This window comes from Pseudomonas sp. BTN1 (assembly GCF_001907715.1).
GTDB lineage: Bacteria > Pseudomonadota > Gammaproteobacteria > Pseudomonadales > Pseudomonadaceae > Aquipseudomonas > Aquipseudomonas paracarnis.
On record NZ_MPBM01000052.1, the window covers coordinates 1 to 56,665 of the forward strand.

Annotated in this window: 48 protein-coding genes, 8 tRNA genes and 1 pseudogene (1 of these 57 cut by a window edge); 23 read left to right on the forward strand and 34 right to left on the reverse strand. The window is 60.0% G+C overall.

Annotated features, from left to right (window positions below; translation table 11 throughout):
• Positions 1-357 precede the first annotated feature (357 nt).
• The gene (locus tag BMH52_RS24065) at positions 358-1,098 is read right to left on the reverse strand and encodes an FKBP-type peptidyl-prolyl cis-trans isomerase (protein WP_003190133.1); all 741 of its coding nucleotides are present in this window, start codon (positions 1,096-1,098) and stop codon (positions 358-360) included.
• A gap of 247 nt (positions 1,099-1,345) precedes the next feature.
• On the opposite strand from BMH52_RS24065, the gene BMH52_RS24070 reads away from it, so the two are divergent.
• The gene (locus BMH52_RS24070) at positions 1,346-3,154 is read left to right on the forward strand and encodes a di-heme-cytochrome C peroxidase (RefSeq protein WP_073845285.1); all 1,809 of its coding nucleotides are present in this window, start codon (positions 1,346-1,348) and stop codon (positions 3,152-3,154) included.
• 29 nt (positions 3,155-3,183) lie between these two features.
• Positions 3,184-4,317: a catalase family protein gene (locus BMH52_RS24075; RefSeq protein WP_032901960.1), complete on the forward strand. Its 1,134-nt coding sequence runs from the start codon at positions 3,184-3,186 to the stop codon at positions 4,315-4,317.
• Positions 4,318-4,406: 89 nt separating this feature from the next.
• Here BMH52_RS24075 and BMH52_RS24080 read toward each other — a convergent pair.
• From BMH52_RS24080 to BMH52_RS24095, 4 genes are all read right to left on the reverse strand, one after another.
• Positions 4,407-4,483: transfer RNA gene (locus BMH52_RS24080), tRNA-Asp, on the reverse strand.
• A gap of 19 nt (positions 4,484-4,502) precedes the next feature.
• A tRNA-Val gene (locus BMH52_RS24085) sits at positions 4,503-4,578 on the reverse strand.
• Between the two features lie 177 nt (positions 4,579-4,755).
• Positions 4,756-4,832 (reverse strand) — tRNA-Asp (locus tag BMH52_RS24090).
• Between the two features lie 18 nt (positions 4,833-4,850).
• Positions 4,851-4,926: transfer RNA gene (locus BMH52_RS24095), tRNA-Val, on the reverse strand.
• Positions 4,927-5,085: 159 nt separating this feature from the next.
• Here BMH52_RS24095 and rdgC point away from each other — a divergent pair.
• Positions 5,086-6,006 carry a recombination-associated protein RdgC gene (gene rdgC, locus BMH52_RS24100; protein WP_073845287.1) on the forward strand — a complete coding sequence of 307 codons (921 nt, stop codon included), beginning with the start codon at positions 5,086-5,088 and terminating at the stop codon, positions 6,004-6,006.
• Between the two features lie 166 nt (positions 6,007-6,172).
• Positions 6,173-7,129, forward strand: coding sequence for a bile acid:sodium symporter family protein (locus tag BMH52_RS24105; RefSeq protein WP_020301079.1), 957 nt, complete (start codon positions 6,173-6,175; stop codon positions 7,127-7,129).
• Positions 7,130-7,270: 141 nt separating this feature from the next.
• On the opposite strand, the gene BMH52_RS24110 is transcribed toward BMH52_RS24105, so the two are convergent.
• Positions 7,271-8,998 carry a M91 family zinc metallopeptidase gene (locus tag BMH52_RS24110; RefSeq protein WP_073845289.1) on the reverse strand — a complete coding sequence of 576 codons (1,728 nt, stop codon included), beginning with the start codon at positions 8,996-8,998 and terminating at the stop codon, positions 7,271-7,273.
• 335 nt (positions 8,999-9,333) lie between these two features.
• On the opposite strand from BMH52_RS24110, the gene sugE reads away from it, so the two are divergent.
• Entirely contained in the window at positions 9,334-9,648 is a 315-nt protein-coding gene (sugE, locus tag BMH52_RS24115) for a quaternary ammonium compound efflux SMR transporter SugE (RefSeq protein ID WP_003190128.1), read from the forward strand.
• A gap of 40 nt (positions 9,649-9,688) precedes the next feature.
• On the opposite strand, the gene BMH52_RS24120 is transcribed toward sugE, so the two are convergent.
• Positions 9,689-11,188 (reverse strand): M91 family zinc metallopeptidase, encoded by a 1,500-nt coding sequence (locus BMH52_RS24120; protein ID WP_020301081.1) that lies wholly within the window; start codon positions 11,186-11,188, stop codon positions 9,689-9,691.
• Between the two features lie 39 nt (positions 11,189-11,227).
• On the opposite strand from BMH52_RS24120, the gene BMH52_RS29225 reads away from it, so the two are divergent.
• Positions 11,228-11,674 carry a hypothetical protein gene (locus BMH52_RS29225; protein ID WP_158068763.1) on the forward strand — a complete coding sequence of 149 codons (447 nt, stop codon included), beginning with the start codon at positions 11,228-11,230 and terminating at the stop codon, positions 11,672-11,674.
• Between the two features lie 204 nt (positions 11,675-11,878).
• Here the strand turns inward: BMH52_RS29225 and BMH52_RS24125 are convergent, their stop codons facing one another.
• From BMH52_RS24125 to BMH52_RS24135, 3 genes are all read right to left on the reverse strand, one after another.
• Positions 11,879-13,753, reverse strand: a complete 1,875-nt coding sequence (locus BMH52_RS24125; protein WP_073845292.1) for an MFS transporter — start codon at positions 13,751-13,753, stop codon at positions 11,879-11,881.
• A gap of 59 nt (positions 13,754-13,812) precedes the next feature.
• On the reverse strand, positions 13,813-14,961 hold the full coding sequence (locus BMH52_RS24130) for a TDT family transporter (protein ID WP_073845294.1): 1,149 nt from the start codon (positions 14,959-14,961) through the stop codon (positions 13,813-13,815).
• 111 nt (positions 14,962-15,072) lie between these two features.
• Entirely contained in the window at positions 15,073-16,260 is a 1,188-nt protein-coding gene (locus tag BMH52_RS24135) for an MFS transporter (RefSeq protein ID WP_073845297.1), read from the reverse strand.
• Between the two features lie 91 nt (positions 16,261-16,351).
• Between BMH52_RS24135 and BMH52_RS24140 the strand changes: the two genes are divergently transcribed.
• Entirely contained in the window at positions 16,352-16,891 is a 540-nt protein-coding gene (locus BMH52_RS24140) for a TetR/AcrR family transcriptional regulator (protein WP_072435554.1), read from the forward strand.
• A 131-nt stretch (positions 16,892-17,022) separates the two neighbouring features.
• Here BMH52_RS24140 and BMH52_RS24145 read toward each other — a convergent pair whose 3' ends face one another.
• From BMH52_RS24145 to BMH52_RS24160, 4 genes are all read right to left on the reverse strand, one after another.
• Complete coding sequence (locus BMH52_RS24145) at positions 17,023-17,802, reverse strand: ABC transporter permease (RefSeq protein ID WP_003190115.1); 780 nt, start codon at positions 17,800-17,802, stop codon at positions 17,023-17,025.
• Positions 17,799-18,731 carry an ABC transporter ATP-binding protein gene (locus BMH52_RS24150; protein WP_014717781.1) on the reverse strand — a complete coding sequence of 311 codons (933 nt, stop codon included), beginning with the start codon at positions 18,729-18,731 and terminating at the stop codon, positions 17,799-17,801. Before BMH52_RS24150 ends, BMH52_RS24145 begins: the two co-directional genes overlap by 4 nt.
• 135 nt (positions 18,732-18,866) lie before the next feature.
• Positions 18,867-19,484: a glutathione S-transferase family protein gene (locus tag BMH52_RS24155; RefSeq protein ID WP_003190113.1), complete on the reverse strand. Its 618-nt coding sequence runs from the start codon at positions 19,482-19,484 to the stop codon at positions 18,867-18,869.
• A gap of 56 nt (positions 19,485-19,540) precedes the next feature.
• The gene (locus BMH52_RS24160) at positions 19,541-20,200 is read right to left on the reverse strand and encodes a transglutaminase family protein (protein ID WP_019817270.1); all 660 of its coding nucleotides are present in this window, start codon (positions 20,198-20,200) and stop codon (positions 19,541-19,543) included.
• A 190-nt stretch (positions 20,201-20,390) separates the two neighbouring features.
• Between BMH52_RS24160 and BMH52_RS24165 the strand changes: the two genes are divergently transcribed.
• Together BMH52_RS24165 and BMH52_RS24170 are read left to right on the forward strand one after the other, a co-directional pair.
• On the forward strand, positions 20,391-22,838 hold the full coding sequence (locus BMH52_RS24165) for an acyl-CoA dehydrogenase (RefSeq protein ID WP_073845299.1): 2,448 nt from the start codon (positions 20,391-20,393) through the stop codon (positions 22,836-22,838).
• Positions 22,839-22,913: 75 nt separating this feature from the next.
• Positions 22,914-23,321, forward strand: a complete 408-nt coding sequence (locus BMH52_RS24170; RefSeq protein ID WP_003190109.1) for a PA2817 family protein — start codon at positions 22,914-22,916, stop codon at positions 23,319-23,321.
• 139 nt (positions 23,322-23,460) lie between these two features.
• On the opposite strand, the gene BMH52_RS24175 is transcribed toward BMH52_RS24170, so the two are convergent.
• Positions 23,461-24,393 carry a LysR family transcriptional regulator gene (locus BMH52_RS24175; protein WP_014717778.1) on the reverse strand — a complete coding sequence of 311 codons (933 nt, stop codon included), beginning with the start codon at positions 24,391-24,393 and terminating at the stop codon, positions 23,461-23,463.
• 89 nt (positions 24,394-24,482) lie between these two features.
• Between BMH52_RS24175 and BMH52_RS24180 the strand changes: the two genes are divergently transcribed.
• Positions 24,483-25,127 carry a hypothetical protein gene (locus tag BMH52_RS24180; RefSeq protein ID WP_019817272.1) on the forward strand — a complete coding sequence of 215 codons (645 nt, stop codon included), beginning with the start codon at positions 24,483-24,485 and terminating at the stop codon, positions 25,125-25,127.
• Between the two features lie 134 nt (positions 25,128-25,261).
• On the opposite strand, the gene BMH52_RS24185 is transcribed toward BMH52_RS24180, so the two are convergent.
• Together BMH52_RS24185 and BMH52_RS24190 are read right to left on the reverse strand one after the other, a co-directional pair.
• Positions 25,262-26,836: an alkaline phosphatase gene (locus tag BMH52_RS24185; protein WP_073845301.1), complete on the reverse strand. Its 1,575-nt coding sequence runs from the start codon at positions 26,834-26,836 to the stop codon at positions 25,262-25,264.
• The gene (locus BMH52_RS24190; RefSeq protein ID WP_073845303.1) at positions 26,833-27,387 is read right to left on the reverse strand and encodes a GNAT family N-acetyltransferase; all 555 of its coding nucleotides are present in this window, start codon (positions 27,385-27,387) and stop codon (positions 26,833-26,835) included. The genes BMH52_RS24185 and BMH52_RS24190 overlap by 4 nt, the downstream gene beginning before the upstream one ends.
• Before the next feature lie 190 nt (positions 27,388-27,577).
• Here BMH52_RS24190 and BMH52_RS24195 point away from each other — a divergent pair, with 190 nt between their 5' ends.
• The 6 genes from BMH52_RS24195 to BMH52_RS24220 all read left to right on the forward strand — a co-directional run bounded on the left by BMH52_RS24195 (position 27,578) and on the right by BMH52_RS24220 (position 34,808).
• The gene (locus BMH52_RS24195; RefSeq protein WP_014717774.1) at positions 27,578-27,985 is read left to right on the forward strand and encodes a biopolymer transporter ExbD; all 408 of its coding nucleotides are present in this window, start codon (positions 27,578-27,580) and stop codon (positions 27,983-27,985) included.
• 2 nt (positions 27,986-27,987) lie between these two features.
• On the forward strand, positions 27,988-28,716 hold the full coding sequence (locus BMH52_RS24200) for an energy transducer TonB (protein WP_073845305.1): 729 nt from the start codon (positions 27,988-27,990) through the stop codon (positions 28,714-28,716).
• Between the two features lie 24 nt (positions 28,717-28,740).
• Positions 28,741-31,026, forward strand: a complete 2,286-nt coding sequence (locus BMH52_RS24205; protein ID WP_073845307.1) for a TonB-dependent receptor — start codon at positions 28,741-28,743, stop codon at positions 31,024-31,026.
• A gap of 25 nt (positions 31,027-31,051) precedes the next feature.
• The gene (locus BMH52_RS24210; protein ID WP_003190096.1) at positions 31,052-31,699 is read left to right on the forward strand and encodes a MotA/TolQ/ExbB proton channel family protein; all 648 of its coding nucleotides are present in this window, start codon (positions 31,052-31,054) and stop codon (positions 31,697-31,699) included.
• A gap of 56 nt (positions 31,700-31,755) precedes the next feature.
• The gene (locus BMH52_RS24215) at positions 31,756-32,973 is read left to right on the forward strand and encodes a phospholipase D-like domain-containing protein (RefSeq protein ID WP_014717770.1); all 1,218 of its coding nucleotides are present in this window, start codon (positions 31,756-31,758) and stop codon (positions 32,971-32,973) included.
• Positions 32,974-33,068: 95 nt separating this feature from the next.
• The gene (locus tag BMH52_RS24220) at positions 33,069-34,808 is read left to right on the forward strand and encodes a dipeptidase (RefSeq protein ID WP_073845309.1); all 1,740 of its coding nucleotides are present in this window, start codon (positions 33,069-33,071) and stop codon (positions 34,806-34,808) included.
• A gap of 171 nt (positions 34,809-34,979) precedes the next feature.
• Here BMH52_RS24220 and BMH52_RS24225 read toward each other — a convergent pair whose 3' ends face one another.
• Positions 34,980-36,641, reverse strand: a complete 1,662-nt coding sequence (locus BMH52_RS24225; RefSeq protein WP_073845311.1) for a M24 family metallopeptidase — start codon at positions 36,639-36,641, stop codon at positions 34,980-34,982.
• Between the two features lie 77 nt (positions 36,642-36,718).
• Here BMH52_RS24225 and BMH52_RS24230 point away from each other — a divergent pair, with 77 nt between their 5' ends.
• Complete coding sequence (locus tag BMH52_RS24230) at positions 36,719-38,209, forward strand: PLP-dependent aminotransferase family protein (RefSeq protein ID WP_073845313.1); 1,491 nt, start codon at positions 36,719-36,721, stop codon at positions 38,207-38,209.
• 5 nt (positions 38,210-38,214) lie between these two features.
• Here BMH52_RS24230 and gltS read toward each other — a convergent pair whose 3' ends face one another.
• The 3 genes from gltS to BMH52_RS24245 all read right to left on the reverse strand — a co-directional run bounded on the left by gltS (position 38,215) and on the right by BMH52_RS24245 (position 41,010).
• Positions 38,215-39,426, reverse strand: a complete 1,212-nt coding sequence (gene gltS, locus BMH52_RS24235) for a sodium/glutamate symporter (RefSeq protein WP_014717766.1) — start codon at positions 39,424-39,426, stop codon at positions 38,215-38,217.
• 164 nt (positions 39,427-39,590) lie between these two features.
• Complete coding sequence (locus BMH52_RS24240; protein ID WP_073845315.1) at positions 39,591-39,878, reverse strand: hypothetical protein; 288 nt, start codon at positions 39,876-39,878, stop codon at positions 39,591-39,593.
• A gap of 28 nt (positions 39,879-39,906) precedes the next feature.
• On the reverse strand, positions 39,907-41,010 hold the full coding sequence (locus tag BMH52_RS24245; protein WP_014717764.1) for a polyamine ABC transporter substrate-binding protein: 1,104 nt from the start codon (positions 41,008-41,010) through the stop codon (positions 39,907-39,909).
• Between the two features lie 137 nt (positions 41,011-41,147).
• Here BMH52_RS24245 and BMH52_RS24250 point away from each other — a divergent pair, with 137 nt between their 5' ends.
• Positions 41,148-41,939: a LuxR C-terminal-related transcriptional regulator gene (locus BMH52_RS24250; protein WP_014717763.1), complete on the forward strand. Its 792-nt coding sequence runs from the start codon at positions 41,148-41,150 to the stop codon at positions 41,937-41,939.
• A 79-nt stretch (positions 41,940-42,018) separates the two neighbouring features.
• On the opposite strand, the gene BMH52_RS24255 is transcribed toward BMH52_RS24250, so the two are convergent.
• The 4 genes from BMH52_RS24255 to BMH52_RS24270 form a co-directional block, all read right to left on the reverse strand.
• A tRNA-Gly gene (locus BMH52_RS24255) sits at positions 42,019-42,094 on the reverse strand.
• Positions 42,095-42,097: 3 nt separating this feature from the next.
• Positions 42,098-42,173: transfer RNA gene (locus tag BMH52_RS24260), tRNA-Glu, on the reverse strand.
• Between the two features lie 105 nt (positions 42,174-42,278).
• Positions 42,279-42,354 (reverse strand) — tRNA-Gly (locus BMH52_RS24265).
• A gap of 3 nt (positions 42,355-42,357) precedes the next feature.
• Positions 42,358-42,433, reverse strand: a tRNA-Glu gene (locus tag BMH52_RS24270).
• Between the two features lie 359 nt (positions 42,434-42,792).
• Between BMH52_RS24270 and BMH52_RS24275 the strand changes: the two genes are divergently transcribed.
• Positions 42,793-43,563, forward strand: a complete 771-nt coding sequence (locus BMH52_RS24275; protein ID WP_032872063.1) for a hypothetical protein — start codon at positions 42,793-42,795, stop codon at positions 43,561-43,563.
• 288 nt (positions 43,564-43,851) lie between these two features.
• The gene (locus BMH52_RS24280) at positions 43,852-44,664 is read left to right on the forward strand and encodes an alpha/beta fold hydrolase (RefSeq protein ID WP_072435565.1); all 813 of its coding nucleotides are present in this window, start codon (positions 43,852-43,854) and stop codon (positions 44,662-44,664) included.
• A 36-nt stretch (positions 44,665-44,700) separates the two neighbouring features.
• On the opposite strand, the gene BMH52_RS30045 is transcribed toward BMH52_RS24280, so the two are convergent.
• The 4 genes and pseudogenes from BMH52_RS30045 to BMH52_RS24295 form a co-directional block, all read right to left on the reverse strand.
• Positions 44,701-45,582, reverse strand: a complete 882-nt coding sequence (locus tag BMH52_RS30045; protein ID WP_370721009.1) for a methyl-accepting chemotaxis protein — start codon at positions 45,580-45,582, stop codon at positions 44,701-44,703.
• Positions 45,559-46,701: pseudogene (locus BMH52_RS30050) on the reverse strand (HAMP domain-containing protein); the annotation flags it as partial. The pseudogene BMH52_RS30050 and the gene BMH52_RS30045, both read right to left, overlap by 24 nt.
• An 80-nt stretch (positions 46,702-46,781) precedes the next feature.
• Complete coding sequence (locus BMH52_RS24290; RefSeq protein ID WP_073845317.1) at positions 46,782-48,194, reverse strand: PLP-dependent aminotransferase family protein; 1,413 nt, start codon at positions 48,192-48,194, stop codon at positions 46,782-46,784.
• A gap of 200 nt (positions 48,195-48,394) precedes the next feature.
• Complete coding sequence (locus BMH52_RS24295; protein ID WP_014717758.1) at positions 48,395-49,156, reverse strand: SDR family oxidoreductase; 762 nt, start codon at positions 49,154-49,156, stop codon at positions 48,395-48,397.
• Positions 49,157-49,384: 228 nt separating this feature from the next.
• Here BMH52_RS24295 and BMH52_RS24300 point away from each other — a divergent pair, with 228 nt between their 5' ends.
• Entirely contained in the window at positions 49,385-50,392 is a 1,008-nt protein-coding gene (locus tag BMH52_RS24300) for an NADP-dependent oxidoreductase (RefSeq protein WP_014717757.1), read from the forward strand.
• 123 nt (positions 50,393-50,515) lie between these two features.
• Here the strand turns inward: BMH52_RS24300 and pyrF are convergent, their stop codons facing one another.
• The gene (pyrF, locus tag BMH52_RS24305; protein ID WP_003190068.1) at positions 50,516-51,214 is read right to left on the reverse strand and encodes an orotidine-5'-phosphate decarboxylase; all 699 of its coding nucleotides are present in this window, start codon (positions 51,212-51,214) and stop codon (positions 50,516-50,518) included.
• Between the two features lie 259 nt (positions 51,215-51,473).
• On the opposite strand from pyrF, the gene BMH52_RS24310 reads away from it, so the two are divergent.
• Together BMH52_RS24310 and BMH52_RS24315 are read left to right on the forward strand one after the other, a co-directional pair.
• The gene (locus BMH52_RS24310) at positions 51,474-52,238 is read left to right on the forward strand and encodes a response regulator (protein WP_014717756.1); all 765 of its coding nucleotides are present in this window, start codon (positions 51,474-51,476) and stop codon (positions 52,236-52,238) included.
• Complete coding sequence (locus tag BMH52_RS24315) at positions 52,238-53,269, forward strand: HAMP domain-containing sensor histidine kinase (RefSeq protein WP_014717755.1); 1,032 nt, start codon at positions 52,238-52,240, stop codon at positions 53,267-53,269. The genes BMH52_RS24310 and BMH52_RS24315 overlap by 1 nt, the downstream gene beginning before the upstream one ends.
• 156 nt (positions 53,270-53,425) lie before the next feature.
• Here the strand turns inward: BMH52_RS24315 and BMH52_RS24320 are convergent, their stop codons facing one another.
• The 4 genes from BMH52_RS24320 to BMH52_RS24335 form a co-directional block, all read right to left on the reverse strand.
• Positions 53,426-54,490 carry an AI-2E family transporter gene (locus BMH52_RS24320; RefSeq protein WP_073845319.1) on the reverse strand — a complete coding sequence of 355 codons (1,065 nt, stop codon included), beginning with the start codon at positions 54,488-54,490 and terminating at the stop codon, positions 53,426-53,428.
• Between the two features lie 73 nt (positions 54,491-54,563).
• Positions 54,564-55,382, reverse strand: a complete 819-nt coding sequence (locus BMH52_RS24325) for a DUF4892 domain-containing protein (protein ID WP_014717754.1) — start codon at positions 55,380-55,382, stop codon at positions 54,564-54,566.
• 102 nt (positions 55,383-55,484) lie between these two features.
• Positions 55,485-56,339 (reverse strand): alpha/beta hydrolase, encoded by an 855-nt coding sequence (locus BMH52_RS24330; protein WP_032902996.1) that lies wholly within the window; start codon positions 56,337-56,339, stop codon positions 55,485-55,487.
• Positions 56,336-56,665, reverse strand: the 3' end of a protein-coding gene (locus BMH52_RS24335; RefSeq protein ID WP_014717752.1) for an alpha/beta fold hydrolase. It continues 474 nt past the right edge of the window; the window shows 330 of its 804 coding nt (coding positions 475-804); its start codon lies beyond the right edge, outside the window — the gene reads right to left on this strand; it ends in the stop codon at positions 56,336-56,338. The genes BMH52_RS24330 and BMH52_RS24335 overlap by 4 nt, the downstream gene beginning before the upstream one ends.

Consider the following 56,665-nt stretch of genomic DNA (forward strand, 5'->3'; position numbering starts at 1 on the left):
GTTTTGCTTACTTTGCCGCTCTTGCAAAGTGAGCCGCCGTCAGGGCGGAACCCTATGTGGCCGTTACCGCAGCAATGGATATGTACACAATCCAACTGTGTTGACTGCCAGGCCGCCTTCGCGAGCAAGCCCGCTCCCACAGGTTGATCGTGGTGTGTCAGTTAGTAGGTGTAGGCTGGCAGGCCGTCATCGCAGGCAAGCCAGCTCCCACATTTGGAGTGCTGAGCGTCTGGCGGTCATCACAGCGATGCGGCAACCCGACAAGCCAGCGCCCACAGAAGATTTTTGCATCCTTTGATACAGACCCGAAAACAACAACGCCCCGTCGAGACGGGGCGTTGTGTGTTCAGGCGCCGATTACTTCTTGGCGGCTGGTGCAGCAGGTGCGTCAGCCGCTTCTGCCTTGGCTGGATCCTTGATGGCCAGCAGTTCCAGGTCGAATACCAGCACCGAGTTGGCCGGGATCGCCGGGCTCGGGCTCTGGGCGCCGTAGGCCAGGTCGGACGGGATGTACAGCTCGACCTTCTCGCCAACGTGCATCAGTTGCAGGCCTTCGACCCAACCCGGGATCACGCCGCTGACCGGCAGGTCGATCGGGCTACCGCGATCTACGGAGCTGTCAAAGGTAGTGCCGTTGGTGAGCTTGCCGGTGTAGTGAACAGTCACCACGTCGGTCGGCTTAGGCTGGGCGCCGTCGGCCTTCTTCACGATCTTGTACTGCAGGCCGGAAGCGGTGGTGACGACACCGTCTTTCTTGGCGTTGTCTTCGAGGAATTTCTTGCCAGCGGCTGCCGACTCTTCGCTCATTTTGGTCATGCGCTCTTCAGCACGCTTTTGCAGTGCGGCAAACGCTTCAACCAGCTCATCGTCCTTGAGCTTCTGCTCTTTCTTGCCGACGGCATCTTCGATGCCCTGGGCAACAGCTTTGGAGTCCAGGTCGTCCATGCCTTCTTGGGCAAGGCTCTTGCCCATGTTCAGGCCGATGCCGTAGGAAGCTTTCTGCGCCGGGGTTTTCAGCTCTACGCTGGTCTGCGAATCACAACCCGCAAGTACCAGGCTAACCAGGGCCACCGCCGCCGCCAACCGATGCTGTTTCATGCTATTTCCTTGTTCATGCGCCATAAGGGCATTCGAATAAAGTCGCGAGCTTATCAGGCGGCCACGACCAATGGCTACCGGCATGTGAGCAGGAAACTTCTGATAAGTTCACGTGTTTAAAAGCATTTCCATCTATCATGGGGCCCCGCGACGGATCGCGGGACCGCCTGATAGCGGGCCAATTGCTACTTGCCGCACCTGTGGCGCAGTGGCATAACAACGCGACAATTCGACAAGGATAGTTATCTTGCGCATTTTTTCCCGTGTTTTACTCCTGATACTGATCGCACTGGGCCTGATTCTGGCCGTGGTGCTCTACTACACCCTCAACCCCAAGCTGCCGGACTACGTGCCAGTAAAGCAGGTGCACTACCAGGAGCAATGGAGTGCCGACGACCGCCAGACCTACTACTTCACGCCCCAGGGCACCCAAGTAAAAGGCCTGCACTACGACTGGTTCACCGCCCTGGAACTGCCGTTTTCCGAGCAACGCTTTGCCGCGCCGGAGTACCTGGCGCGCTTTGGCTTCCTGGTCGACCCCAAGCAGACGCCCACCGCGCAAAACCCTGGCAACCTGCCAGTAGGGTTCGCCCGGCACCAGAACGCCGACAGCAGGGCTCAGTACCTGGATATCACCTGTGCGGCCTGCCACACCGGCGAATTGCACTACAAGGGCCAGGCCCTGCGCATCGACGGTGGCTCGGCGCAACACGTACTGCCCTCCAGCGTTCCCACGTTGCGCGGTGGCAGTTTCGGCCAGGCCCTGGTCGCCAGCCTGGCCGCTACCTATTACAACCCATGGAAGTTTGAGCGTTTTGCTCACAAGGTGCTGGGGGATCAGTACGATGCCCGGCGCGATCAACTGCGCAAGGACTTCAAGCAATCGCTGAACCAGTTCCTCAAAGTCGCCTGGAATGACACCCACCGTGGCCTTTACCCCACCGAAGAAGGTCCGGGCCGTACTGACGCCTTTGGACGCATCGCCAACGCCAGTTTTGGCGACGCCATTTCTCCCGACAATTATCGCGTCGCCAATGCGCCGGTTGACTACCCGCAGCTGTGGGATATCTGGACCTTCGACTGGGTGCAGTGGAATGGCTCGGCACAGCAGCCCATGGCGCGCAACATCGGCGAAGCCCTTGGCGTAGGCGCGACTCTGGCGTTCTTCGACGCAGCCGGGCAACCGCTCAAGGGCGATGCCCGCTACCCGTCCAGCGTACGGGTGCGCGACCTGCACCTGATCGAAGAAACCCTGCAACGGCTCAAGCCGCCGACCTGGCCGCAAGACTTGTTCGGTGCCATCGACAAACCCCTCGCCGCCCAGGGCCGCGCACTCTTTGCCGAGAACTGCGCCGGCTGCCATCTGCCCACCGTTACCGAAGAAAACGGCCGACCGGTGCAGCAGTTGAAAATGCTGCCGGTGGACTACATCGGCACCGACCCCGGCACAGCCAACAACATTGCCGACCAACGCTATGACCTCAGCGCGCTGCAATGGGACCCGGCCGAACTGGCCCGGCTCAATGTCGAACTGCACCCCACCCCCACCGCGCCGCTGGACCTGAAAAAAATGTCGGTGGCCCAAGGCCTGGCCTATGTCACCGCCTTCGTCGAAGAGCATGCCTACCGTGCGGCGGGCGTGACCCCGGCCGAGCGCCCGGGCCTGGACGGGTTCGGCCTGCCCATCGGCGTACGCGAGTTGCGTGCCTACAAGGCGCGGCCACTGGCAGGCGTATGGGCCACCCCACCGTTCCTGCACAACGGTTCGGTGCCGACGATCTACCAACTGCTCTCGCCCCAGGACGAACGCAGCACCACTTTCTATAAAGGCACCTTCAACTACGACCCGCGTCACCTGGGGTTTGAGACCACCGCCTTCAAGAACGCCTTCCTGTTCGATACCAGAGTCACCGGCAACCACAACAGCGGCCACGAATTCCGTGCCGGCGAACGTGGCAGTGGCGTTATCGGCCGTGGCCTGCTGCCGCAGGAACGCTGGGCGCTGCTCGAATACCTCAAAGTGCTGGGCGGCCCGCTGGAGCAACAACTGCCATGATTATCCGATCGCAAAACAAGGACCGCTCCATGCTTGCTCGTCTCTGGCTGCGCCTTGGCGCCTTTGTGGGCAAAACCCTGCTGTGGCTGCTGGGCCTGGGCCTGCTGGGCTGGGTGTTGGCCACGGCCTGGTTCGCCTGGCAGCACAGGGGCCCGGTGTCGGTGAAGGAACAGATCCCGCCGGGTGAGGCGGCGATGACCCAAGGCATCATCCAGACCGCCGTGCGCATCGTTGACCAGCATCGCGAAGGCACTCGCTACCTGCGCGATGCCCATGCCAAGGCCCATGGGTGCGTGAAAGCCGAGGTCAGCGTTCTGGCGGATCTCGACCCGGCCTTGCGCCAGGGTGTGTTCGCCGAGCCGGGCAAGACCTGGCAGGCGACGATGCGCCTGTCCAACGGCAACGCCTACCCGCAATTCGATAGCATCCGCGATGCCCGCGGCATGGCGATCAAGCTGTTGGATGTGCCGGGCAAGCAACTGATGGCCGACCAGCAAGCGCGCACCGAGCAGGATTTCGTGATGTTCAGCCATCCGAACTTCTTTGTCAGCGATGTCGCGGAATACGCGCAGAACATCGGTGCGCAAGCGGATGGCAAGAAGGTCCTGGCGTTCTTTCCCAAGCTCGATCCGCGCAGCTGGCAAGTGCGTCACTTGTTTATCGCCCTGGCAACCCTGGCGCCCGCCCCGGCCAGCCCGACGCAGACGACTTACTTTTCAGTGTCGCCTTATAAGTTTGGCGCGGCCAACGCCAAGTTTCGCGTGGCGCCCGACCCGCAAAGCTGCCCGGATTATGTGTTGCCCAAACAGAACCAGGACCTGCCCAACTTCCTGCGCAGCGCGCTCAACCAGCAACTGTCCACCGACCGCGTAGACGCGTGTTTTGTGCTGCAGATCCAGCGGCAAAACCCGCAGGCCTTCATGCCCATCGAAGACACCAGCATCGAGTGGAAGGAAAGCGACGCGCCGTATGAAACGGTGGCCAAGGTCAGGATTCCCGCCCAGGACTTCGACACGCCGGCGCAGAACCTGGCGTGCGATAACCAGTCGTTCAACCCCTGGTTCGGTTTGGAAGCGCACCGCCCCATCGGCGGGATCAACCGACTACGCAAAGCGGTGTACGAAGCCGTCAGCGATTACCGCCACAGCCGCAACGCGCCGTAAGGTGCGTTAAATCGCAGGCGAAAAAAAACCCGCTCAATGAGCGGGTTTCTTATGGCTACCTGGCGTTCAGCGTTCCAGGTGACCGAATATGGCGCAGCGGACGGGACTCGAACCCGCGACCCCCGGCGTGACAGGCCGGTATTCTAACCGACTGAACTACCGCTGCGCGTAACACTTGAAGCGAATGGTGGGTGATGACGGGATCGAACCGCCGACCCTCTGCTTGTAAGGCAGATGCTCTCCCAGCTGAGCTAATCACCCTTCGTTTCGGTGTGGGCGCATCATACACCAAAAAATCGTAATGTCTTGATTTAAATGCAATTTATTTAAAAAAAGTTTAGCGCACGATTTTTTGCCATATTTCGGACAGAAAAAAGCCCGCTCGATGAGCGGGCTTTCTTTGGCTACCTGGCGTTCAGCGTTCCAGGTGACCGAATATGGCGCAGCGGACGGGACTCGAACCCGCGACCCCCGGCGTGACAGGCCGGTATTCTAACCGACTGAACTACCGCTGCGCGTAACACTGAAGCGAATGGTGGGTGATGACGGGATCGAACCGCCGACCCTCTGCTTGTAAGGCAGATGCTCTCCCAGCTGAGCTAATCACCCTTCGTTTCGGTGTGGCGCGCATTCTACGGAGCGACCCTAAGTCTGGCAAGCACTTTCTTAAATCTTTTTTTTCAGCCCTTCCAATGGCTTAGGCAGGGTTGGCCTGCGGCGTGATCAAGAGAATAATGCCCCCCTTTGTATAGAGGAGAGACTCACCCCATGTGGTTCAAGAACCTGCTTATCTATCGCCTGACCCAAGATCTGCCTATTGATGCCGAGGCGTTGGAAGCGGCCATGGCCACCAAGCTGGCGCGCCCTTGTGCAAGCCAGGAGTTGACCACTTACGGTTTCGTCGCACCTTTCGGTAAAGGTGAAGATGCTCCCCTGGTTCACGTCAGTGGAGATTTCCTGCTGATCGCCGCCCGCAAGGAAGAACGCATCCTGCCGGGCAGCGTGGTGCGTGATGCACTTAAAGAGAAAGTCGAAGAGATCGAAGCCGAGCAGATGCGCAAGGTCTACAAGAAGGAGCGCGACCAGATCAAGGATGAAATCATCCAGGCCTTCCTGCCGCGTGCCTTTATTCGTCGCTCGTCGACCTTTGCTGCGATCGCGCCGAAACAGGGCCTGATCCTTGTCAATTCGGCCAGCCCAAAGCGCGCCGAAGACCTGCTGTCGACCTTGCGCGAGGTGATCGGCACCCTGCCCGTCCGTCCGCTGACGGTGAAGACTGCACCAACTGCCATCATGACCGACTGGGTCACCACCCAGAAACCGGCCGATGACTTCTTCGTCCTCGACGAATGCGAACTGCGCGACACCCACGAAGACGGCGGCATCGTGCGCTGCAAGCGCCAAGACCTGACCAGTGAAGAGATCCAACTGCACCTGACCACCGGCAAGGTCGTGACCCAACTGTCCCTGGCGTGGCAGGACAAGTTGTCTTTCATGCTCGACGACAAGATGACCGTCAAGCGTCTGAAGTTCGAAGACCTGCTGCAAGACCAGGCGGAACAGGACGGCGGCGATGAAGCCCTGGGCCAACTGGATGCCAGCTTTACCTTGATGATGCTGACTTTCGGCGATTTCCTGCCAGCGTTGGTTGAGGCACTGGGCGGCGAAGAGACACCACAGGGCATCTAAGCAACACCGATCCAATGTGGGCACGGTCAGTGTGGGAGCTGGCTTGCCTGCGATAGCAGAGTGTCAGCCAGAGTAGTGCCGACTCATACACCGCTATCGCAGGCAAGCCAGCTCCCACATTTGATTGCATCGACAACTCAGAAATCGAATAAAAAAGGACATCCCCATGCGCGCACTCGCCGCCTTGAGCCGCTTCGTCGGCAACACCTTTGCCTACTGGGTGTTGATCTTTGCCGTTGTCGCCTTTCTCCAACCCAGCTGGTTCATCGGCCTGAAAAGCGCCATCGTCCCACTGCTGGGCCTGGTGATGTTCGGCATGGGGTTGACCTTGAAACTGGAAGACTTCGCCGAAGTCGCTCGCCACCCCTGGCGCGTGGCGTTGGGCGTGGTCGCGCATTTCGTGATCATGCCGGGCGTGGCATGGTTGCTGTGCCAGGCGTTCCATTTGCCGGCGGAAATTGCCGTTGGCGTGATCCTGGTCGGCTGTTGCCCAAGTGGCACGTCGTCCAACGTGATGACCTGGCTGGCCCGGGGTGACCTGGCGTTATCGGTGGCGATTGCCGCGGTCACCACCCTCCTCGCTCCGCTGCTCACACCGGCATTGATCTGGCTGCTGGCCTCGGCCTGGCTACCGGTGTCGTTCATGGAGCTGTTCTGGTCGATCCTGCAAGTGGTGCTGCTACCCATCGTACTGGGCGTGGTCGCGCAGCGCTTGCTCGGTGATCGGGTAAGGCATGCGGTGGACGTGCTGCCACTGGTGTCGGTGGTCAGCATTGTGATCATCGTCGCGGCCGTGGTTGCCGCAAGCCAAGGCAAGATTGCCGAGTCGGGCCTGCTGATCATGGCCGTGGTGATGCTGCATAACAGCTTCGGTTACCTGCTGGGCTACTTCACCGGGCGCCTGTTCAAGTTGCCCTTGGCGCAACGCAAGTCGTTGGCGCTGGAAGTCGGTATGCAGAACTCCGGGCTGGGTGCCGCGCTGGCCAGTGCACACTTTTCGCCGCTGGCGGCAGTACCCAGCGCGTTGTTCAGCGTCTGGCACAATATTTCCGGTGCATTGCTTTCTACCTACTTCCGTCGCATGAGCGAGAAGGAAGACCGCCGCGCATCAGACGCCGCGTAATTTCAGCTCTCCAGAGAACTTCGCGGGGATGACCTCGCGACGCACCAAGCGATTGCCCTACCTATAACGAACGTGGCGCAAGCAAGTGCAGGGCCTTGCTTGCACCTATGCTTCAACACCGCTGAGCGATGTATTAATGCCTTAGTCGAAGTATCTTTGACGTAGAGGCAAATTCAACTCCGCCAGCAGAGCGTTTTCGTTATACGGCCACGGGTTGTAGGTGGAGGCCGAAAAGTTACGACCGAGGAACTGAAAAGGCTGATGACTGGTAGGAAGTCCAACGGCCTGGCGTTCCAGGTTTCTCTCCCAGGCAAAATTCGGATCAGGATGGCCTACAAACGTATAGCCCGGTAGAAAGGTACCCTGACCGCCGTTGACCGCATGACTAAGCTCATGGTAGAGAATCACGGCAGGGGGGCGCCCGTGTCCGGGAGTGATGAAACTTCGCTCATGAATCAGCACGGGATTAGTCGCAGGCGCCCCTCGGACACCATTTGATATAAAGCCGTACGCGGGGTCATTTTCGAGACGATTGGCGTCTTGAGGCGAGGGAGGGCTATCTGGATCGCGGTGATGGTATGAGCTTCCATCCAATCCCTCTCGAAGGGTTATCGGCGCGGCAAGGGAATCGATTTCTGCCAGCATCCCCTGCCCTGTGGGTGAGCTGCGCAGAAACTCCAGGTTGTCTTCCATGTTTTGGATGAAGTCTTCGCTCCCCTTGATCTTGATGCTGCTACCGTTACTCGAAGCGCCTAAATGACGAACGCTTGCAGGTGAACGCACACCATTAAAATTATCCACCCCGCGTTGCCCATATACGATATCGGATGGGTTATAAGTCGTGACGGTGTCCTGCCCTCGTCCCGTGTATATAACATTGCGGTCACCACCATAAATGATGTCGTCACCGCCCCCGCCATGCAATATATTGCGCCCTCTGCCGCCATAAATTAAATCGTTACCCTGTCCTCCGTCCAAGTAGCTGATTTTTGCATCCGGACCACCGCCCGCACGCAGCTCATCACTCCCCTTGCCACCATATATCACCGTATTGCCAGTACCGCCGGTGATGAAGTCATTGCCATCATTTCCCTCTGCATAGCTATCACCGCTGCCCAGGTTGATAATGTCAGAACCGTCTCCACCAAATACATTCGTCCGGCCTGCCCCGCCATAAAAGATATCGTTACCCGCGCCGAGATTGACAAAGGTTTGCTCACGCCCTCCATAGTCGAGACTGACGCCATCGCGCCCACCCCCGGTATCAATGTAAAGACGCTGTTGATCAGCAGAGTTATTTTGGAAAGGCAGGTGGTACGACTGTCCATTAACGTGTGCAACAAGCCCTCCATCTCTGCCTCTTTCAACATGGACTCTGTCGTCGCCATCACCGGTAGATAACAGAACATGCTCACTTTGCTTTGAAGGGTCATCAGCGTCATTGGCGGAGCCGCGCTCAATGGTGACATTGTCATCTTTATAACGGTTAGTACTGATGCGAACAGGCTCTTGCCCGGCAAAATTTATTTGTCCTTGCTGACCACGGGCAGCAGCCTTGACTTCCTCTCGACTAGGACCAGACCGGTAGTACGGTTCGCCCTGCGGCGCAGCAGCTTGCCTCGCCTGCCGCTGAGACTCATTATCGCCGCTGGTGTTTTCACCATAGGTAATCGGTCCCGCCTGGGAAGAATTGAACTCTACCGGGGGAGCATCATTTGTGTTGTTAAACATCAGCTGCACATTCGCCGTGTTTGGAGCAGCGCGTGCTTCCTGCCTGGCAGGATCAGCCGCCTGGCGATGACTTTCGTTGTTATTTTCATTTTCGTAAGATCGTGAACCGGGTGATGCTGCAACAGAAGAAGTTTCCATTGTGTACCTCCAATTAACACTCGGGCTTACGAACCTTATGTGGTGTTACGGGTGGAGGCCGTTCCTTGCCATTGGGCGAAAACTTCCTGACTCCTGCGCTAAAACATAGAACTCAACCTGCACACCGACGATTTCTCCCAAACCCCTCGATTAAAAAATGGGCAGCCATTGACGTCGCATGAGCGAGCACAAAACAGCCGTGCGCTGGAAGCCGCGCCGTAAACTTGATCACCTGATTTAATTTCGGCACTCTAGCGAGCTACGCGAGGACGACCTCGCGACGCTATCAAGCGCTTACCCGGGGACGACCCCACTTTGATAGAAGCGAGGTCATCATGTCCTGGATCATTCTGTTTTTTGCCGGGTTGTTTGAAGTGGGCTGGGCCGTTGGCCTGAAGTACACCGACGGTTTCAGCAAGCCACTGCCCACCGCCCTGACGATTGCCGCCATGGCTGTCAGCCTGGGGTTGCTGGGGCTGGCCATGAAGGAGTTGCCGCTGGGCACCGCCTATGCCATCTGGACCGGCGTGGGCGCCGTGGGCACCGTAATCGCCGGGATTATCCTGTTTGGGGAGTCCATGGCGTTGTTTCGGTTGGCAAGTGTGGCGTTGATTATTTGTGGGTTGATAGGCCTCAAGATCAGCGCCTGAGTCATTGGTCGCTCCCGGCATTGGGAGCGACTTCCTTTAATCAGCGAGCAAAGTACCGCTCACGCAACGAAGTTCCCAGCTCGTCAGCAAGGCCATTCTCAGTGGCCCATGCCGGGTTTGTATTCGTAGGTGGCGTTGAAGGATCGTTGTCGAAGTCGAAAGGTGGCGCATTAGTCGGCTGGCCTACTGCCTGCCGCTCCCTGTTTGACTCAAATTGCGGCCGGTCAGGATCAGCTTGATCAGCCCCTACAAAAGTTTCACCAGCCAATGCGGTGCCATTGACACCGTTATAGGCATGCCCCATCTCGTGAAACAGCGGAATAATGGGCGGCCGCTTATGCTCTTCCACCACAAATGAAGGGTCGAATAGAATCGTTGCGTCATCTGCCGGAGCGCCCGGGATACCGTCATTGATATAACCATGAGCCCAATCATTCGGTGGTTCTTGACGAGGGTCACCCGCGTCGACCCCTTTACGCCCATAGTTATAAAAAGCGCCCTCCCCTTCGGGCTGTTGCACAACCTTGATTCGCTCAGGCGTTTTATCCAATGCACCCAACATTTTCTGTCCCGTTGGAGAACTTTGCAAAAATTCAAGGTCGTCGTTAAAACGCTGCTTGAATTCCTCAGTCCCCTCGACATTAAAGGCCTTACTCCCGACTTCTGTTGGAGACACTATCTTCAACTGCGAACCGAACGTTCGCTTGATACCGTCGCCGTCTTTCGCATAGATAGAATCGACATCCGATACTGAGTTGATCGTGTCAAGCCCTCTACCGCTGTAAAAGATGTTACGCCCCTTCCCACCAATGAGAACATCATCATCCCTGCCACCGTGCATGACGTTATGTCCGGAGCCGCCCTCTAATAGATCATTTCCGCGCCCCCCATCCATGTAACTGCCGCCGCTCCCGCCACGTAGTTTGTCGTTGCCGTTACCCCCATACATGACGCTGTAACCTAGGCCTGCAGTAATGGAGTCATCACCGTCATCACCTTCGGCATAAGCAACCCCTGCGCCCAGCGTCAGCGTATCGTTACCTGCGCCGCCATATACATTGGTCCTGCCCCCGCCGGCTTTGAATCTGTCATTACCATCGCCCAGCTTGACGCTCACCGGCAGCTCAAGATCATCGGCAACAGACACGTCATCGTCTCCGCCATTGGTGTGGATTTCAATCTTTTGACGACTTCTTTCATCCTGATAAAGTGGAATCTCATAGGACTTACCGTTAATGTCAGCAATCAGCCCTCCATCGTTAGATTTTTTTATATGGACTTTATCGGCTGCATTTCCCGTCGTGATGACCAAATTCTCTTCTTTTGGTGGCCCGAAAAATCCTTTGCCACCTCTAACATTCAGCTCTATCTGTATTCCATCCTCACTGAAAGGCATATTTGGAATGATCTTCACGGGTGCCGACGTCACGCCAGATTTACTTTGAGATTTATCAATACCCGTCAAATAATTTAGCTGGCCCGTAACGGTCCCTTGGGCTGGAGAGTGGTGAAGAGACGGAGAACCAACAGGCATATTCATAGAAAGTCATCCTTAGCATTAATTAGCTGCGATGACTATGTGGCGGGCCTGACGAAACCGTTCCGTCAGCTGAATGACTTTTTACCCTATGCAGTAAGTTTCGAGAATTTTCCGACAGCAACACTCACATTTCTCAGGGCCTTACTTGAAGCATTACAACAGGCCCTGAGCTTGCAGATCATGCGCAATGGTACTGATGACTATTCGAAATACCTAGGCCGTATCGGCAAACCGAATTCCGCCAGCAGCGCATTTTCATTCCTGCGACGCATCGGATTGCCTTGGCTGCCTCTGAAGCTCGTTATCGCCACCATAGCTCACCGGCCCCACCCGGGCAGAGCTGGTCTCTACCCGGGAAGCATCATGCTCATTGCTGTACATAAAGGGCACACTGGCCGTGTTCGGAGCAGCCTGAGCACCCTGCGCTGCAGGGTCAGCCGCCTGTCGATAGCCGGCGTCGTTTTTTTCATCCTCGCTGGAGCGTGAAGCAGTCGATGGTGCAACAGGCGACGTTTCCATCACTAACCTCCGAACATGCATTTGGGATTACGACGGTTAGGTGGTGCTACGGACCGAAAACGTTCCTGAAACCGAGTGGAAACTTACCGACGCCTGTGCAGAAGATACTCATCAAGCACCAGACCAGCGCACAATCCGGATCGTTGATGAGCCTCCATTACCGACGAAAAACTACCTTAAACTTCCGCGTAATTTTCCAACCAATGCGTGCAAAGCATTCGGTGTCACCGTCTCACTTTCCACCGGCTCACCCGCCACCAACACCACCCGCGACCAGATCCGATGGAAAAAGCCCTTGTTCGGATCGCGGCTGAAGAAACTCCCCCACAACCCCTGCAACGCCATGGGGATCACCGGCACCGGCGTCTCCTCCAGGATGCGTGTCACCCCGCCACGAAACTCATTCATCTCGCCATCGGCTGTCAGCTTGCCTTCCGGGAAGATGCACACCAACTCGCCATCCTTGAGGTACTGGGCAATGCGCGCGAACGCCTGTTCGTAGATCTGAATGTCTTCATGGCGCCCCGCAATCGGAATCGCACCAGCGGTGCGGAAGATAAAATTGAGCACCGGCAAGCGGTAGATCTTGTAGTACATGACAAAGCGAATCGGCCGACGTACTGCACCGCCAATCAACAGCGCATCGACAAACGACACATGGTTACACACCAGCAACGCCGCGCCTTCATCCGGGATGGCTTGCAGGTTGCGATGCTCCACGCGGTACATGGAATGGCTGAGCAGCCAGATCATGAAGCGCATGGTGAACTCGGGGACGATTTTGAAGATGTAAGTGTTAACCGCGATGTTGAGCAGCGACACCACCAGGAACAACTCGGGGATCGACATCTTGGCCACGCTCAACAGCAGGATGGACACGATGGCCGAGACCACCATGAACAGTGCATTGAGAATGTTGTTGGCCGCGATCACCCGAGCCCGTTCGTTCTCGGCGGTACGCGACTGGATCAGCGCATACAGCGGCACGATGTAAAAGCCGCCGAACACACCCAGGCCGAGGATATCGAACAGCACCCACCAGGCTTGGCCGTAGCTGAGCACCGCGAGCCAATCGTTGGCTTGCACGTTCTGCGGGAAGCCGCCGGAGTGCCACCACAGCAGCAGGCCGAACACGGTCAGGCCAAACGAACCAAACGGCACCAGGCCGATTTCCACCTTACGCCCGGAGAGTTTTTCGCACAGCATCGAGCCCAGGGCGATGCCCACCGAGAACACCGTGAGGATCAAGGTCACCACGGTTTCGTCGCCGTACAGCCATTCCTTGGCATAGGCCGGGATTTGCGTGAGGTAGATCGCGCCGACAAACCAGAACCATGAGTTGCCGACAATCGAGCGCGACACCGCCGGCGTCTGCCCCAGGCCCATGCGCAACGTCGCCCACGACTGAGTGAAGATATTCCAGTCCAGGCGCAGCTGCGGTGTCGACGCCGCTGCGCGCGGGATGCTGCGGCTGGCCAGGTAGCCCAGCACCGCCACGGCCACAATCGCCACCGCCACCACCGGCGCGTAATGGGTGGAAGACATCATGATCCCGGCACCGATGGTGCCCGCCAAAATTGCCAGGAACGTGCCCATCTCCACCAGGCCGTTGCCGCCCACCAACTCATCGTCGTGCAAGGCCTGGGGCATGAGCGAGTACTTCACCGGGCCGAACAGCGCCGAGTGAGTGCCCATGGCAAACAGCGCCAGCAGCATCAGTTCAAGATGATTGGTCAGAAAACCCGTCGCGCCCACCGCCATGATCACGATCTCGCCGATCTTGATCGCGCGGATCAACGCGTCCTTGTTGAATTTCTCGCCAAACTGCCCGGCCAACGCCGAGAACAGGAAGAACGGCAGGATAAACAACAAAGCACACAGGTTGACCCAGATGGAGCGGTCACCCTCGATGGTGAGCTTGTAAAGGATGGCCAGGATCAGCGACTGCTTGAAGATGTTGTCGTTGAACGCGCCCAGCAACTGGGTAATGAAAAACGGCAAGAAGCGCCGCGTGCGCAGCAAGGTAAATTGGGAAGGATGGCTCATCGTCGTCCGTGTTCCTGCGTGGCCTTTATTTATCAGGCCACGACTTTACCTAATCCTGCTTACTTATTCGCTAGCCCGGCAATACAAGGCGAAACAAAAAGCTCGCCTTTATAAGCGCCCTGCACGGTGCGCTTGGCCACGATCAGCCACATCAGCGCCAGCGCAACCACCAGCACACTGCCAAACACGCTGAAAAACGCCAGCTGTAACAGGCTCGCCAATTTAAGCGTGGCCAAGGCGTAAACCCCCAATGGGAAGGTAAAACCCCACCAGCCCAGGTTGAACGGGATACCGGCGCGCAGGTAACGCAGGGTGATCAACACCGCAATCAACATCCACCACAAACCGAAGCCCCACAGGGTAATGCCCGCAATCAGGCCCAGGCCGTGGGCCATTTCACCGACACTGGCCAGGCCATTGGCGGCGAAGATCCCAGGGGCATCCGTACCGAGCAGCAACATGCCCAAGGCACCGGTACCGATCGGGCCCAGGGCCAACCAGCTCGACGCTGCCATATTGGCGTGAGGCAACTTATGCAAGGCCATGCGCAGCATCAGGATGGTCAGAATGCTGAACGCTACCGGCAGGGAAAACGCCCACAGCACGTAGCTGGTCACCAACATCACCAGTTGCGAATGGGCATCGGCCAAGTGCGGCGCGAGCAAGCCACCGCTGGCCGCTGCCACTTCGGCCGCCACCACGGGCAACAGCCAGACGGCGGTCATCTGGTCGATGCTGTGCTCCTGGCGGGTGAACATCATGAACGGGATCAGCACGCCGCAGGCCAGGGACATGGCCACGTCCAGCCACCACAAGGCTTCGGCCAACGGGATCACATCACCGCCCCAGCGCGGCAGGCCGAACAGCAGCAAGCCGTTGAGAATAGTCGCCAGCCCCATGGGGATGGTGCCGAAAAACATCGAGACCGTTGAGTGCCCGAAGATGCGCCGCGCCTCGTGGAAAAACATCACCCAGCGGGCGGCATACAGCACGCTGAACAGCACAAACAGGCCAATGGTGAACAGCCACAGGCCCTCGGCGACGGCATGCAGGCCTGGCAGGCTGACTGGCAACTGGGCCAAGGCCAGCGCCAGCACACCGGTGCCCATGGTCGCGGCGAACCAGTTCGGGGTGAACTGGCGAATCACTTCCCGGGGACGGGTCAGGTGACTGAAGGGTTTGTAGCGGTGAGTAGTCGAGCAGGTCATGGGTTAATCCTCTTCCTCATTTGAGGTTGGAGCCATGATAGAACCTGATCGAATATCTATATAACGGGTAATATCTCTAACTGTTATCTATTTTACCTATATTAATCGTAATCATGCGCTCGCCCTTGCCTGCGCCGTGTCCCGCCACAACAACCCAACAAGCGCGCCGAGAGACAGCAAGATAAGCACCGCACCGTAGCCGTCCGTGGTCGCGATCAGGCCAAAGACGCGGCTCAGGTTACCCGCCAACAGCGCCGGCACGCAGAACGCCAGGTAGCTCAATACATAGAACGCCGACATCAGGCCCGCCCGCTCATGGGGCAACGCCAGGCCCACGATACTGCGCACACTGCCCATGAAACCGCCGCCGAAGCCCAGGCCTGCGATCACACTGGCGACAAAGAACAGCCACAGGCTGGCGGTGTTTACGGCAACCAGCAGCAACCCCACGCCCACGGCCAGCAGTGCAGCCGACAAGCGCATCACCCTGTCAGCCGCGTGATTGCGCAGGCTGTAGATCATCACCGCGCCGCTCAAGGTCACCACCGCCACCAGCCCGCCGCCGATCAAGTGCGAGGTCGACCCGGTGGCGACGCGCACCAACGACGGCGCCAACGAGGAAAAGAACCCACCCAGCGCCCACACGGCCACATTCAATGGCATCGCCAGCCACAAGGCGCGGCGCGCCTGCGGCGGCACATGCAGGGTTGGCGCCAGGGACTGCAAGGCGCCGGGTATACGACTGACCGTTTCAGGCAGGCGCCATACATAGAGAGCCTGCAACACCATCAAGCCCAGCAGGGTGTAATAGATCAATTGGGTTGGCCATGGCGCGTACTCCACCAGTAACCCGCTGCCCAGGCCACCACTGGCCATGCCGAGCATCGGTGCAAGGCTGTTGAGCATCGGGCCGCGGACGCGGTCGGTATCGAGCAGCGTCGCACTCAATACCGCTGTGGCAGTGCCAGTCGCGAAGCCCTGTAACGCGCGGGCGGCCAGCAGGCAGGCGGTGCTGTCAGCGTGGATAAACAGCAGCATCGCCACACTATTGAGCAGCAGCGCGGCGAAGATCACCGGCTTGCGTCCCAGGTAATCCGAGAGCGACCCCACCGTCAGCAGGGCCGCCAGCAGGCTCACGGCATAGACACCAAAGATGGCCGTGAGCATGGCCGCCGAAAAATGCAGGTGGTCTTGGTACACCTGGTACAAGGGCGTCGGCGCGCTGGAGGCGGCGAGAAAGGTCAGCACCATGATCACTAGAAACGCCAGGCTGGACCGCTGAGAGATGACACTGGACATGGGCACGCTCCGCTAAAGCTAATATTTTGCTTTTGTGCAGTGTGCTATTCGCTGGCGCTTAAAGCAAATTCTTTGTGTTAAGGTCTTGCCCATGGCGATCAAAGAAGGCCTCCGCCCGGGGGGCCGCAGTGCCCGGGTACAAGAATCCGTCCACAGAGCGGTGCGCGAATTGCTGGAAGCCCATGAGCGTTCCAGTGTCACCGTGCCGATGATTGCGGCATGTGCAGGCGTCACGCCGTCGACCATTTACCGGCGCTGGGGCGATCTGTCAGTACTGCTCGCCGACGTCGCCCTGGCCCGAATGCGCCCCGATACCGAACCGGCCAACACCGGCAGCCTGCGTGGCGACCTGCAAGCCTGGGCCGAGCAATACCTGGATGAGATGAGTTCGGACGTAGGCCGCAACATGATGCGCGACGTGCAAAGCAGCCCGACGCCAGGGTATTGCGTGAGCATCCTGAGTGGGCAGTTGCAGGTGATTGTTGACCGCTACCCGCAGGAACAGCCACCGAGCGTTGACCATCTGATCAACCTGCTCGCCGCACCTACGGTGTTTCGTATTCTGTTTTCGGCAGAGCCTTTGGCGGTAGAAGAACTGCATGCCCTGATCGAGCTGGCACTGAAGGCTTAAAGCCCTGCACAGAGCAAATGTGGGAGCGGGCTTGCTCGCGAAGGCGTCGTGTCAGTCAATGCATCAGCAACTGATCTACCGCATTCGCGAGCAAGCCCGCTCCCACATTTTTTACCGCGTGCCGTCAGCGGCTAGGTACGCATCCCACGTCCGCTCACCAGCAACCGCGCGCAGCCGATATACAAGACGATGGTGGCAACGATCATAAAGGTGATCGCCACACTGATCTTGATATCCGACACGCCCAGAATGCCGTAGCGGAAGGCGTTGACCATGTGCAGCACCGGGTTGGCCAGGGATACCGTCTGCCAGAACGGCGGCAGCAAGGTGATGGAGTAAAACACCCCGCCCAGGTAGGTCAGCGGCGTCAGCACGAAGGTCGGGATAATGGAAATATCATCGAAGTTGCGTGCGAACACGGCGTTGATAAAGCCCAGCAGCGAGAAGATCGTCGCCGTCAGCACGACCACCAGAATGGTGACCCCCAGATGATGCACCTGCAGGTGGGTAAAGAACAGCGACAGCAGCGTCACGATCACCCCCACCATCAGGCCACGCAACACGCCGCCCAGGGTGTAGCCGATGAGGATGGTGTGCGGTGACACCGGCGAGACCATCAGCTCTTCGATGGAGCGCTGGAACTTGCTGCCAAAGAAACTCGACACCACGTTGCCGTAGGAGTTGGTGATCACTGACATCATGATCAGGCCCGGCACGATGTACTCCATGTAGGTGAAACCACCCATGTCGCCGATTTGCCGGCCGATCAGGTTACCGAAGATCACAAAGTACAGGACCATGGTGATCGCCGGCGGCAGCAGGGTCTGCGGCCAGATCCGGGTAAAGCGCTTCACTTCGCGATAGACAATGGTTTGCAGCGCGACAAGGTTGGGTTGCAGTTCGGAACTCATACCGCCACCTTCGCCAGATTTTTCTCCACCAGGGACACGAACAACTCCTCAAGGCGATTGGTTTTGTTACGCAGGCTCAACACTTCGATGTTCTGAGTCGCCAGCTGGGTGAACAGCGCGGTGATGCCCATGGCCTTATCCACCTGCACCTCCAGGGTGTGGCTGTCCACCAGCCGGCTTGGGTAGCCGAGCAACTGCGGCGCCACCGAGAGATTGTTTTTCAAGTCGAGCAGGAAGGTTTCCACATGCAACTGGCCCAGCAGGTTGCGCATGCTGGTGTTCTCGACAATGGTGCCGTGGTCGATGATGCCGATGTTGCGGCACAACTGCTCAGCCTCCTCCAGGTAGTGGGTGGTGAGGATGATGGTGATGCCCTTCTCGTTCAGTTCGGTGAGGAAGGTCCACATCGAGCGGCGCAGTTCGATGTCCACGCCGGCGGTAGGTTCGTCGAGGATCAACAGGCGCGGCTCATGCACCAGGGCACGGGCGATCATCAGGCGTCGCTTCATGCCACCGGACAGCGAGCGCGAAGGCACGTCACGCTTGTCCCACAGGCCCAGTTGGGTGAGGTACTGCTCGGCGCGTTCCTTGGCGACTTTCGCCGGAATGCCGTAGTAGCCAGCCTGGGTCACGACGATATCGAAGGTCTTTTCGAACTGGTTGAAATTGAATTCCTGGGGCACCACGCCAATGGAGCGCTTGAGCGCCGCCGGGGATTTGTCCAGGTCATGCCCGAAGATATTCACCGTGCCGCTGGTCTTGTTGACCAGGGTGGAGAGAATACCGATGGTGGTGGATTTGCCGGCACCGTTGGGGCCCAGCAAGGCGAAGAAGTCACCTTCGGCAACGTCCAGATCGATACCACTCAGGGCCTGGAAACCGTTGCCGTAGGTTTTGGTTAGCTGCCGGATGGACAGAGCGGAACTCATATCGGAATACGCACCAAAGAAGGGAATAGAAAGAATAGATGAGGGCACACCGCAGGTAGTTCAACCGGCGATGCAATGCGGGCATGGTGCTTGCCCATGCCGCACAAGTACAGTCACCCGTATTAATAGTGTGTATTAAGTCAACGCGGTCATCACCGCCTTGCGGTAGGCCGGGCGCTGTTGCAAGCGCTGGTACCAGGCCTCCAGATTCGGCATTGCCGGGCGTTCGATGGGCATCTCGAACCAGGCATAGATGAAGCAGCCCAGGGGAATATCGCCCATGCCGAACGCCTGGCCGGACAGGTAGGGTTGCTCGGCGAGGGCTTGTTCGACGGTTTTGAGCGCGTCGATACAGGCTTGGCGCCCGGCATTGATGCTGTCCCAGTTTTGCTGGTCAGCCGGGGTGCGCACGATGCCCCAGAACACCGCCTTGAACGGGTCGGCGAGCGTGGAAGTGGTCCAGTCCATCCACTTTTCGGCGTTGGCCCGGGCTTGCAAGTCGCTGGGGTAAAAGTCCGATGCCTGCTTGGCGCACAGGTAACGCACGATGGTGTTGGACTCCCACAGCACAAAGTCGCCATCTTCGATCACCGGCACCCGGCCATTGGGGTTCATGGCCCGGTATTGGGGGGTATCGACCACACCAAAAGCCCCGCCCGCATCAATTGCTTCATAGTCCAGGCCGAGTTCCTCGGCGCACCACAGTGCTTTCCTGACGTTTGATGAATTTTTACGACCCCAGATCTTCAGCATGACCGCGCCTTATTGTGGATGAACTTGGCTGGATGAAGGCAGCAGCATACGCCGGTTCAGCCGCGGCTTAAATCGCTCTGCATATCGCCGAGCAGGGTGGGCGCATCGTCGGCAAACAGGTGCGGGTAGCACTGACGGATATGCCCGAAGAAAAATGCTTCAGGCACGTCAGCAAATTGCCCGTGGTCCACCACGTACTCCATCGAACGCTGACCCTGGCGATTGAACGCGTGGAACACGCTGTCGTGCAGGCCATCGAATTCCAGCGGCGGCACGTCGAACACCTCGCACAATTGCTGGTTGAACGCCGGAGTGGCCTTGACCCAGCGGCCGTTCAGGTAAAGCTCGGTATAACCGTGCATGGCGAACACGTCACTCTTGAGCAGTGCGAGCAGCCGCGGTGTGGACAAGTGGTTGCGCACGTCCGCCAGGCCAATGCGTGCGGGAATGCCGCAGTGGCGCGCGCAAGCGGCGAGCAACGTAGCTTTGGGCACACAGTAGCTTTCGCCGGCCGCCAGGGCGAAGCTGGCACTCAAGGTGTTGGGGTCACGGCTGAAGGTATAGGGGTTGTAGCGAATGGCCTCACGCACCGCGTAGTAAAGACTGACTGCCTGGTCACTTAAATCCGGGCGGGTTCCGCGATGTTTCTCGGCGAACTCCACCACCACAGGGTGGTCACTATCGATGAAGCGGCTGGGACTCAAGTACGTATTCATGAGCTTGATCTCCGAGGGGAGCCTGGAGTTTAACCACCAGGCCTGCCAGAGAGATAACGACGATTCGGCCAAATGCCGGCGCCGGCTGATGGGTTGCCCAGTACACCTTGTTACACCCTGATCACCCGGCTTGTTCGGATGCCGACTAAGCTCCCTGGTGGTTTCGCCCCTGGTTCACGGAGGATTGAATATGCTGTTGTTGTGGATACTGGTGCTGGTGGTCGGCATTGCCTACCTGGCACACCGCCGTACTGCCCCCCTGCCCGCCCTGGGCGTGGTCGCCGTCTACCTGCTGGCGATGGGCGCCTGGAGCCACGCACCGGGTTGGCTGCTGCTGATCTTCTGGGTGCTCCTGGCCGTGGTGGCCGCGCCTTTGTTGCTGCCCGACCTGCGCCGCCAATACTTCACCAAGCCGCTGTTCAGCTGGTTCCAGAAAGTGCTGCCGCCGATGTCCGAGACCGAGCGCGATGCGATCGATGCCGGTACCGTATGGTGGGATGGCGAACTGTTCAGTGGCCGCCCCGACTGGGACAAATTGCTGGCCTACCCCACGGCGCAATTGACCGAGGAAGAGCAGGCGTTCATCGACGGCCCCACCGAAGAACTCTGCGCCATGGTCAGCGACTGGGAAATCGGCCAGGCCATGGACCTGCCGCCGCAAGCCTGGGAACACATCAAGACCCATGGTTTCTTCGCCCTGATCATTCCCAAGGAGTACGGTGGCAAGGGCTTCTCCGCCTATGCCCACTCCCAGGTTGCCATGAAGCTCGCGACCCGCAGCGGTGACCTGGCCTCCACCGTGATGGTCCCCAACTCCCTCGGCCCCGCCGAACTGCTGCTGCACTACGGCACCGACGAACAACGTAACCACTACCTGCCGCGCCTGGCCCGCGGCGACGACATTCCGTGCTTCGCCCTCACCGGCCCGCTGGCCGGCTCCGATGCGGGCGCCATGCCTGACACCGGGGTGATCTGCAAAGGGGAATGGGAAGGCAAGGAAACCCTCGGCCTGCGCCTGAACTGGGAAAAGCGCTACATCACCCTCGGCCCGGTCGCGACCTTGCTCGGTCTGGCCTTCAAGGCTTATGACCCAGACCACCTGCTGGGTGAGGAAGAGGACCTGGGCATCAGCCTCGCGTTGATTCCTACCGACACCCCTGGCGTGGAAATCGGCCGTCGTCACCTGCCGCTTGGCGCCGCCTTCATGAACGGCCCCAACTCCGGCAAGGATGTGTTCATCCCTCTGGAATACCTGATCGGTGGCCAGGAGATGCTCGGCAAGGGCTGGATGATGTTGATGAACTGCCTGTCGGTCGGCCGTTCGATCTCGCTGCCCGCCGTCGGCACTGGCGCTGCCAAGTTCACCAGCCTGGTGACCGGCCAATACGCCCAGGTGCGCGAACAGTTCAACGTACCGCTGTCGGCCTTCGAAGGGATCCAGGAAGCCCTGGCACGCATCGGTGGCAACGCCTGGCTGATGGACAGTGCGCGCATGCTCACCGCCAACGCCGTGGACCTGGGCGAGAAGCCGTCGGTGTTGTCGGCGATCCTCAAGTACCACCTGACCGAGCGTGGCCGTGAGTGCATCAGCCACGCCATGGACGTGCACGGCGGCAAGGGCATCATCATGGGCCCCAACAACTACCTGGGCCGCAACTGGCAGGGCGCACCGATCTTCATCACCGTGGAAGGCGCCAATATCCTCTCGCGTAACCTGATGATCTTCGGCCAGGGCGCCATTCGCTGCCACCCCTTCGTGCTCAAGGAAATGGCCCTGGCCGGCCGCGAAGACCATGACCAGGCGTTGAAGGAATTCGACGGCCTGCTGATGCAACACATCGGCTTTGCCGTCAGCAACGCCGCCAGCACCCTGGTGCTGAACCTGGGCTTCGGGCACTTCGAAAAAGCCCCGGGCAACCGGTTGAGCCAGGGCTACTTCCGTGCCCTGAACCGCCAGGCGGCTGCGTTTGCCCTGCTGGCCGACCTGAGCATGATGTTGCTGGGTGGCGAACTCAAGCGCCGCGAACGCCTGTCCGCCCGCCTGGGTGATGTGCTGAGCCACATGTACCTGGCCTCGGCGGCGCTCAAGCGTTATCACGACCTGGACTCGCCGGACCATCTGGAGCCGCTATTTGCGTGGGCCATGGAAGAAAGCCTGGGCGAATCGGAACGCGCACTGGATGAGCTGCTGAGCAACTTCCCGAACAAGGTGCTGGGCTGCCTGCTGCGGGTGATCGTGTTCCCATTCGGGCGTCGTCATACCGGCCCGTCCGATGCGCTGGATGCCGAAGTGGCAGCCGTGATCGGCCGCGCCAAGGGCGACCCGACCCTGGAAGAATTGCTGGCCGGCTGTTATCGCCCGCAATCAGCAGAAGATCCCGTGGGCGCCCTGCAACATGCCTACGACCTGCTCGGTGCCAGCCACCCCTTGCAGAAAAAACTCCACAGCGCGCTCAAAAGCGGCCAGGTCAAGCCGGCTGCCGGCGAGCATGCCATCGACGCGGCCCTGCAGGCCGGCGTGCTGCAACCGGCCGAGGCGCAAACCCTGCGCGATGCCGAGGCGGCGCGACGCAAGGTGATCGACGTGGATGATTTCAGCAAGGAAGAGCTGATGCAGGCAGAAGGTAAAGTCCGCTGATTCGAGCGGTCATATAAAAACGGGCGCGAGAGGCTTATACTCTCGCGCCCGTTTTTGCTTTAGAGGCCTTATCTCGTGTCCAACGTCGTTGCCGATCATCTCGTCTTGCTCGACCACTTGCGCAGCATCCTGGTTGCCGTCGGCGAAGCCGAACAGGTACCCGAGGAAAGCCACTCGCTGTTCCTGGAGCGTTTCGACGAACTGCGCGCCCTGTTGCCAATCGACCCGATCGAAAGCCAGTACCTGGGCCAGGACCTGATGAGCCAGGTCATCCTGCGCTACCCGCAAATCGCCCACCTGGTGCCCCGCGACCTGCTGTGGTTCTTTGGCGGCGACTGCCTGCACTTCATGCCCGACGAAGAACTGGACCTGTACCAGGCCCTGGAAGAACGTCGCTATGAAGCCGAACAGAACGACGAACCGTTCGACTGGAACCAGGAAAAACAGCTGCTGGCGATGCCTCAGGACCAGAGCAAACACTGACGACTATGCTCGTTCCTACGCTCTGCGTGGGAACCTATCCTGTGACGCTCTGCGTCACCCGTGTACAGGCATAAAGGCAGGACGCGGAGCGTCCAAGGTGGCATTCCCACGCAGAGCGTGGGAACGAGCAACCGCGCTCCTACCGCCGCCGCAGCGTGGGCTCCTTGGCCATGCACTCCACCAGATAATCGATAAACACCCGCAACTTCGGCGGTAGGTACCGTGTGGGCGAATGCAGCAGCCACGCCTCGCCATGGTACGAGGCAATAAAATCCCACCCCGGCAACACCTGCACCAACTCCCCCGCTTCCAATGCATGCCGCGCGGTGAAATACGGCAAGCTGGCAATCCCGACATGCTGCAACGCCGCCTCCAGCCGCACCCCGGTGTGGTTCGCCGCATACCGGCCGCGTACGCCGACCGTTACCGCCTTGCCAGCCTGGCGAAACTTCCAGCGTGAATCTCCCGGTGTTTCACCCAGATAAATGCAACTGTGCCCAAGCAGATCATGGGGATGGCTCGGTGTACCGTGCTCGGCCAGATATTGCGGCGTCGCGCACAACAAATGTTCGATGGGCAACAGCTGGCGCCCGACCAAGCCTGGCGGTGGGCTGTCGGTGATGCGGATGCTCAAGTCGACGTTGTCGTCGATCAAATCCACATGCCTATCTTCCAGGATCAATTGCACATCCACCTTGGGATAGCGCCGCAAAAATTCCGGCATATGCGGGTGCACCACAAATCGCCCCACCGCCTTGGGCACACTGACCCGCACCAGCCCCTCGGCTTCATGGGTAAATTGCCCACTGATTTCCATCACCGAGCGCGCCGCATTGACCATCTCCTGGCAACGCTTGAACACCTCCTCGCCGCCCTCGCTCAGGCGCAGCTTGCGCGTGGTGCGTTGCAGCAGGCGCGTGGCCAGGGCTTGTTCCAGGCGCGAGATGCTGCGGCTCACCGCCGAAGGTGAAACGCTGAGTTGCCGCGCCGCTTCGGAGAAGCTGCCGGTTTCCACGACCTTGACGAAAATCGCCATTTCACCCAATAACGGTAAAGGAAGATTGATGCTCATGACGCACAGGTCCATTGATAATTGAGCGGATTATCACCCATCTGCGCACTATTTATACTGCCCACAGAACCCTGATGCGGATGTAGATGATGACCGAGCGCCTGTTTTTTACCCACGACCACCTGACGGCCGAGCTGGAAGTGCTCAGTTGCACCCCGCACGAAGAGCAATTCGCCGTGATTGTGCAGTCGACCATTTTCCATCCCCAAGGCGGCGGCCAGCCGTTCGACACCGGCTGGCTCGGCGATAGCCAGGTACTGCGGGTCGTGCAGGAAGCCGAACAGGTGGTGCACTACGTCGACCAGCCCCTGGAACCAGGACCCGCCATTGCACGAGTCGACGCACAGCGGCGCGCCTTGCACACTCGTCTGCATTCGGCGGGGCACTTAATTGGCAATGCCGGCGAACGCCTGGGCTGGATGCCGATCAAGGCTCACCACTGGCCCGGCGAAGGCAAGATCACCTTTATCCGTGGCCAGACCGCGCAAGACATGGATGCGCAGACGCTCCAGCAGTGGGTCAACACATGGATCGCCGCCGACTATCCCCGCTATATGACGCTGGAAGATGGCACCCGCGAAGTCGGCTTCGGCGAATTACCGGCTTACGCCTGTGGTGGCACTCATGTTCAAGCGCTGAGCGAACTGGGCCAGGTAACGATCCTGGCGTTGTCGGAGAAAAAAGGCGCGCTCTCGGTGCGCTATGAAATCAATGCGGGAGGAGGCTTGCCTTAATGCCATTCAGTTAAGCTCAGTTCCCCTGTGGGAGCTGGCTTGCCTGCGAAAGCGTTAGTGCAGTAGCAGATGCAGTGACTGACACACCGCTATCGGGGGCCCCCTCCCACATTGGATCGCCCCAAAGAAACAGGCTACACGGCAATCGCCCCCGCCCTGCTCGGCTCAACCACGAACGACTTCAACGTCGACACCGTCGCCGCCGGGTCACGCGGATCACTGATCGCACGAAAATTCGTCAACATGCTATTGGCCGCCAACTCCACCGAAACATACCCACGCTGGCGACTGTCGAAAAACTTCACATGGGGGTTGAGCGGCATGATCTTCATGAACGCGTCATAGGGCGGGCCGTCGGAGGTCACCGACGAGCCAACAAACTCGGTGGCGACCACCGCCGAGTCCGGCCTGTCGGCGTCGGCATGCAGGTCGGTGGCCCAGAACGAATGAATATCCCCTCCCCAGAACACCGGGTTCTTCACGCGATTGCGCACGATCGACGCCAGCATCCGTGAGCGGTTCGCCATGTAGCCATCCCAGCCATCGGTCCAGCGGCCAAGCTTATGGTTGGTGAGGTCACGCTGCATCAGCGGCGCCACCAGCAGGTCTTGTGCGATCACATTCCACTGCGCTCCAGACTGGGCAAAGCCCTGATCCAGCCAGGCTTCCTGCTGCCAGCCGAGCAACGTGCGGCCAGGGTCACGCAGGTCGCTGCAGGGGGCGGTGACAATATGCCCCTGGTGGCTGCCATTGGCCGCGATGCACGGTTGCTCGGAACGGTACTGGCGACCGTCGAGCACATGGAAACGCGCAAGCCGGCCGTAATCCAGGCGCCGGTAAATGCGCATGTCCGGCCCCTTCGGCACGCTGCTGGCACGCAGGGGCATGTGTTCGTAAAACGCCTGATAAGCCGCCGCGCGTTGTTTGAGAAACTGCGCCACCGTCACTTTCGGGTCCTGGGACCAGCGGTTGGCGTAGTCATTCTGTACTTCGTGGTCGTCCCAGGTAACGATGCTAGGGGCTGCGGCGTGCAGGGCCTGCAGGTCTGGATCAGTCTTGTAGAGTGCGTAGCGGTTGCGGTAATCACTCAGGCTTTGCGCGTTGCCGCTGCCGTGAGAACGAAACACCTTGCCCGACTCCGCCGCATAGGAGCTGTCGTAGATGTAATCACCGAGGAAAAACACCAGGTCCGGGTGCTCGGCGGCAAGGTGTCGGTAGGCGCTGAAGTAACCGCGCTCCCAATGCGAGCAGGACACAAACCCCAGCCGGGCCGAGGCCATGGCCTGCAACGGCGGCATCGTGCGCGACTGGCCCACCGGGCTCTGCGCACCGAGCCCTTCAAACTGGTACCAATACGGCCGATCTGCCGCCAGCCCCGCCACCTCGACATGCACCGCATGAGCGAAACGCGGCGTCGCCAATACTTCGCCCTGCTTCACAATGCGCGTCATCGCCGCATCGCTGGCCACCCGCCAGCGCACCGGCACCGAGCGACTCAGGCCGCCACGGCCATCCGCGGCGTTGAACAACGGCGCCAGGCGCGTCCAGATCACAAAGCCATCTGGCAACGGGTCGCCGGAAGCCACGCCGAGGGTGAACGGATAATCCACCCCGGCACTGCGCGCAAACGGGCTGAGGATGGAAAAGGCGGTAGCGACCACCAACCCGCCGAGGACCCGGCGTCGGCCGTGGTCGACGTCGCCGCTCACAAGCAGCGCTCCCAGTCATCACGCACGCTGGCAAACCCGAGCAAGTCCTCATACACGCCGTTCTTCAGGAACGCCTGGTGCATGCAGCCTTCATAGCGCAGGCCGATCTTCTCCATGACCCGCGCCGATTCCTTGTTGCGCGCGAAACACTGGCTGCCCACGCGCTGCAACCCTAGCGCCTCGAAGCCGAAATCCATCACCGCGCTCGCCGCTTCTGCCGCATACCCCTGGTTACGGCAGTGCGCCGCCACCCAGCCACCCAAGTGCCCATAGTGATGGCGAGCATTGATGCGCAGGCTGACCATGCCGACCAATTCGTCGGTGCCGCGCACATGCATCCCCAGGTTCAGCAGTTCACCAGTGCGGTACTTGTCGGCGGCCCCGGCAATAAAATCCTGGGCGGTTTCCAGGGTGTAGGGCGATGGAATGTTCGCCGTGTTGTCGGCAATTTTCGGCCCGTTGGCAAGCGTGAAAAGCACCTGCGCCTGATGCATTTGCAGGGCGCGCAACAGCAGTCGCGGGGTCGTCAATTGAGGCAGTGCAGTGGGCATGGGAGCCGGCTCTCAAGATAAATTTCTCAAGCATGAATGCCCCGAGTGTCAGTTTCATTACGCCCGAAAACTGACCGGTAAGTTTTCTGAAAGACTCGTCCTAGAGCCTCTAAACGGTCAATTAAAGTTAACCAATCGGTCATTTTTGGCTGTTAGCGTTTTGCCCCTAATTCAATGACGGGGTAACGGAATGAGAACCTGGGACGAACCCAAGAAACGCAAGGCGCACATCGAGCTGATCCCGATGATCGACGTGATGATGTTCCTGCTGGTGTTTTTCGTACTGGTGAGCCTGAACGTGATTCCCGCGCTCGGCATGAAGACCCAATTGCCCAGCGCCAGCAGTTCGCAGCAGCTCAAGCCGCAAAACAAATTCATCCTCACCCTGGGCCTGGAAGGCCAGTTGCAACTGGACGGCAAGGACCTGACGGTGGAGGCCCTGGTGCCGGCGCTGAAGGCGGCCGAAAAGCCCGATACCAAGTCGACGATCATCGTCAACAGCGACAAAGGCGTGGAGGTTTCGCGCCTGGTGGAAGTGATGGACACCCTGCGCCTGGGTGGCTTCACCTCCGTGTCCATTGCTACGCGTAAGTCCTGACCATGTACGCTCTGTTTCGCGTGCGTCAGCTGCTGGGCAGTGTGCCGGCCCTGATCGCCTTGGTGCTGATTGCACTGGGTATCCAGTCCCAGACATTGAAGGTCGAGCCGGTGTATGACGAGTCGGCGGTCGAATTGGCCTTGGTCGAGCCGGAACCGCAAGTCATACCGGAACCGGTGTTGGAGCAAGAACCGCCGCCGCCGATGATCGAAGAGGAAGAGGCCGAGCCGGCGCCCCCGCCGCCACCGCCCAAGCCGCTGCCCAAACCCAAACCTGAACCCAAGCCAAAACCTGTGCCCAAGCCTGCCCCCGTGGTCGCCAAGCCCGTGCCGACGCCGCCACCGGTGGCCGCCAAGCCAGCCCCGGCCGTCGTCACCCAAGCGGCACCGACGCCTGCCCCACCGGCGCCACCGAAGGTCGATGGCCAGGCCCTGGAAAGCGGTTACCTCAAAGGCTTGCGCAACGAACTGGACACCTACAAGCAGTACCCCACCGGGCGCCAGGCGTCCCTCGAACGCCCGAGCGGCGAGGTGGTGGTGTGGTTGCTGGTAGACCGTCAAGGCCGTGTCCTCGACTCGGGTTTACAAACCCAAGCCTCGAGCATGCTGCTCAACCGGGCCGCCACCAATAGCTTGCGTCGCATCAAGCAAGTCAAACCGTTCCCCGAGCAAGCCTTCGGGGGGCGCAATGAGCAGCGCTTCACCGCCACCTTCAACTACAGCGTGCAATAAGCACCCGACACCAGGACGACAGTGATGAAGTTCACCCGTATTCATCTGGCACTAGTGGCCGCGACCAGCATGACCCAGGGAATGGTCATGGCAGAGACCAGCGACAGTGACGTCGGCACCATTGGGGTACAAGGCAAGGCGACCGCAGGAGGCGGTTACATGGTGCCGGAGGAAAGCATCAAGGGCCGCTCCACGGTAACCAAGGAAGCACTGGATAAACAGGCGGCCACCGGCAATGCCATCGACAAGCTCAAGTACACCCCCGGCTTGAACATCTCCAGTGAAGACAACACTGGCCTGTCGGGCTTTCGCTTCGCCATGCGCGGCATGAACTCCGACCAGGTGGGCATGTCGGTGGACGGCATGCCGATCAATGATTCGGGCAACTACGCGCTGTATTCCAACCTGCTGGGCGATCCGGAAAACATCGACCAGATCTTCGTCACCCAGGGCGCTGCGGAATCCGACGGCCCGCACATTGGTTCCAGCGGCGGCAACATTGGCATCGTCACGATTCGCCCGACCAAGGAAACCGGTGCCTTCGTCAAACAGGTCGTCGGCAGCAACGCCACGCGCAAGACTTTTGCCCGCCTCAACACCGGCGAAATCAACGGCCTGAGCAACTGGCTGTCGGTGTCCCACACAGAAGGTGAAATGTGGCGCGGCTCGGGCGCGGTACGCGCGGACAAGGTGGAGTGGAACAGTTTTTTCGACGCCGGCAATGGCAACACCGCCAACCTGATCCTCAAGTACCACGAGCAGGACAACAACAGTTACAGCCAGTTGACCAAGGCGCAGTTCCAGCAATATGGCCGCAAGTACGACCCTTACCCTGCCACCCCCAGCGTGGGCAGCAACGGCAAATACAACAGCTATTACGCCCTGGCGCAGAACCCGTTCCAGACCTTCACCGCCGTGCTCAACACCCAGTTCAAACTGGCCGATAACCTCGCGCTGTCCGTGATCCCGTATTACTACTGGGGCAATGGCAGCGGCGTCGGTTCATCCAGCTATGCCCTCAACCGTGGCTCCAACCAGGGCGGTGTGTTCGACCTCGGCAACCTGCCCACGGCCGCCCAATACAACGCCGACGGCACACCCAACAGCGGCGTGTACTACCGCCCTTCACGCACGCAAACCTGGCGTCCGGGTATCACCACCAAGCTGACCTGGGACCTTGGCGACCACAGCCTGCAATTCGGCTACTGGTACGAGCGCGCACGCCAGAGTCAAACCCAGCCGTTCATTCCGCTCAAGAGCAACGGCAAGCCAGTGGACACCTGGCCGGACTCCAACAGCGCCATCGTCGATGCCAACGGCAACACCGTGCAGGGCCGCGACCGTTTCACCGTGACGCCAGCGCAAAAGGTCTGGGCCCAGGACACCTGGTACATCAACCCGGACTGGACCTTCATCGCAGGCCTGGCCTACATGAACGTCGAGCGTGAAGGCACCAACCACGGCAGCCTCAACGAACGCCCGGAAAAACGTAACCAGACCTACAACAAACTGCTGCCCAACGCCGGCCTGAAATACCAGCTGGACGAGCGTGACCAGTTGTTCTACAGCGTGTCGCGCAACATGCGCGTGCCGCAGAACTACGTGCTCTACGACAAAGGCGCCGGCTCGATCGACGCCGAGCCGGAAACCAGCTGGAACCATGAACTGGGCTGGCGCTACAGCGGCGACGACATGAGCCTGGCCGCCACCCTGTTCTACATGGACTTCAAGAACCGCCAGGTGTCGTCCCGGGACATCAACGGCGACTTTGCCGACATCAACGCCGGCTCCGTGGTCAACAAAGGCCTGGAGCTGGAGTGGAGCGGCCAGTTGCCCCACCACTTCAATTACTACACCTCCTACACCTACACCAAGGCCGAGCAGCAGGATGACCTGACCGTCTACAACGCCGGCAAACCCATCGTGCTGCCCACCAGCGGCAAGCAGTTCGCCAACGTGCCCAAGAACATGCTGGCGGCCAACATCGGTTATGACGACGGGCGCTTCTACGGCACCTTCGGCGGCAAGTACACCAGCAAGCTCTACGGCGACCTGACCAACGACGAGGCGATTTCCGGTCGCACCGTGTTCAACCTCGGCGCCGGTATTTACCTGCCGGTGGACAAGAAGGTGGTCAAGGACGCGACCCTGCGCCTGAACGTCGACAACCTGTTCGACAAGAAATACCTGGACGGCGTGTACACCACCAAGACCAACGCGGCCAGCTACAGCGGCTTCCGCGATGGCGACCCGGCGTACATCGTCGGCCTGGACCGTACCGTCACGGTTTCGCTGGAAGCGAATTTCTAAGACTCACCCCAAGAGGAACACCATCATGGATATGAACCTGCTCCACGACGTCACCTTCTATGTGATGTACGCGGCGATGGCCATTGCGATCTTCATCGCCATCGAACGCGGTATCTACTTCGCCTACGTACGCCGCCAGGCACGCGCATTGATCGACGCCCTGGGCGCCAATGTGCACAGCGAGCGTGACCTGCCGGAAAACCTGACCCGTCGCGACAGCCTGCCGCTGAACATGATCTTGCCGGTGCTGGCCCAGAAGGCAACCCACGGTTCGCGCAAAGACCTGGACGACGAAATCGATACCCAGTACCTGAAGACGCGCGCCCCACTGGCCCGCAGCCTGTGGATCATCGAGACCATCACCACCGCCGCCCCGCTGCTGGGCCTGCTGGGCACCATTCTCGGCATCATCGACACCTTCAAGGCACTGGCCACCGCAGGCGTGTCGGACCCAGGGCAGATATCCGGGGGTATCGGGACGGCGTTGTTCGCCACAGGATTAGGTATCGCCATCGCACTGTTTTGCGTGGTGTTTCACAACTTCTTCCAAGACAGCCTGGAGCGCATCAACGACCAGTTGAAGATCCTGTTGATCCGCGCCGCCACCGGTGCCCGCGCACAGGATGAAGTGCCCCATCGCGTGCCCACCCCGCTGCACAGCCGCACGGCTTGACCTACAGGGCGGGCGCCTTGGGCGCTCGCCTTTTCCTTTGGTGCGATGAGACGCTTATGTCCCTTTCGATGAAGTTGCGTATCGCCGGCCTGACCGGCTTGCTCCTCAGTCCGCTGGCCCAGGCGGACTTTTCCATTCCAGGCTTTGAACTGGTGCATACCGTACCCGTGGACACCGCCCTGGGCACCGACGATCTGCGCCAGCCCGGCCCGGTATGGATCGAGCTGTTCGACGGCGCCAAAAGCCGCATTGATATCGGCCAGTTCTACGCCGCGGACCACCCTGGTTCGGTGATGAACACGGTGCTTGAACACCTGGAAGCCGCCGGCAAACGCGGCGTGAAGATTCGTTTCCTGCTCGAAGAAAAAGGCATCAAGCTGTCGGATGCCGCCACCCTGGAACGCTTGCGCGCCATTCCCAACCTGACCTTGCGCGTGCTGCCCTACGGGCAACTGAGCGGCGGCATCATCCACGCCAAGTACCTGCTGGTGGATGGCAAGCAGGCGTTTGTCGGCAGTCAGAATTTCGACTGGCGCGCCCTGGAGCATATCCACGAAACCGGGCTGCGCATCACTGACGAAACGGTGGTGGGCCAGGTGCAGGCGATCTTCGAGCAAGACTGGCAAGCCCAGGCCGCGCTGGCGGGTAAACAACCGGTGCCGCTACCCGCCAGCGGCCCGGCACCCGCACGTACCGGCAACTACCTGGTGGCCAGCCCGCAACGCTACAACCCGCCCGGCGTGGGCGACTCACAGCTGGAACTGCCGCGCCTGCTGGGCGAAGCCAAAAAAGAAGTACGCGTGCAATTGCTCGACTACGCGCCGCTGTCCTACGGACCGGATCGAACCCGGCCGTACTACGCGGTGATCGACAACGCCGTGCGCGCTGCTGCTGCCCGTGGCGTGTTGATCAAGCTGATGGTATCCAACTGGAACACCGACCCGCTGGAACTGCCTTATCTCAAGAGCCTGGCGGTACTGCCCAATGTCGAGATCAAGATCGTCACCCTGCCCGAAGCCAAGCAAGGCTTCATCCCTTATGCGCGGGTGATCCACAGCAAAACCATGGAGATCGACGGCCAAGTGGCGTGGGTCGGCACCAGCAATTGGTTGGGCGGCTACCTGGATAATTCGCGCAATCTGGAGGTGGTGATGCGCAGTGAGGCGATGGCCAAGCGCGTAGGCCAATTGCATGAACAACTGTGGGATGGGCCTTACGCTAGAGCCTTGAGCGTGACGGAGGAGTATCCCGCGGCCCATCCTGGCCAGCATTGACCTTGGGCACCTGAGTAATGGTAGTGTGTGGAAATGTTTCTGACTCTTCCATCAGAAACCTCCTACTCACTACCTGCAAAGGAATGCCTTTAACCATGCACTTTCCACTGAAAAAACTGGTGGCTGCCACCTTGTTCGCCGCGAGCCTGTCGGCAGTTGCCACTCCCGCATCCGCAAACATCACCGCAGACCAAAGCGCAGCCATCCTGAAGCATTTCAGCGAGAACTCGGCCACCGATTTTCGCAGTTTCCTCGGCACCCTGGCCAAGAGCGAACTGGGCAAATCGGCTGACACCGGCCCTGCTATCAGCGCGTTTCTGGGCAACAAACCCCTGAGCGCCGAGCAGCAGAACGAGATCAATCGCCTGCTGGGCATTTATACCCGCGTGAAGTACGGCAAAGCCGCGCTCGAAACCCTGCGCGAACTCGTGGAAATCCCCACGTTCAACGTGGACGGCCTGCCACAGTATAAAAACCCGGAATTCCTCAAGATCGCGGCGAAGATCGAGGCCTTGGCCAAGTCCTTCAACCTGAACTTCCGTAACGTCGATAATCGCGTGTACGAAATTTCCCTGGAGGGCAGCGGTGATGACGTCGTGGGTGTGCATGCCCATGCCGATGTGGTGCCCGTGACTCCGGAAAACTGGGTGCTGCAAGACGGTACCAAACTCGACCCGTTCAAGGTCACGCTGATTGGCGACCGCATGTATGGCCGCGGTACCGAGGATGACAAGAACGGCATCGTGGTGACGATGTACGCCATGAAAGTCATCAAGGAAGAAAAACTGCCATTGGCGCGCACGTTCAAGCTGCTGGTGGACACCACTGAAGAAACCGCCGGTGATGCCATTCCTTACTACTTCGAACGCAATCCCGTGCCGCAATACAACCTGGCGCTGGATGGCGGTTACCCGGTGGTGATCGCCGAGAAAGGCTCGGGTACGGTCATGGCCACCTTCCCGGTGCGCAAGGGCGAAGGCAAAGGCGCGCAAATCATCGCGATGACCGGCGGCAAGGCGAACAACCAGATTCCATCGGCCTCGGTGGCCACGCTGGTCAGCGATACGCCAGCCGAATTGGCCGCCAGCTTGCAACAGGCCGGTGACGACTATGCCAAGCGCAATGGTGGCAATTTCCAGGTGACGGCCAAGGTCGATGGCAAGGACGTCAAACTCACGGTTACCGGCGTATCCGCTCACTCCTCCGAGCCTGAAACCGGGGTCAACCCGGTGGCGCGTATGCTGGAACTGATCCACAGCCTCGACGGCAAGGTTGCCCTCCAGCACAACCACATCACCGATGCCGCGCGGTATGCCGCCGACAACTGGGGCCTGGATTACCTGGGCGGCAAATTGGGTGTGGGCTACGCGGATGATTTCATGGGGCCGTTGACCACCTCGCTGACGTTTGTGGGGCAGGATGACAAAGCCTTCAAACTGGCCGTGAACCTGCGCGCACCGAAAGGTAAAACCCCGGAGGCGCTCAAGGCGCAAATCGAGCAGAAGCTGAACACCTGGGACAAGAACGCCAAGGTCAACGTGAGCTTCACTTACTCGCTGGACACGCCGATGTACCGCAACCCTGAAGGGGAATGGGTAAAAGCCTTGCTGGCAGTGGCCACTGAAAACCTGGGCATGGCGCACAAGTTCGGCACCTCGGCCGGCGCAACCTCGGTGCACGACCTGCCCAACGGCGTGCAATTCGGCCTGGCCCGCCCGGAAGAGAAGTACACCGGGCACACTGACAGTGAGTTCAAGACGGTTGAACAGTTCTTGCTGGACCTGCAGATCGTCACCGAAATGATGGGCCGCGTCGGGCAATTGCCGAAGCTCTGACCCAGTTGAAGCCCCAGCGAGGCTGCGATGGCGGCGGTACAGGCAACTTCTTTAGCGCCTGAACCACCGCTTTCGCAGCCTCGCTAAAGCTCGACAGCTCCCACAGGAGATCGGCGGTGTGGGTGAGATCTCGCTTTGCAGGGCTATCGCGCCAAGCACAACTTGGCAACATCAGCCTTGCAACATCAGCATGTCTTCAAAGAAACCACCGACCGACTCAGTGGGATGGCACAGCTGTATTTCCAGCACCCAGGCCATTTCACTCGGTGGGATCTCCAGGTCAGCCAACACTTTGCTCTCGAACAACGCATGGGGGAAATCTGCAAGGCGGTGCCCTGCCAGGTTGCGTGCCAATCTCCAGCCTTTGGACAGGGCGCTCTGCTCGGCGAAGTCGTAGAGTTCACGCCCAGTCAGGCCACGCAGCCACGCCTGGCGTGTTTCATCAAACACTTCGTGCACGGCCGTTTTGCAGGACTGGTGCAACGGCGCATCGCCGAACACAAACGTATCGCCATAGTCCCCTTCGTAGCCATCCCACACCGGGCCAAGATCGACCACGGCAATGTCATTAGCGCGCAGCCTGCGCTGACGATCAACACCCTCGCGCGGTGGGCGCACAGTGTCGGCGCCAAAACGAATGTAGGTCGGATGCCAGGTGTGCGAAGCGCCCATGGCCTGCAGTTGCCTTGCGGCCATCTCAAGGGCCTCGCCGGTGGTCATGCCGATCTTCAACTGGCTGGCAATGGCCCCCAGGGCACGCATGGATTTTTCCCGCGCAGCCAACATGCCGTCCAAGGAATAACGCGGGCCGACTTTCTCCCAGACCGGGTCGAACGACAGGGAAACCGTTTCCGCACTTGACCGACCACTGGCAACAAACGCCTCCGCGATAAACCGGTGGCTCGGCAACCCCGCTTCAAGGCAATGGGTGCGCACCTGGCTGAGCATTGCACCATTACCGCACGCATACACCTGGACCTGCTCCCAGCGATGCCCGTGACCCGATGCAACCTCCTGCACCCTGCCCTCTGATGACCGCACGGGATGCCAGCGAAAACGGGGATGCTCAAGCATCGCGTGGTCGAGGAAGGCGCTGTCATAAAAGTCCGCCGATTGCGCGCCACCCCAATACAACGTCACTTCGACATCGCGCTTGAGCGCGGTCAGCAGGATAGGCTTGATGCCCGCGTAACCAGTGCCCGTGGCAAATAGGACCACGGGCGCCGCCTCATCGTCCTGCCAGGTACAGGCACCAAACGGCCCTTCCACGTGAAGACGCTCACCCGCGCCGAGATCACCCAGGATACCCTCGGAAAAGTACCCGCCACTCACCCTTCGAATCTGGAAGATCAACCGCCCTTCATCATCGGCGGGCAGGTTGGCAACCGAAAAGCAGCGCGTGTCACCGTCCGCCAGGCGGAACTTGAGGTATTGACCAGGCCGCACCGCCACTGGGCTTTCGGGTATCAATACCAACTCGATCACATCGGGGCCCAGCGCACGCTTGCTATGCACTTGCGCCGCCACTACCAGCGCGGGCGTATCCAGCGACCAGCCGGGAATACGCAGGCACATGTCGCCGCAGGCCTGGCTCTGGCATAACAACATTTCATTGGCTGCCAGAGGATAAGAAGGCGCCGGCGCACCCGGCGCAAGGCGCTTGGCCCGGTACGCACCTTCGGCGACCACCACCTTGCACGAACCGCAGGCGCCACGGCGGCAGGAGAACGGCACGGCCAAGCCGCTGGCGAGCATGGCGTCGAGCAAGAGTTCATCGCCCGCTTCAAAGGTTTTCCCCGAGGGCGACAGTTCGATGACATGACGTTTATTCATAAAGACCTCGGGATAAGTAAGGCTTGATTGTTGCGCTAGACTAGGCCCATTAAAACCTCCAGATTTGGATACTTCAGATGGTCCAGATGCGTAAATGGCGTCCACTGCTCCGGCTTGAAGAAGGTGCAAGCCAGGCGACTTACCGCAAGATCGCCGAAGGCTTGGTCAATGCCATCCTCGAAGGCCGCCTGCCGCCCGGGACGTTACTGCCGGGCACGCGGGAAATGGCACACTTGCTCGACGTCAACCGCAAGACGGTGATCCTGGCCTACGAAGAAGCCATGACCAAGGGCTGGCTGATCAGCGAGCCGCGCCGTGGCACCTTCGTCAATGCGCAGTTGACACCCACGCAACTGCCCAGCGTTACACAACCGTCTTTCGCACCGCAGTTACTGCACCAACCAGCGGTACCCTATTTCACCCATAACGCCCAAGTGGTCGCGCTTGAGCATCGACACGGCGCGCTGTTTTTCGACAACGGCACCAGCGACCACCGCCTGCTGCCCCAGGCCGTTTTGCACCGTTACTATCGCCATGCATTGCGCAACAGTTTCGCCTCCAATACCGTGCGTTACGGGAGTGAGGGCACCGGCTATCATTTGCGCTGTGCCCTGGCCGAGATGCTGCGTAACAACCGTGGGCTGACGGTCACTGCCGAAAATATCTGCCTGACCCAGGGCACCCAGATGTCCCTGTACCTGAGCGCCAGCCTGCTGCTCAAGCCCGGCGACGTGGTACTGGTGGAACGCTTGAGCTACCCACCGGCCTGGGAAATTTTCCGTCAGCTCGGGGCTCAGTTGGTCACGGTCGACATCGACGATGAAGGTTGTCGCACCGACCAGGTCGAGCGCTTATGCCGTGAGCACAAGGTGCGCATGATTTACCTCACGCCCCATCACCAGTTCCCCACCACCGTGAGCCTGCATGCCGCCCGCCGGCAACACTTGCTGACGTTGGCCGCGCTGCATGACTTGTGCATTATCGAAGAGGACTACGACCACGAATATCATTTCAGTGGCCGCCCTTACCTACCGCTGGCCAGTGACCGCGCCCAACGCCATGTGCTGTATATCGGCTCGTTGTCCAAAGTGCTGGGCTCGACGTTCCGCTGCAGCTATATCGTCGCGCCCACCTCTGTGATTGAAGCCCTGCAGCGCAATGCCGCGCTGATGTTGGGCGATGCCGACGCGGTCGCTCAAGCCATGCTGGCAGACCTGATCAATGACGGGGAGTTGAAGAAGCATGTGCGCCGCGTGTCGAAAGAATATCGGGCGCGCCGATCCGTGCTGCAGGACTGCCTGGACCAGGCGTTTGGCGCTCGCATACAGGTGCGCGAACCCGAGGGGGGCTTGGCGCTATGGGTACGTTTCGAGGAAGAAATAGACGTCGATAAGTTGGCAAGCGCCGCATTGGACCACGGCGTCGTGGTGCGCAGCGGTCGTCAGTTTTCACCCAACGACCAGCCGGTAAACGCGCTGCGCCTGGGCTTTGCCTCCCTCGACCGGGATGAAATCCAGCAAGCCACGCGGCGCCTGGCCCAGGCGATGAACGCCGTAGGCAGGCGTTGAAAAACTTACCCAGCGGCCCCCAGGAACGGCAGCGCCAGGTACAATTTGATCACCACCGCATTGGCGATATCGATGAAGAACGCGCCCACCATCGGCACCACCAGAAACGCGATCTGCGAGGGCCCGAAGCGCTGCGTTACCGCCTGCATATTGGCAATCGCCGTGGGCGTTGCGCCAAGCCCGAAGCCGCAATGGCCTGCCGCCAGCACCGCCGCATCGTAGTTGCGGCCCATCACCCGGAACGTCACGAAAATCGCGAACAGCGCCATCAGCAATGCCTGTGCGGCCAGCAGAATGACAATCGGCAAAGCCAGTGCCGCCAAGTCCCAGAGCTTGAGTGACATCAGCGCCATCGCCAGGAACAACGACAAACTGACATTGCCCAGCACCGAGACTTCGCGCTCGAACACCTGATGCCAGCCGAGCATCGACAGCCCATTGCGCAGCACCACACCGACGAACAATACGCACACGAACGTCGGCAATTCGAACGCGGTGCCTTGGATGGCGGCATTCAACAAGTTGCCGCCCTGCAGACTGATCGCCACCAGCGCCAGGGTCTCGATAAACGAAAACGCGGTGATCAGGCGCTCTTCATTCGGTTGTTCGAACCCCTTGGCCAGGCTCGACTGCGGTTGCCCAATACCTGGCACCTCGACCCGCTTGATCAGAAAACGCGCCACGGGCCCGCCGATCAGGCCACCGAGCACCAGGCCAAAGGTCGCCGAGGCAATCGCCAGTTCAGACGCAGACGCCACGCCATACTGCTCACTGAACACCGCGCCCCAGGCCGCACCGGTGCCATGCCCACCGGACAGAGTCACCGAACCCGCAAGCAGGCCCATCAATGGGTCAAGCCCGAGCGCCGAGGCCAGCGCGATACCCATGGCGTTTTGCACCACCAGCAAGCCCGTTACCACCAGCAGAAACACCGCCAGGATCCGTCCGCCTTTCTTCAGGCTGGCAAAATCGGCGTTCAAACCGATAGTGGCAAAGAACGCCAGCATCAAGGGGGTTTGCAATGAAGGATCGAAGCGTACTTCGATATCGGCAAACCCGCGCAACGCCAGGAGCAGCATGGCGACCAACAGGCCACCGGCTACGGGTTCCGGAATGTTGTAGGTACGTAAGAAGCCGATGCGAGCCACAAGCCCGCGCCCCAGCAATAACACCAGTGAAGCGGCAACGAGGGTTGAATAGAAATCGAGTTGAAGCATCCGGTCAGTTCTCTGAAGTGGACAAGGAGAATGGGTGGCCAGAGTAGAGAGCACAGGGCGAAAAGGCATCCACCCTACAAAAAACACAGACTTTCCCTACAAGCTTCACAATAATAACCTACAACCGCCTGCACCTCGCCCATCCAGAGATACGCACAGTAGACTTATCGACGACGCCTTCGCAGCAGAGGCCAGTTTGAGGCGATCTCACACGGCTCAGCGTCACGCCCTGCGACTCGCACCAGGTCTGGAAACTCAAGCAACAGGGCACGATTGCCCCGGCCAATGTGCTCCATCACCGCCAGGGTAATATTTTCCCGCACCATGCCCGTCGAAACGTAGTACATGGCCCAGGCCTGTTCTGGCGTACATAGGCCGATCTGCTCTTCAATCTCTTTGTAGGCCTTGTAGTCGTCCGACTCTAAATAGCGCTGATCACCACCCTGGCGCATGCTGTCTCCCTCCCCGACCTCGTCCCCGTCACGTACCGCTTTTGACCTTGGTCCAGACCCGTGTGCGAATGCGCTCCGCCTTCAGCGGCAAGGGCTCAAGCGGAACCAGTGTGGCCATGGTCTTTTTATCGGGATAGATCCAAGGGTTATCCCGCAACTTTTGTTCGACGAATTCAGTGGCGTCTTTATTGGCGTTGGGATAGAGCATGTAGTTGGATGTCTTGGCTATCACCTGTGGCCGCAGCATGTAGTTGATGAACGCCAGAGCGGCCTTTGGGTGGCGAGCGTCCTTGAGCAACACCCAGTTTTCAGACCAGACCAAGGCGCCTTCGCGCGGCAGGCTGTAGGCAATCTTGCGGCCACTGTTGGACTTTTCATTAATCGCCTGCGCCGCCAGGGCACCATTGGCCCAGCCGACGACTGCACAGATATTGCCGTCCGCCAGGTCGGTGTCGATTCTGGACGAATCGAAATAGAGCACATAGGGACGGATTTTCAACAACAGCGCCTGGGCCTTCTGGTAATCCTCTGGATCGGTACTGTTGCTGGGCAGCCCCAGGTAGTGCAAGGCAATGGAAATGATCTCGCTGGGGGAGTCGAGCATGGCCACGCCACAAGACTTGAGCTTGCTGATGTTTTCTTCTTTGAAGATCAGGTCCCAGCTGTCCACCGGGGCGTCATCGCCCAGCGCCGCCTTGACTTTATCCACGTCGTAGCCAATGCCGGTGGTGCCCCAGACATAGGGCACGGCGTAGCGGTTACCGGGGTCATTGACCGCCAGCAGGGAGAGGATGTCAGGGTCGATGTGCGAAAGGTTACTCAACTGCGCGCGATCCAGCGGCTGCAGCACCCCGGCCTTGATCAAGCCCGGCAATACATTGGAGGTGGCCACCACCAGGTCATAGCCGGTGCGCCCAGCCATGACCTTGCTCTGCATGATTTCGGCGCTGTCGAAAGCATCCATATGCAGCTTGATGCCGGTCTCCTGCTGGAATTGCTTGGGCGTCTGCGGTTCAAGAAACCCGAACCAGTTATACAGATACACCGAAGATTCAGCGGCGGCTGCGGGCGTGCTGATTGCAGCGCCCATAAGCGAAGCTAAAAAAATAGCTCGCAAGTGTGCTCGACTCATATGACTATCCCTGTCCACACGACGCGCCCTCATGGCTATCGTAAGCTCGGGGTGAATATACCGAGCCTCGACGAATAGTAAATACCTACAAGTACTTAGCTCTGGCCTGCAAAGCCCTAACCCTAAAGGGGTAGAACATGTCGCTTGACCTTCATAGCCTGGCTTGGCACCGATCGGTTGGAAAACTGATCATGCAGCTCAATCGCCCTGAGTTCTGGAGTTCGTTGATTCGCGTATTGAATGAATATGTGCAGATAGACAATTGGGTGGTGCTGGTTTTTGGCGACCACGCAGTGCGTGTGATCAGCCTGCCCGAAGTAGCAGACAGCGAAGAAATCGACGCCTTTATTCACCGCTATGTGAAAGGCCTGTATTTGCTGGACCCGTTTTATATCGCTGATCGAGAAAACCCACAGAGCGGGTTCTTCCATCTGCTCGACATTGCGCCGGAACACTTCCGGGAAACCGAGTACTACCAGCAATATTTCGCGCAATACATCTCGGTCGATGAGGCGCAATACAATGTAAGGCTCGATGCCGGTACAACGCTGTGCATGTCGTTTGGCAGCAACCTGCGATTCACCCAGGCGCAGATAACGGTATTGGACATGATCAAGCCGTGGGTAACGGCAATGATGCATCAACGCATGGGCTTTGAAACTGACCCGGCAAAAAATCTTGCCGAGCCGGCCCCATGGGCTGAGGCACTTACTCAGTTGGAAGCACAAGTAACGGCACGTGAAAAGGACGTACTCAAGTTACTGCTCAGTGGGTTCTCCAACAAAGAGATCGCCGGCAAGCTGTCGCTGTCGACGGAAACCATCAAGGTTCACCGCCGCAACATCTACAGCAAGCTGAATATCAAATCGCAGTCCGAACTGTTTGCGCGGTTTTTTATGCCACGGCAGGAGATTCCTTCGACGCTTTGAACGGGTGCGGTGCGCTGGCGAAGTAAATTGCGCACAAACAAAAACGCCGATCATCACTGATCGGCGTTTTCGTTAAATATGGAGCGGGAAACGAGACTCGAACTCGCGACCCCGACCTTGGCAAGGTCGTGCTCTACCAACTGAGCTATTCCCGCAAATGGCGTCCCCTAGGGGACTCGAACCCCTGTTACCGCCGTGAAAGGGCGGTGTCCTAGGCCACTAGACGAAGGGGACACGCTACTGAAACACATGGTGTGTGTTCCAGTGCCCAGAGGCCTTGTCCGAAGACTTGGTCCTGGTTTCACTCAATGCCGCCCGAAGGCCACACTGCTTGTAAATTGGAGCGGGAAACGAGACTCGAACTCGCGACCCCGACCTTGGCAAGGTCGTGCTCTACCAACTGAGCTATTCCCGCATATGGCGTCCCCTAGGGGACTCGAACCCCTGTTACCGCCGTGAAAGGGCGGTGTCCTAGGCCACTAGACGAAGGGGACACACGTACAACATTCACTCCCTACCGCGTTTCGCTGTGTGCTTTACGCTGTAAGTGGCGCGCATTCTATGGATGGATTGAAAGGTCGTCAACCCCCAAGGATAAATTTATTTAAATCAATGACTTCGCCATGGTTTCACGGCCTTCGCGGGCATTGGCACCGTCCGAGCCTTGACGCCTATATTCTGGCGTTCGACAAGACGCTATAGTTCACCCAGGCAAATGATGGCAATGTGCATCCATTCAGGGAACGCCTACTTATATAGAAGAAATCACCTGGGCAACTGGTCGATCGGTCCTATCCGCCGGATGACCCAGTCACTACACTCCACAGCAAACCCTATTAAAGAGGTCACACCAGTGACACCACTCATGATCACCCTGCTGGTAATAGCCGGGATCGTAATACTGATCGCCATTGGCTACATGAACCACGTGGTGGAAAACAACAAGCTGGAAAAGAAGCGTACCGAGATCGAGCTTAACGATCGGCTGCGTCGCTGCGGTGAAATTACCGAGACCTTCCCCGGCCAACTGATGACCCCAGCGCTCAAGCTGTTGCTGGCTCGCCTGGAACTGAACGTCAACCAGCGCCTGTTGAATCTCAACAAGTCCAGCACACCGCTCAAGGCGCGTATCACCGAACTGAATGCGCTGATCGCCCAAGGCGAATCGATTCCGGTGGCCAACCCACCGGCACCGATCCAGACCGAGGCCAAGGCCAAGGACGTGCGCTTCCTGCTCGAAGCCCTGCACGGCCAAGTCACCCGCGCCGCGCAGGATGGCTTCCTGCCGACCAACGAAGCCAAGCACTGGATCAAGGAAATCCGTCATATCCTGGTGCTGCTGCACATCGAGTTTTTCAACAACCTCGGCCAGCACGCCCTGCTGCAAGGCCAACCCGGCCAGGCACGCCTGGCGTTCGAGCGCGGCGTGCAGTACCTGCGCAAACAGCCGGAGCCGGTGCTCTACAGCGCCCAGTTGCAACTGCTGGAGTCCCAATTGGCGCGCGCCAACTCCACAGTGCTGACCAACAGCCAGCCTGCCGAGGACGAAGTCAACGAGTTGACCGAGGGCTTGAAAGTCGTCGACGCCGATGCCGAGTGGAAGAAGAAAGCTATCTACGATTGATGGCATCGCGAACGCAATGCTCAAAGCAACGAACATCAAAGCTGGCTTGCCTGCGAAGACGTCGGCTCAGCAACATTGATGTTGACTGACACACCGCTTTCGCGAGCAAGCCCGCTCCCACAGTGGGATTGTGGGGTGTCAGGTAGGTGAGCATCGGCTGGCAGGCCTTCATCGCAGGCAAGCCAGCTCCCACAGTGAAATCATCACATGCCATCAATGTGCACCTATCCTCCTGCCCCCGACTAGCGTAAAAAAGTGCCCCTCACTCCGTGAAACTAGAGGCCTGTTATGCCTGTCGCCGTGATTGATGGACAACCGCTGCACTTTATCGACCAGGGCGCCGGCCCCGTCGTGCTACTGGGTTCGAGTTACCTGTGGGCCAGCGACATGTGGGCGCCGCAGATTGAAGCGCTGTCGCAGCAATACCGCGTGATCGTCCCCGAGTTGTGGGGCCACGGTGAGTCCGGGCCGTTGCCAGCAAACACCCATTCCCTGGATGACCTCGCCCGCCAGGCCCTGGCGCTGCTGGATCACCTGAGCATCGAACAAGCCAACCTGGTGGGCCTCTCGGTCGGCGGCATGTGGGGCGCACGCCTGGCGCTGCTGGCTCCCGAGCGCATCAACACCGTGGTGCTGATGGACACCTACCTAGGGGCTGAACCCGAAGCAACGCGCCAGTACTATTTCTCGCTGTTCAAGATGATTGAAGACGCCGGGGCGATCCCCGAACCGTTGCTGGATGTGATCGCACCGATCTTCTTCCGCCCGAACATCGACCGCGAATCCGCGCTGTACCAGGACTTTCGCCAGTCACTGCAAGGCTTCCCCAAAGAACGCTTGCTGGACAGTATCGTGCCACTGGGCCGCCTGATCTTCAGCCGCAAAGACATCTTGGAGCAATTACCTGGCTTGGACGCCGACACCACCCTGGTGATGTGCGGCGAGCAGGACAAACCCCGGCCACCCGCCGAGTCCGAGGAAATGGCCGACCTGATCGGTTGCAGCCTGATCCTGATCCCCGAAGCCGGGCATATCTCCAGCCGCGAGAACCCGGATTTCGTCAACGAGGCGCTGCTGACCTTCCTCGCCAACCACGCCTGATCGCCCTGCCCTCAGATCGCAGCGTCTACGCTGCGATCAAAGGCGGAAATGCCCCACCATCCCCTTGAGTTGCGCGCCCAACTGCGCCAACTGGATGCTCGAGGCGGCATTGCCTTGCATGCTCAACGCAGAATGATCGGCACTCGCCCGAATACTGGTGACACTGCGGTTGATCTCTTCGGCCACCGAGCTTTGCTCCTCGGCGGCGGCGGCGATCTGTTGGTTCATCTGCTGGATCAATGAAACAGCCGCCGCAATGCTGCCCAAGGCCCCTTCGGTCTCCAGTGCATCACTGACCGCCAGTTTCACCAGCTCGCCACTCTGCTGGATCTGCTGCACCGAGGACTGCGCCGCACTGCGCAGCGTGCTGACCAGCCGTTCGATTTCCTCGGTCGATTGTTGGGTGCGCTTGGCCAGTGCCCGCACTTCATCGGCCACCACCGCAAAGCCACGCCCCTGCTCACCGGCACGCGCCGCCTCAATCGCAGCGTTCAAAGCCAGCAAGTTGGTCTGTTCGGCCACGCTCTGGATCACGCTCAAGACGGTACCTATATTCTGGATTTGCGCGCTGAGGCTTTCGATGCTGGCGCTGGCACTGTTGCTCGACGTCGCCAGCAATTCGATACGCTGAAGGCTCATGCGTACCACCTGTTGGCCGCTATCGACTTTGGCATCCGCGGTCTGCGCGGCTTGGGCCGCCTGCTCGGCATTGCGTGCCACATCGTGCACCGTGGCGGTCATCTGGTTCATCGCCGTGGCGACTTGCTCGGTTTCGTCCTTCTGGTTGCTGACTTCGGCAGTGGTTTGCTCGGTGACGCTGGACAATGAATGCGCGGAGCTGGCGAGCTGTTCGATCCCCGCCTGCAACCCGCTGACCATCTGGCTCAAGCTATTGCCCATCTGCTGCATCGCCTGCATCAACTGGCCGATTTCATCACGACGGCTGATCTCCATGCGCCCACTCAGGTCACCCGAGGCGATCTGCTGGGCCACGGCGATCACCGCGCGCAACGGCGCAACAATCAAGCGAGTGATCACCCATGCAGCGATCAAGCCCACCAGCAGCGCCAGGGCGGATGAGCCGATGATCAGCAACGTGCTGTGCTGCAACTGTGTTTGCATGGACTGGTCTTCGGCGGCATACGCCTGGTTGACCCGGCTGACCACTTGCTCGGCGCGGTCATGCAATTGCGTGTAGACCACTTTTTCCTGGGCCAGCAGCCCGGTGTATTCGCCGAGCTTTTCACTGAACGACGCGATATGCCCGGCGACTTCGTTGAGCACGGTCTGGTAGCCGGGGTCCTTGACCGTGGTTTTGAGTGTCTCGACTTCAGCCAGGGCCTGGTCGGCTTGCTCGATCTTGCCCTGCGCGGCGTCGTCTGCGTCCGCCCTGCGGCTCTGATCCAGGCGCACCCGCGCTTCGTTCATGGCCTGCAACATCAGCCGCGACACCTGGCTGACCTGCCCTGCCTGCTCGATAAACGCCGCGCCCTCCTTGCCTTGGCTTTCCTTGAGGCCATAGGCGCCGTCGTCCGCCAGCCCGGCTTGCAGCACATCCAGGTTATTGGCCACGCTGGACACCGACCAACTGGCCATTTCCAGGGCGAGGTCTTTGGTCTGGGTCAACTCGACGAACTCATCGAATGCCTGGCGATAGGCGACCAAAGCTTGCTCAACATCACCCACCACTCGCTCGTTGCTGGCGGACCGTGCCTTGAGACGCGTGGCCTGGGCCATCAGCGCATCGACACTGGCATGCAGGGCCTCAACGGCCTTGGGGTCGGCGTGCAACGCATAGTCTTGCTCGATCAAGCGCACCTTGAGCAGGTCGCTGTTGAGCGTCGACATCGACGTAAGGCCTTCGAAGCGCTGGCCGATGGTCTGCAGGGACCACACACCGATGGCCGCTACCAGGGCCGTCAACAGCAGTACCAGGGTAAAACCCAAGCCGAGTTTTTTTGCCATACCGAGGTTGGCGAAACGTCGTTGCACGCCCGAAATCATTGCACTTGATCCTCTTGCGATGGCAAATGCCATAAGCCAGGTTTACAAGCAGCGAGATTCGCAACCCCGAGGCACTGAGCACAAGCCGCTGGCGCCGGAATAATGGCAAAAAGCTACATGTGCGTCGTTTTCAGAATGGTCGAGGTCGATCTCGCTGCACCCATAGCGCGGAACAGCGTCAATGCGCGTTGATCAGCGGCGTAGGCCACATTGATGCGCAGCCATTCGCTGCGCTCACCCGTGGGGCTGAACAACGCACCCGGCGACAGCAACACACCCAGCCGCTGGGCGCAGGCTTGCAATCGCAAGGGGTCGGCCAAGCCTGGTCGTGCCCACAGGAACATCCCGCCCGCGGGTGCGGCAAATACCTGCCACTCTTCATCCTCCAGCACCTGCAGAGTGGCAGCCATCTGCGCAGTCAGGCGCTTGCGCAGGCGCTGCATCCACTTACGGTAAGTGCCGTTACTCAGCAACGTCGCCACCATGGCTTCGGCAAACCGTGAGGTGCCGATGCCTGTCAGGGTCTTGAGCTGGACCAATTGCGTGATGATCGCGGCATTGGCGCACAGGTAACCCACGCGCAGGGCACTGCTCAGTGTCTTGGAAAAGCTCGACACATAGATCACCCGCTCATCATGGGCAAGCGCCGACAAGCGTGTGCAACTGGCATGTTGCAGGTCGCCGTAAACGTCCTCTTCGATAATCAGGAAGTCGCGCTCGCGTGCCAACTCCAACAAGCGCTCCGCCACCGGACGACTCAAACTGGTCCCCGTGGGGTTGTGATACAGGCTGTTGATGAACAGGCACTTGGGCCGGTGGGTGTGCAGCAGCGCTTCCAATGCCGGAATATCCGGGCCACCACGGGTGCGCGGCACTTGCAGCAGCGTAACGCCCTGAAAGGCCAGTTGGCGATAGAGATTGCCATACCCGGGTGTCTCGACCACCACCTTATCACCTGGCTTGAGCAGCGTGCGTATCAGCAGGTCCTGGGCATGGCTGGCGCCGTGGGTGGTGAGAATACGGTCCAGGCTGGTGGGCACGTGTATCTGGGTCAGGCGTTTGAGCAGTTGTTCGCGCAACGCCGGCAACCCCAAGGGTGTGCTGTAGTTGAACAGGCCGCCAGTGTCGGTACGGCTCAGTTCGCGGATCGCGTAGTTGATGTCATCGCTTTCGCGCCAGGTGTCGGGTAGCCAGCCGCAGCCCAGCTTCAGCTGGCCCAGTGGGCCATCGGTAAATGCCCCCCAGCCCTGTTCCGCACCCTCATACCAATGGTTTTCGTGGGCCGTCGTGGGTGACGCCACCACAAACCCCGAGCCATGTCGGGGGGCCAGCAGCCCCTGGGCCACCAATCGTTCGAATGCCTCGATCACACTGGCCTGGCTCAGCAGGTTATCGAGGGCCAATTGGCGAATGGACGGCAAGCGTGTGCCAGGGCTCACCCCCTCCTTGCGAATCCATTCTGCCACCGCGCTGACGATCTGCTGAACAACCGGTACCAGGGCTTGTCGATCGATCCCTAAATCCATGAGCCACTCACTTCAACTGTCTGTTAACCCAAAACAGTTAAGCACAGAAGCTCAGTAAAACCGGCCGCCAACTTTTATTAAAGTATTGATTTTATTGGGTTATTTACCTAGTGAAACATATTCGGGCGCAGCCCACTGCCCGCCATGGAAACGCCCCACAGCACCTGGCTCTGTTTTCGAATGCCACGCGACCTGCCGTCCTAGATCGCTGTCGCGCCGCCGTCCACCGCCAGGGCCTGACCGGTGGTAAATGCTGCGCCATCACTGCACAGGTACAACACGGCGCTGGCGATTTCCTCAACCTTGCCAATGCGTCCGACCGGGTGCATGGCGGCGGCAAACTCAGCCTTGCGTGGGTCGGCCTCATAGGCGCGGCGAAACATGTCGGTATCAATCACGGCCGGGCAGACCGCATTCACGCGGATTTTCTTCTTCGCATACTCGATGGCCGCCGACTTCGTCAGCCCGATCACCGCATGCTTGGACGCCGCATAGATGCTCATCTTCGGTGCCGCCCCCAACCCCGCCACCGATGCGGTGTTGACGATGGCCCCACCGCCCTGGGCCAACAGCAACGGCAGCTGATACTTCATGCACAGCCACACGCCTTTGACGTTAACCCCCATGATCGCATCGAACTCATCAAGACTGCCGTCGGCCAGCTTGCCCTTCTCGATCTCGATGCCGGCGTTGTTGAAGGCGTAGTCCAGGCGTCCATAGGTGGCGACGGTCTGAGCCATCAATTGCTGCACGTCCGCGTCGAGCGTGACGTTGCAGCGCACAAATATCCCTTCGCCACCGGCCTGGTGGATCAATGCCACAGTGCCCTCACCTCCCGCCACATCAAGGTCAGCGACCACCACCTTCAAGCCTTCGGCGGCGAATGCCAGCGCGGTGGCGCGGCCAATACCAGCGGCGGCGCCGGTCACCAAGGCGACCTGGCCGGAAAACGTCATGCTCATGGGAACTGTCCTGTGGAGTTAGTAGCGATGGAGCGAGTCTAGCCAACGCCGGGAGCCGCACGTCAGCACTATCAGAAGGCCGGTTGGCGCTGCATGAATCGCAGTGATAAAGCGGACCGGCAGATTATCAATGAGGCCTATTGCCGGGCATTCGCCTGCGCCGCACACCCTTGCCCTTCTGCCACTGAGGGTCTATCACTCATGTTCCATTTCTAAAGAGTCCTTGCCATGACCGCCCAGACCAACCGCCAATTTCTGCTCGCCAAACGCCCGGTCGGTGCCGCCACGCGCGAGACCTTCACTTACCAGGAAGTACCGGTGGGCGAACCCCAGGAAGGCCAGGTGCTGGTGCGCAATGAATACCTGTCCCTCGACCCGGCCATGCGTGGCTGGATGAATGAAGGCAAGTCCTACATCCCACCAGTAGGCATCGGCGAAGTGATGCGCGCCCTGGGCGTAGGCAAGGTGATTGCCTCGAAGCATCCGAACTTCGCGGTGGGGGACTACGTGAACGGTGCACTGGGCGTGCAGGATTACTTCCTTGGCGAGCCCCGTGGTTTCTATAAGGTGGACCCCAAGCTAGCGCCCCTGCCCCGCTACCTGTCCGCCCTGGGCATGACCGGCATGACGGCGTACTTTGCCCTGCTGGACACCGGCGCACCGAAAACCGGTGACACCGTGGTGATCTCTGGTGCTGCCGGTGCCGTGGGTAGCATCGCCGGGCAGATCGCCAAGCTCAAAGGCTGTCGCGTGGTGGGGATCGCCGGTGGCGCCGAAAAGTGCAAGTTCCTGGTGGATGAGCTGGGCTTCGACGCCGCCATCGACTACAAAAACGAAGACGTGCCCGCCGCCCTCAAGCGCGAGTGCCCCAAAGGCGTGGACGTGTATTTCGATAACGTCGGCGGGGATATTCTCGACGCCGTGCTCAGCCGCCTGGCGCTCAAAGCCCGCGTAGTGATTTGCGGCGCAATCAGCCAGTACAACAACAAGGAAGCGGTCAAAGGTCCGGCCAACTACCTGTCATTGCTGGTCAATCGTGCGCGCATGGAAGGCTTTGTGGTGATGGACCACGCGGCGAACTTCGCGGCGGCGGGCCAGGAAATGGCCGGCTGGATGGCCCAGGGCAAGCTCAAGAGCAAGGAAGATATTGTCGAAGGGCTGGAGACATTCCCGGAAACGCTGATGAAGCTGTTCAATGGCGAGAACTTCGGGAAGTTGGTGCTCAAAGTCAGCTGAAACAACACAAAAACAAATGTGGGAGCTGGCTTGCCTGCGATGCAAGCAACTCGGTTTCTAAGTGATACCCAGTTGATACTATCGCAGGCAAGCCAGCTCCCACATTTTTGCTCACTCTAAAAATCAGGCGATCTCGGCGACGACCGCTGCCAACGCCTTGGCAGGATCCGCCGCCTGGCTGATCGGACGGCCAATCACCAGGTAATCCGAGCCCGCATCCAGGGCCTGGCGTGGGGTCAGGATGCGGCGTTGGTCATCCTGGGCGCTGCCGGTGGGACGGATACCCGGTGTCACCAGTTGCAACGACGGGTGAGCGTTCTTCAAGGCCTGGGCTTCCAGGGCCGAACACACCAGGCCGTCGAGGCCGGCTTTCTGCGCCAGGGCTGCCAGGCGCAACACCTGAACCTGCGGCTCGATATCCAGGCCAATACCTGCCAGGTCTTCACGCTCCATGCTGGTGAGCACGGTTACACCGATCAACAACGGTTTTGGGCCGCTGCGCTGTTCCAGCACTTCGCGGCAGGCGCTCATCATGCGCAGGCCACCGGAGCAGTGCACATTGACCATCCACACGCCCATCTCGGCCGCGGCTTTGACGGCCATCGCCGTGGTGTTGGGGATGTCATGGAATTTCAGGTCCAGGAACACTTCGAAGCCTTTGTCACGCAGGGTGCCGACGATTTCCGCCGCGCAACTGGTAAACAGTTCCTTGCCGACCTTGACCCGGCAAAGCTTGGGGTCCAACTGGTCAGCCAGCTTCAGTGCGGCGTCACGGGTGGGGTAATCCAGGGCGACGATGATAGGAGTCTGGCAGACGGACATTGGAATGGGCTCTCAGGCAAGTCGAAATCGGCGCGGATTGTAGCGCAAGCAGCGCCGTTGCGGGATCCGATGATCGGTAAATACTGATCAAGCGCCCAATACCGGCGATTCAGAGCAATTGTTTCAACCCCGATACATTCACGACACGCCCCCAATACGCCGCCCGGCTAGCCTCGCGCACATGACCGTCCGCCCAGCACTTCCAGCCCTGGAACTGGGCGCCTATGCTGACAGCCACAACCAGGCAGATGACCTCGCTATGCATACCCCTTGCGACCCTGTAAACGAAGCGCCAAAAGACGCGGTGATCGCCGAAGACAAGCGCTGGAACACCCGCGCACTGATTGTCGACGACGACGTGCCGATCCGCGAACTGCTGATCGACTACCTGGCACGCTTCAATATTCTCGCCTCGGGCGTCACCGACGGCACCGCCATGCGCCAGGCCATGCAAGCGGAGACCTTCGATGTGGTGGTGCTCGACCTGATGCTGCCGGGCGAAGACGGGCTGACATTGTGCCGCTGGCTACGCGCCGAGTCGGATATTCCGATTTTGATGCTCACCGCCCGCTGCGAACCTACCGACCGCATTATCGGCCTGGAACTGGGCGCCGATGACTATATGTCCAAGCCGTTCGAGCCGCGGGAGTTGGTCGCGCGTATCCAGACCATCCTGCGCCGGGTGCGTGATGACCGCACCGAACAGCGGGCCAATATCCGTTTCGACACTTGGCGCCTGAACAGCGTGCTGCGCCAGCTGGTGGCCGATGATGGCCTGGTGGTGCCGTTGTCCAACGCCGAGTTTCGTTTGTTGTGGGTGTTTATCGAACGCCCCCGCCGTGTGCTGAGCCGCGAACAGCTGCTGGACGCGGCCCGTGGGCGTTCCATCGAGGCCTTTGATCGCAGCATCGACCTGCTGGTGTCGCGCCTGCGCCAGAAGCTGGGGGATGACCCCAAGGCTCCGCAATTGATCAAGACGGTACGCGGCGAAGGCTACCTGTTCGACGCCCGGGATATCGGTTGATGCGCGCGCCCTTCAACACGCTGTTCGGGCGACTGTTCGGCCTGTTGCTGGTGGCGATTGTGCTGGCCCATGTGCTGGCGTTCTTCTGGTTCCACCACTACGGCCCGCCGCCACCACCCCGCGCGGCCTTCGTCGAACAACCAGATGGCAGCCTCACGCCCTTGCGCAAAGCGCCTCGCCCCTGGTTCGGCGGCCCGGTGGTGCCCCTGACATTTCAATTTATCTCGCTGATCATCGCTGCCTGGTACGGCGCCAAACTGCTGAGCCGGCCAATCCAGCGCCTGAGCGCAGCGGCCGAGCGCCTGAGCGTCGACCTCGACAGCCCGCCCCTGGTGGAAACCGGCCCTCGCGAAGCACGCCAAGCGGCCTCGACCTTCAACCTGATGCAAAAGCGCATCCGCGAACAAGTCAGCCAGCGCGCACGCATGCTCGGCGCGGTCTCCCACGACCTGCGCACCCCGCTCTCGCGCCTCAAGTTGCGCCTGGAACAAATCGAAGACCCCAAGCTGCAAGGCCAGATGCGCCAGGACCTGGACGACATGATCGGCATGCTCGATGCCACCTTGAGCTACCTGCACGAACAGCGCACCAGCGAGACACGGCATTGGCTCGATGTACAGGCGTTGGTGGAATCCCTGAGTGAAAACGCCCAGGACCAAGGCCGCGACGTGCAGTTTGCCGGCACCTGTACACCGTTGCAGGTACAGCCGATGGCCCTGCGTTCATGCCTGAACAATTTGATCGATAACGCCCTGCGCTATGCCGGCACCGCCCGGGTGGAACTGGCCGACAGCCGCGGTGCGTTGGTAATCCGGGTGATCGACCACGGCCCGGGAATCGCCGCCGATAAGCGCGAAGCGGTGTTCGAGCCTTTCTTTCGCCTGGAAGGGTCGCGCAACCGCAATTCCGGAGGGGTCGGTTTGGGGATGACCATTGCCAGGGAGGCCGTCGAGCGACTCGGCGGCCACCTGAGCCTGGAAGATACACCGGGCGGTGGGTTGACGGCGGTGATGTGGTTGCCGAGGGTTTAAGCACTCCCATTTACCTGACGCGCCGCGATCCAAATGTGGGAGCTGGCTTGCCTGCGATTGCGCAGTGTCAGTCGATGAAGTGTTGGCTGGCCCACCGCTATCGCAGGCAAGCCAGCTCCCACAAGTACCGCGGCGCACCACAGTTAGGTACACCCATCAGTTACACGGTTTGTCTTCACGACGCACTTGCGCCTGGCTCGCGCTCCAGTCTGTCAACAGGCTGTAGGCCACCGCCAGCAACGTCGGGCCAATAAACAGGCCGATAAAGCCGAACGCTATCAACCCGCCAAATACACCCAACAACACAATCACCAACGGCAGGTTGCCGCCACGGCTGATCAGGTACGGCTTGAGCACGTTATCCACGCCGCTGATCACGAACGTGCCCCACACGCCCAGGAATACCGCGTAGGTGTAGTCGCCCTTCCACGCCAGCCACGCCGTGGCCGGGATCCACACCAGCGGCGGCCCCATGGGAATAAGGCTGAGCAGGAAAGTCACGATACCCAGCACCAGCGCGCCCGGTACGCCGGCGATCAGAAAGCCGATCAGCGCCAGCAGCGCCTGGGCCGCAGCGGTGCCGATCACACCATTGACCACTCGCTGTACCGTGCCAGCCACCAGTTCGATGTAATAGCCGGCGCGTTCGCCGATCAGGCGCTCCAACAGGCGGTGCACAAACATCGCCAGGCGCGGCCCGTCACGGTAGAAAAAGAATACGAAGACCAGGCTCAGGGTCAGCTCGAGAATGCCGCCGCCAATTTGCGCACTGCGCGCCAACAACCAATTGCCGACCTGGCCCAGGTACGGCTTGATGCTCACCATCAGCGCCGCGCCTTGTTGATCAATGCTGTCCCAGGTCGCCACCAGGCGCTCGCCTACGAAGGGGATCGCCCCCAACCAGGTCGGCGCCTCGGGCAAGCCGTCGACCTGGATGTCCTTGATCAGCGCCACCGCATCACGCACATGGTCCGCCAGGTTGAACCCCAGCCATACCAATGGCACCGCCACCAGCAACATCCAGCCCAACGTCAAGATGCCAGCGGCCAGGGACTCCCGGCCGCCGAGCCAACGGGTGAGCAAACGCATCAGCGGCCAGCTGGCAAATGCCAGCACCGCGCCCCAGAACAGCGCCGACCAGAACGGCGCCATGACCCAGAAGCTGGCACCAAACAGCACCAGCAGCAGGATTTGCACCAGCAGGCGATCGTTATTGAGCATCGGGTATCTCGAGAAGAAGGCTGTAGGAAGAGAGCTTAGGCGAACGGCGCGGGTCCGTTCGCCCGTGTGATGCTTAGCGTATCAGATGCAGATGCAGTCCTTGGGTTTCACCTGCGCCGGTTTCCAGACGGGCGGTGCGCACGCCCTTCTCCACCAGCGCCTGGCGCCAGGCCTCGGTGTGCGGCCCGCTCAGGCTCACGCGCAGGGTGGTGTCGAGGTTCAAGGCACGGGATATCAAGGTCACCCAGGTGTCATCAGGCTCGGCGCCCAGCGCGGGGAAATCCAGCTCGCCGGTGCTTTTGAGTTCACGCAGCAGGGTGGCCGAGGTGGGCAGCAGGTTGCCCAGAGGCGCGCTAGCGTCGAGTTGCTCCACATGCAGGTAGGCGCGACGGTTACCGCGGGTAATGCCATACAGCGCGACCAGGGAATTGTCCTGCGGGGCGGCCAGGCGAAGCAGCAGGTACTCCTGTTGGCCGTCGGCGCCCACTAGCTTGGCGTTACCAAACACCTCGTTGGCCCACAGGCTGCTTTCGCCACAATCGCGGGCCTTGCACCAGAACAACAACTGCGCGCCCTTGGCCTGCAAGGCTTCGCGTGTTGCGGTAAAGGCGGCGCTGGAGCTGTGTTCGGCGGGTAGTTCATAGGTGATGGCAGTGGCTGGGCCGCGTGCGATGGCCTGGCCTTCGTAGCGCAACTGGCCGCTGATCTTGCGGATTGCGCCCATGGGGTAGATGCGTTCCTTGTCTTCAGCAGGGCGGTAATCGACGATTTGCGCATCAACCTGACGGGCTACCGCCGGTAAATCCTGGCTGCCGGGCAGATCGGCGGCAAATACCAGGGGGCTGAAACAGCAAAGGCCAAGGGCACGGATACATCCTTTACCCAGGCTCATCGGATCAGCGAGCCCTGGCCAATGGTGGTCACAGCAATATTGAGTGTGTTCATGGTTGACTCCCTTTCAATCCGCCCAGCCTCGGCAGTTGACCCCGCCAAGTCAAGGCGTGGAGAAGAACCGATTGAAACAGTCTGCAACAAGAGCTGCACCGGGCTCGTCATTCAGGTGTAAATGATGGCCGCCTGGCAGCGTGGTGACCGTGAAAGGTAGCTGAGAAAGCAATTCGGAATGTTTCGCCAGCATGCCGTCAGCCGCGACCACCAACTGGGTAGGGCACCCTACCCTTCGCACGAAAGCCATGGCCTGTTCATCGGTCAGGCGCATCGGCGACGCCAGGGTCAGGCGGCTATCGCTGCGCCAAGTGTAACCGCCCGGCACCGGCATCAAACCGCGCTGGGCCAGGAGTTGCGCCGCTTCACGGCTGACCGCCACCACGCCTTTCATCCGCGCCTCAACGGCCCGATCAAGGCTGTTGTAGACGGGTTTGCGCTTGTCCTGCAGGCTCAATTGCGCCTGCAACGCCATGCCCAGGCGCTCGGCCGCGTTCTCGCCGCTGGCGGTCGGTGGGATCACGCCGTCGATCAGGCCCAGGTGTGTCACCCGCTCCGGCAAGGCCCCGGCCAACACCAGGGAGACTATGGCGCCAAGGGAGTGGCCAAGTAATGCAAAACGTTTCCAGCCCAGTTGCTCGGCCACCTGCAGCACGTCGTAGACGTAATCCCACAAGGCATAACCGGCGCCAGCCGGGCGGTGCGCCGAATGCCCATGCCCCGCCATGTCCAGGGCGACGATGCGCAACCCGTGCAACTTGGGCGCCAGGCGCGCAAAGCTGTTGGCGTTGTCCAGCCAGCCATGCAAAGCAATCACCGGCAGCCCATCCTCGGCCCCGAACAGATGCGCGGCCAATTCGATGTGCGGCAAGCTCAGGCGAACCTCTTCGACAGGCGTACTCATGCGCAACTGCGCTCGCGGGCCTGCCAGCGGGCGAACAGGTTTTTGATCAAGGCAGCGGTGTCCTGGGGGCGTTCAAGAGGGAACATATGGCCCCCGGGCATGGTGAGCATTTCGCCCATGGGCAAGCGGTCGACACCGCTGGCATGGTGACGCATCACCACCCGGCTCTGGCGGCCACGCACCACGGCCAGCGGCACCTTCAACTGGCGCACCTGGCCCGGGCTGGTGTGGGGCACGCCGCGATAGATGCTGATTTCGGTGGCTGGGTCGAACCGCAGGCGCAGGCGATCGCCCACTTGCTGCAGACCATGTTGCAGGTACGCGTC

Coding starts and splice junctions, on each gene's coding strand:
- BMH52_RS24065 (WP_003190133.1), bottom strand. CDS start 1,098: ATGAAACAGCATCGGTTGGCGGCGGCGGTGGCCCTGGTTAGCCTGGTA.
- BMH52_RS24075 (WP_032901960.1), top strand. CDS start 3,184: ATGCTTGCTCGTCTCTGGCTGCGCCTTGGCGCCTTTGTGGGCAAAACC.
- rdgC (WP_073845287.1), top strand. CDS start 5,086: ATGTGGTTCAAGAACCTGCTTATCTATCGCCTGACCCAAGATCTGCCT.
- BMH52_RS24105 (WP_020301079.1), top strand. CDS start 6,173: ATGCGCGCACTCGCCGCCTTGAGCCGCTTCGTCGGCAACACCTTTGCC.
- BMH52_RS24110 (WP_073845289.1), bottom strand. CDS start 8,998: ATGGAAACTTCTTCTGTTGCAGCATCACCCGGTTCACGATCTTACGAA.
- sugE (WP_003190128.1), top strand. CDS start 9,334: ATGTCCTGGATCATTCTGTTTTTTGCCGGGTTGTTTGAAGTGGGCTGG.
- BMH52_RS24120 (WP_020301081.1), bottom strand. CDS start 11,188: ATGAATATGCCTGTTGGTTCTCCGTCTCTTCACCACTCTCCAGCCCAA.
- BMH52_RS24125 (WP_073845292.1), bottom strand. CDS start 13,753: ATGAGCCATCCTTCCCAATTTACCTTGCTGCGCACGCGGCGCTTCTTG.
- BMH52_RS24130 (WP_073845294.1), bottom strand. CDS start 14,961: ATGACCTGCTCGACTACTCACCGCTACAAACCCTTCAGTCACCTGACC.
- BMH52_RS24135 (WP_073845297.1), bottom strand. CDS start 16,260: ATGTCCAGTGTCATCTCTCAGCGGTCCAGCCTGGCGTTTCTAGTGATC.
- BMH52_RS24140 (WP_072435554.1), top strand. CDS start 16,352: ATGGCGATCAAAGAAGGCCTCCGCCCGGGGGGCCGCAGTGCCCGGGTA.
- BMH52_RS24145 (WP_003190115.1), bottom strand. CDS start 17,802: ATGAGTTCCGAACTGCAACCCAACCTTGTCGCGCTGCAAACCATTGTC.
- BMH52_RS24150 (WP_014717781.1), bottom strand. CDS start 18,731: ATGAGTTCCGCTCTGTCCATCCGGCAGCTAACCAAAACCTACGGCAAC.
- BMH52_RS24155 (WP_003190113.1), bottom strand. CDS start 19,484: ATGCTGAAGATCTGGGGTCGTAAAAATTCATCAAACGTCAGGAAAGCA.
- BMH52_RS24160 (WP_019817270.1), bottom strand. CDS start 20,200: ATGAATACGTACTTGAGTCCCAGCCGCTTCATCGATAGTGACCACCCT.
- BMH52_RS24165 (WP_073845299.1), top strand. CDS start 20,391: ATGCTGTTGTTGTGGATACTGGTGCTGGTGGTCGGCATTGCCTACCTG.
- BMH52_RS24175 (WP_014717778.1), bottom strand. CDS start 24,393: ATGAGCATCAATCTTCCTTTACCGTTATTGGGTGAAATGGCGATTTTC.
- BMH52_RS24180 (WP_019817272.1), top strand. CDS start 24,483: ATGACCGAGCGCCTGTTTTTTACCCACGACCACCTGACGGCCGAGCTG.
- BMH52_RS24190 (WP_073845303.1), bottom strand. CDS start 27,387: ATGCCCACTGCACTGCCTCAATTGACGACCCCGCGACTGCTGTTGCGC.
- BMH52_RS24195 (WP_014717774.1), top strand. CDS start 27,578: ATGAGAACCTGGGACGAACCCAAGAAACGCAAGGCGCACATCGAGCTG.
- BMH52_RS24200 (WP_073845305.1), top strand. CDS start 27,988: ATGTACGCTCTGTTTCGCGTGCGTCAGCTGCTGGGCAGTGTGCCGGCC.
- BMH52_RS24205 (WP_073845307.1), top strand. CDS start 28,741: ATGAAGTTCACCCGTATTCATCTGGCACTAGTGGCCGCGACCAGCATG.
- BMH52_RS24210 (WP_003190096.1), top strand. CDS start 31,052: ATGGATATGAACCTGCTCCACGACGTCACCTTCTATGTGATGTACGCG.
- BMH52_RS24215 (WP_014717770.1), top strand. CDS start 31,756: ATGTCCCTTTCGATGAAGTTGCGTATCGCCGGCCTGACCGGCTTGCTC.
- BMH52_RS24220 (WP_073845309.1), top strand. CDS start 33,069: ATGCACTTTCCACTGAAAAAACTGGTGGCTGCCACCTTGTTCGCCGCG.
- BMH52_RS24225 (WP_073845311.1), bottom strand. CDS start 36,641: ATGAATAAACGTCATGTCATCGAACTGTCGCCCTCGGGGAAAACCTTT.
- BMH52_RS24230 (WP_073845313.1), top strand. CDS start 36,719: ATGGTCCAGATGCGTAAATGGCGTCCACTGCTCCGGCTTGAAGAAGGT.
- gltS (WP_014717766.1), bottom strand. CDS start 39,426: ATGCTTCAACTCGATTTCTATTCAACCCTCGTTGCCGCTTCACTGGTG.
- BMH52_RS24240 (WP_073845315.1), bottom strand. CDS start 39,878: ATGCGCCAGGGTGGTGATCAGCGCTATTTAGAGTCGGACGACTACAAG.
- BMH52_RS24245 (WP_014717764.1), bottom strand. CDS start 41,010: ATGAGTCGAGCACACTTGCGAGCTATTTTTTTAGCTTCGCTTATGGGC.
- BMH52_RS24250 (WP_014717763.1), top strand. CDS start 41,148: ATGTCGCTTGACCTTCATAGCCTGGCTTGGCACCGATCGGTTGGAAAA.
- BMH52_RS24280 (WP_072435565.1), top strand. CDS start 43,852: ATGCCTGTCGCCGTGATTGATGGACAACCGCTGCACTTTATCGACCAG.
- BMH52_RS30045 (WP_370721009.1), bottom strand. CDS start 45,582: ATGCAGGCGATGCAGCAGATGGGCAATAGCTTGAGCCAGATGGTCAGC.
- BMH52_RS24290 (WP_073845317.1), bottom strand. CDS start 48,194: ATGGATTTAGGGATCGATCGACAAGCCCTGGTACCGGTTGTTCAGCAG.
- BMH52_RS24295 (WP_014717758.1), bottom strand. CDS start 49,156: ATGAGCATGACGTTTTCCGGCCAGGTCGCCTTGGTGACCGGCGCCGCC.
- BMH52_RS24300 (WP_014717757.1), top strand. CDS start 49,385: ATGACCGCCCAGACCAACCGCCAATTTCTGCTCGCCAAACGCCCGGTC.
- pyrF (WP_003190068.1), bottom strand. CDS start 51,214: ATGTCCGTCTGCCAGACTCCTATCATCGTCGCCCTGGATTACCCCACC.
- BMH52_RS24310 (WP_014717756.1), top strand. CDS start 51,474: ATGCATACCCCTTGCGACCCTGTAAACGAAGCGCCAAAAGACGCGGTG.
- BMH52_RS24315 (WP_014717755.1), top strand. CDS start 52,238: ATGCGCGCGCCCTTCAACACGCTGTTCGGGCGACTGTTCGGCCTGTTG.
- BMH52_RS24320 (WP_073845319.1), bottom strand. CDS start 54,490: ATGCTCAATAACGATCGCCTGCTGGTGCAAATCCTGCTGCTGGTGCTG.
- BMH52_RS24325 (WP_014717754.1), bottom strand. CDS start 55,382: ATGAGCCTGGGTAAAGGATGTATCCGTGCCCTTGGCCTTTGCTGTTTC.
- BMH52_RS24330 (WP_032902996.1), bottom strand. CDS start 56,339: ATGAGTACGCCTGTCGAAGAGGTTCGCCTGAGCTTGCCGCACATCGAA.